Here is a 57671-nt window from a genome sequence, read left to right as displayed (position 1 = left end):
GGGATCAGCAACGAGGACGTGGCCAAGCGGCTGATGGACTACGGGTTCCACGCTCCGACGATGTCCTTCCCGGTCAACGGCACCCTGATGGTGGAGCCGACCGAGAGCGAGAACCTCGCCGAGCTGGAGCGGTTCGTGGAGGCGATGATCGCGATCCGCGCCGAGATCGACCGGGTGGCCGCGGGGGAGTGGGACGCCGGGGACAACCCCCTGCGCAACGCCCCGCACACCGCGGAGGCGGTGACCGCCGACGAGTGGGAGCACGGCTACACCCGCGCCGAGGCGGCGTACCCGCTGCCGTCGCTGCGCATGGACAAGTACTGGCCGCCGGTCGGCCGGATCGACCAGGCCTACGGTGACCGCAACCTGGTCTGCTCGTGCCCGCCGCCGGAGGCCTTCGCGATGTAGGCCCCGCGCGGTCGAGGGGCGCCGGTCCGCGGACCGGCGCCCCTCCGCGTGTCCGGGGACACGGGTGACACATTCCCTCATATGAATCTACATCGTAAAGGCAGCCGTCCTCGACAGCGGACAGGTGCCGAGTTCTCAGCGCGCGGCGAGCACCCGGCCGGCCTCGCGGGCGCCGGCCAGGGCCCGGGTGTGCTCCTGCTCGGCGAGGTCCTTGAGGGCCTCCATGCCCGGTGTGGTCGCGGCCAGGGTGAGTTCGCGCTTGATGAGCGTCAGGTCGGCCTGCCAGATGTCGGCGATCACACGCTCCAGGTAGGGGGTGGAGTGGTCCCAGCCCTCGCGGGGGGATCCGGGGCCGTACCCGCCGCCGAGGGTGGTGGCGAGCACGGTGGGGGTGCCCTTCAGCAGGGGGGTGGTGGGGCCGGCGCCCGCGATCACCAGATCGACCCAGGCCTTGAAGTGCTGGGAGACGCCGTAGTTGTACAGCGGCACGGCCAGGATCACGGTGTCGGCCTCCTGGAGCTCGGCGGCCAGTTCGGCCGCCAGGGCCAGGGACTGCTGCTGGGCCGGGGAGCGGTCGTCCTCGGCCGTGCCGGCGCCGGTGGTGGCCAGGGCCCAGGCGTCGGCGGGCAGCGGGTCGGTGCCCAGGTGGCGGCGGGTGACGGCGCCCTGCGGGTGGGCGGCCGTCCATTCGGCCTCGGCGAGGTCGGCGATCTCGGCGCTGCTGGAGACGGTCGGCAGGATGCTGGCGTCCAGTCGGAACAGGTTCATCGGGCTCTCTTCCCCCAAGGGTGTTCGTGTCCGCGGGATGCGGAGTGCTCACGCCGCCGGACGGCTCGTCCGGCGGCGTGACCATGCTCCACTATAAACGGACTTTACCCCGCTTAGTGTTCCCGGGGTAGATTGGCCGTGTGACTACGCCCCTGGTGCCCTTCGGGAAGTCGCGCGGCGAACGCGCGGACGCCGCACGCAACCGCGAACGCCTGCTGGAGGCGGCCCGCGCGGTGATCGCCGAACAGGGAACCTCGCAGGTGACCATGGACGGCCTCGCCGAACGGGCCGGACTGGGCAAGGGCACGGTCTTCCGCCGCTTCGGCAGCCGCGCCGGCATCTTCCGGGCCCTGCTCGACGACGACGAGCGCCGCTTCCAGGAACGGGTCCTGTCCGGGCCGCCGCCGCTGGGGCCGGGCGCCGACCCCGTGCGGCGCCTGGTCGCCTACGGGTGCGAGCGCGTCCCCTTCCTCCTGGAGCACCACGCGATCGCGCGGGCCGCCGTGGACCGCTCGCATCCGACTCCGGCGGGCGCGGCGAGCATGACCCAGCCCCACCTCCGCATGCTCCTGGGCCTGGCCGGCCTGCCCCCGGCCCACCTGGACGGCCTCACCGTGCAGCTCACCGCAGCCCTGGAAGGGCCCCTGATGCTGTACCTGTCGGCGGAGGAGGTCCCCGAACTGCCGGAGCCGGGAGCCCCCCACCCCCTGGTCGACGGTTGGCGGTTCCTGGTCGAACGCCTCGTCGGGGGCTGACATCCGTGTGCTCGCCGCCCGGGACGCCGCCTCCCGGCGGGAGCCGCGTTAGAGTTGCGGCGACACGGACCCGGGTCCCACCGCGGGACCCGCCGCCCCCATGGAAAGCGGAAGCAATGACCACGACGTCCGGACATCCCGCACGCTCTGGCCCCGCCGATCCGCCCCCGGCGACCGACCCCGAGGACACCGGGGAGCCAGACGCGACCTCCGCCCGGGACGCCGCCGACCTGTGCGACCAGGCTCAGGACCTCGCCGAGAACGGCCACCTCAAACGCGCCGCCAAGCTCTACCGGCGGGCCGCCGACTCGGGCCCGCGCCCGCCGCTGCTGGCCCGTGCCCTGCTCGGCCTGGCCGTCGTCGAGGACCAGCGGGGCGACCTTCCCGCCGCCCGTGAGGCGGCGCGCCGGGCGGTGGCCACCGGCGACCCCAGGTACGCCCCGCGGGCCGCCTACCACCTCGGGCTCTCCCTCGAACAGGACGGGGAGTACGCGGAGGCCGAGAGCGTGTGGCTCCGGCTCCTCGACCTGGGAGACCCCGGCTTCGTCGCCGTCGCCCGCTACGGACTGGCTCGGTCCGCGGAGGACCGCGGGGACGCCGCCGGTGCGGAGGAGCACTGGGAGGCGGCGCTCGGCCTCCCGCCGGGCCCCGCCCCGATCAGTCGACTGCACGCGACCACCGTCGTCGACGCCGCCCGCGACCTGGCCGGGCGCCTGCTCGGCCGAGGGCTGCCGGGCGCCGCCGCGGCGGCCGTCGAACGCGGCCTGGCGGTCGCGGACGACCCGGGTCTGCGTCTGCTGCGCGCGGCGTCCCACCTCGAACACGCCATCGCCGACGTCGGCGCGATCGTCGACCCCGGGGAGGGGGCGCAGGACGCGCCCCGGCCGGACGCGGGTACCTCGGCCTCGGCCGTGGAACTCCTGGCCGGGTTGCTCTCCCTGCGGGGGGAGCCCGACGCGGCCGAGCGGGTCTGGCGGCTGGGCCTGGGGGACGGGGACCCGGAGACCGCGGGCGAGGTGCGCAGGCGGCTGCGCCGGGGTTTCGCCGCCCCGTCGGGCGAGGACGCGGGGGACGGGCGGGGGCCGTGGTGGACCCCGTACCTGGAGGAGGCCGCGGCGACGGCCACCGCGCCCGCGTTGGCGGGGGAGCTGTTCGCCGTCATCACCCAGATGCACGCGCTACTGGCGGTTCCGGTGGTGGAGGGGGAGGCGCGCGCCGACGCGCTGCGCGCCGTCATGGAGCAGGCGCTGCGCACCCCGAGCGGTCTGGTGTGGGGCGCCGACGTGCACGCCGACTTCCGTGGCCGGTTGCGGGAGGCGATGGGGGGAGAGGACGTGCTGCCCGAGGGCTGGCCCGACCGGTGACACGGAACCGCCCGGGGCTCTGCGCCTTCCGGGCGGGTGTGCGTGTCGGGAACCGTCGCGCGCGGCGGCTGCGGCCGGTGGCGGGCGGCGGCGCCCTCCTTCGCGGGCGGCTGCGTCGCCCGGGTCCGGTGCGTTCGCGGGTCGGGCCCCGGGTCGTGGTCGTCGGCGGGTGGGGTCAGGCGGCGGCCGCGCGGGGTCGGTGCGGGGCGACAACCGCCCCGTCGGGGAGCAGTTCGCCGGTGTCCTCGAAAAGGACGACTCCGTTGCAGAGCAGGCTCCATCCTTGTTCGGGGTGGCTGGAGACGACTCGCGCGGCTTCGCGGTCGGTGTCCTCGAAGGACGGGCAGGCGGGTTCGTGGCTGCACATGGGACAGGCCTTTCGTTCCAGATGAGCTCCTCGTCGAGCTGACGCCAACAGTAGTGGCTCACATCACATGCTTGCTCTGGTTTAGGCCGAGTGTGCTGGCCGGGGTGTCGTCGTCCGCTCTCACACGGTGAGATACCCGCAGGCCGGCAATGGTTCTCGCGTGTCCGGCTGCGGACAGAAGGAACTCAGTACCCGCCACGCGTTCGGCGTGCCGCGGGGCGGCTGCGCATCCCGGCCCCCGCCAGCCCGCCGCGCTGGAAGGCTCTCACCAGCTCTCCGCCGAGGTTGACACCGGCTCCCAGCGCCAGGCCCACCATGACCGCCTCCACCACGCTGAGCAGGCCTGACATGGGCGAGCCCTGGGTGATCTCGATCAGTCCCCGGTACAGGATGCTGCCGGGCAGCAGCGGCGCGATCGAGGGGACCAGGTACGGCAGGACCGGACGTCTGGTGCGCCGGGCCAGCCAGTGGCCGACCACGCCCACCGCCACCGCGCCCGCGACCGTGCCCACGACCGGCGGCACCTCCAGGAGGGAGCGCAGCCCGGCGTAGATCGCCCAGATCATGACGCCCAGGGCCCCGATCGTCGGGAGCATGCGCGGCGGCACCGCCAGCGAGATCGCGAACGCCATCGCGATCCCCGCCGCGCCGATCAGGACGGGGACCTCCAGGGAGGTGCCCGCCGAGGGCAGGCTCTCGAGGTCGATCGGCACGCCCAGGCGGATCGCCGTGTAGGCGACGGCGCCCACCCCGGAGACGATCGCTCCCAGGATGAAGAAGGTCTCCAGGAGCCGGGCCGCGGCGGACACGTAGCTGCCGCTGATGCCGTCCTGGAGGCTGGACACCAGGGGACGCCCGGGAAGCAGGGCCATGATGTTGCCGGTGATGATGGCCGCGGCCTGCAGCCCCAGGTCCATCGTGGTGCTCACCCAGAGCAGGCCCACGCCGATCGTCGCCGCCACCACCGCCGCGGCGGCCATCTGGTAGAACTCGGCGACGCCGCGCCGGGCCAGGAACACCGCTGTCCGGTCGCCCAGCACGGTGGCGATGAACGCCGCCGCGCCCACGATCAGGCCGCCGCCCATCATCACACTGGCGCTGGAGGCGATCAGTCCGAACCCGACCACGATCACCCAGTTCGGGTACGGCATCCGGGCCCGCCGGATCTGGGACAGGCGCGCGGCGGCGTCCTCCAGCTCCAGGAGTCCCAGCGCCGCCTGCTGGACCAGGGTGTGCAGCTCGTTGACCCGGAAGTAGTCCAGGGAGCGCCGGCGCACGACCCGTTCGCCGGTGACGGGCGGTTGGTCGCCGCCCGGGTGGGTGGACAGCGTGATGGTGGTGAAGGTGACCGACACCTCCGACCTGGGCAGCTCGAAGGCGACCGAGAGGCTGAGCATCGACTCGCTCACGGCCTCCGTGCCCTCGCCGCTGGCCAGCATGAGTTCGCCGACGCGCAGGACGAGGTCGATGGCCCTCGCGTCGGGGAGGTTGACGGCCTCGTTCTCGTCCAGGCCGTCCGGGGTCAGCTCCCGCTCGTGTTCCGCCCGCCAGTCACGCATCCTGCTGAGCAGGCGGTCCTCACTCGGCGGAACGGGCCGCTCCCGCTTGCTTGGCATCCCTGTTCTCCGTTCCCTCCTCGCCTGGACCCATGGTGGTCGGCGCGTTGATGACAACCCCAGAGGGGACGCAGCCCAGACGTGTCGGGTTCGCCTGGTTCAGGGGCGGGCACCGGTGAGTTCGATCACCGGAACATCCTGTCAAGGCGTGGGGGTCTCCGACAGCGACGCGCCGGGGGCCGCCGGGCCGATGGCCCGGTCGACCGGCGCGCGCGGGCGCGGTGCTCCTCAGCGGTCCGTGCCGGGCTGTCCGGGTATGACGAGCCCGTGTTCGTAGGCGTACACCACCGCCTGGACGCGGTCGCGCAGCTCGAGCTTGGTGAGGATGCTTCCCACGTGCGACTTGACGGTCGTCTCGCCCAGGACGAGGTGGGCGGCGATCTCGGCGTTGGACCAGCCGCGCGCCACGAGTCGCAGGACCTCGTGTTCGCGGGCGGTCAGGTGGGTGGCGACGGCGCCGCCGTCGTCGGCCGCGGATGGGAACAGCGGTGCGAAGCGGTCCAGGAGGCGGCGGAGCACCGGCGGGGCGACGACCGCGGCGCCGCTCGCGACCACCTCGACGGCGGTCACGAGTTCGGCGGGAGGGGAGTCCTTGAGGAGGAACCCGGTCGCGCCCGCGCGCAGGACCTCCACCACGTACTCGTCCAGGTCGAAGGTGGTCAGGGCCAGGACCCGCACGTCGTGTCCCAGGGGTTGGGCCCAGGAGGTGATCAGCCTGGTGGCCTCGACGCCGTCCATGCCCGCCATGCGGATGTCCATGAGGACGACGTCGGGCAGCAGTGTCCGGGCGGCCCGCACCGCCTCGCGGCCGTCGGAGGCCTCCCCGACGACCGACAGGTGCGGGGCGGACTCCAGGATCATGCGGAATCCGGCACGGACGAGGGGCTGGTCGTCGACCAGCAGTACTGAGACGGGCACACGGGTGATTGTGCCTCATCGTGGGAGGAGCCGGACCGGGTGGCCTCCGGCCCCGGGTGGAACTCCGGCGTGCCGGGCCGGCAGGGGCCTCTCAGACGGTGGGCAGGGGCGGCGGGGTGCCGCCGAACTCCGGGCACAGCGCCTGGTGTTCGCACCAGCCGCACAGCTTGCTCTTGCGGGGCTCCCACACCCCGGTGCGCCCGGCCTCCTCGATCTGCGCCCAGATGCCGTCGATCTCGGTCTCCGCGGAGCGGAGCTCGTCCTCGGTCGGGTCGTACCAGCGCACGGCGCCGTCGCCGCCGAGGTAGACGAGTTGGAGGCGGGTGGGGACGACGCCGAGGTCGCGCCAGATCATCACGGCGTAGAAGAAGATCTGGAAGCGGGCCTTGTCCTCGAACCGGGGGTGGGGGGACTTGCCGGTCTTGTAGTCCACGATCCGGATCTGGCCGGCCGGGGTGACGTCGATGCGGTCGACGTAGCCGCGCAGTTTGAGCCCGGTGGGCAGGGACACGTCCAGGCGGATCTCGCGGTCGCGGGGTTCCAGGGTGGTGGGGTTCTCCAGGTCGAAGTAGCGGCGCACCAGGGCGCGGGCGGACTCCAGCCAGGTGTCGCGTTCGCCCTCGTCGGCGAAGAGCTCCTCGAGCTCGGGTTTCCTGTCGCGCATCTTCGTCCACTGCGGGTCCACGAGGGCGACGGCGTTGAGCGGGGTGCGCGACTCGGGGGGGAGTTCGTAGAGGCGTTCCAGGCAGGCGTGGACCAGGGTGCCGCGCAGCGCCGCCGCGCTCGGCGCCTCGGGGAGCCGGTCGATGGTGCGGAACCGGAACAGCAGGGGGCACTGGAGGAAGTCGGAGGCCCGTGAGGGCGAGAGGGCGGTCGGAAGCGGCGCGGTGGTCATGGGACGAGCCTATGAGAAGGTCACGACAGGCTCGGCGCGGTCGGCCCGTACCCTTGGTACGTGACCACCGGTAGTGATCCCTCCGCGCCCAGAACCCGCGACCGCGCCAAGAACAAGGGGCTGCTCCTGGGCCGCCCCTTCGGCATTCCCGTGTACGTGACGCCGTCGTGGTTGATCGTGGCGGCGCTGATCACCCTCGTCTACGGGGGGATCGTCGAGGGGCGCCTGGCGCTGGGGGCCTCCTCCTACCTCCTGGCGTTCGTCTTCGCGGTCCTGTTGTACGCGTCCGTCCTCGTGCACGAGCTCGCCCACTCGGTGGTGGCGCGCATGTACGGGCTGCCGGTGCGGCGCATCGTGCTGTACGTGCTGGGGGGCGTCTCCGAGATCGAGCGCGAGGCGCCCACCCCGGGCCGTGAGTTCTGGATCGCGTTCTCGGGGCCGCTGTTCTCGCTGATCCTGGCCGCGGGGGCGTTCGGCCTGTACCAGTTCGCCGACCCCTTCAGCGTGGTCGGTGAGCTGCTGTTCCAGTTGTGGATCGCCAACCTGCTGGTGGGTGTGTTCAACCTGCTGCCGGGGCTGCCCCTGGACGGCGGGCGCCTGTTGCGCGCGGGCGTGTGGAAGGCGACCGGGAGGCCGCTCGCCGGGAGCGTGGCGGCCGCGTGGGGCGGCCGGGTGCTGGCGCTGGTCGTGGTGGCGCTGCCGTTCCTGCTGGCGTGGTCGTCCGGGGGCGGGTTGAGTCCGTGGGCGGTCGTGTGGGGGCTGGTCCTGGGCGGGTTCATGTGGATGGGCGCCACCGAGTCGCTGCGGGCAGCCAGGGTGCGCGACCGCGTGCCCGGGCTGAGCGCGCGCGAGCTGGCCCGGCCGGCGCTGGCGGTGCTGTCCGACACCCCGCTCGCCGAGGCCGAGCGGCGGGCGCGGGAGGCGGGGGCGGAGGAGATCGTGGTGGTCGACTCCGACGGGACGGCGACGTCGATCGTGCACCCCGCTTCGGCCGCGGCGATCGTCGAGGGGCGGCGGTGGCGGGTGCCGGTGTCGAGCGTCGCGCGGGCGGTGACGGGTGGTTCGCTGGTGCCGGTGGACCTGCGGGGAGAGGAGCTGCTCGCCGTGTTGACGGACCATCCGCTGCCGGAGTACCTGGTGGTGGACGGTGCCGGGGTGTACGGGGTGCTGCGCGCGGCCGATGTCAACGCGGCGATGTCGGGCCGGGTCTGACCCGGTGCGGCGCCCGGCCGGGAGGCCGGTTCGGTGCGCCCTCCGCGGGGGCTCAGCGGTGGGCGCCCTCGGGCCACAGGACGGACACGGGGCGCAGGAGCGAGCGGGCGTGGGCCACCACGTCGGCGGTTCCTCCGGGGCCCCGTGCGGGGCAGCCGTCCCAGACGGCGACCAGTCGGTCGCAGCGCTGCACGAGCAGGCGCCCGGCCGCCAGGTGTGAGCGGGGGGTGGACGCGGTGTGCGGCAGCCGGTGGACCAGCACGGCCTGTCTCAGGAGCCGGTCGTAGACGGGGTGGTGGTCCTCGGGGAGGGCGTCCCGGTACCCGGCGGCGGGGATGACGGCCTCCAGGGGCGCCCCTGCGGCCAGGACGGCTTCGGCGAAGATCGTGTCGGCGCCGTCGGCGAGGCAGGACAGGCCGACCATCCCGCGTCCGTACGGTGCGAGGTGGGCGCGGAGCAGTGCGGTGACCGTGCCGTGCACCCCGGGGGGCAGGTCGCGGTGGCCGGTGACGCCGATGCGGATCACGGGGACTCCCTGGTGGTCTCTTTGCCGCTTCCCCATCCGGAGGCGGCGATGGTGGTCAGGAGTGAGGCGAGCTCACGGTCCAGGGCCTCGACGCACCCGGCTCGCGGTCCCCTGTAGCGCCGCCTGAACATCCGCACGCGGCCGATCACCCGCTCGGAGGCGAAGCGGACCCCCGTGGTGAGCGCCTCCCGCGCCAGCCGGAACGCCTCGTCCACGTCGCCCGCCTCCGCGTGGGCCGACGCCAGCTCCACCTGGAGGACCGCCGACTGCTTGGCGTTGGCGGCCTGCGGGGCGAACGCCTCCGCGAACGCCTCGCGGGCGTCGTGGGGGCTCCGCAGGCGTACTCCGACCAGGGCGCGGTAGCCGGCGACCTTGGCCTGGTCGAAGGCGAACACCCACGGCCAGGGCGGGTCGGTGTTGGACGTGCGGGCGACCTCCTTCTCGGCCCTGCCGATGGCGCGGCCGGCGGCGGAGCGGTCGCCGATGCCCGCGTGCGCGAGCGCCCCCACGCAGGCGAGCCAGGCGTGGGCCGTCGGGTGCGCGGAGGGGCCGAGGACGTGCTCGGCCTCCCGGACCAGGCCCAGGCCGAGTTCGGGGTCGTCCGCGGTGTCGATCTCGAAGGCGGCGAGGGATCCCAGCATGTAGACGTCGAGCAGGCGCATCCCCGCCTGGCGGGCCCGGACGACCGCCGAGCGGTAGTGCATCCGCGCCGATCCCATGTCGCCCTGGTCGGCGTGGAGCCAGGCCGCGAACCCGGAGGCCTCGCTGGCCGCCGCGCTGAGTTCGGGGTGGAACGGTGTCCCGCGCGAGTTCGTAAGCATCTGCTCGGCCAGATGCACGTGCGTCACAGCGCTGGGCAGCAGGTGGCGTGCGGGGGAGGTCGCGTCCATGCGGCGCTGGCCGCCGGTGATGGAGCGCAGTGCGGGCGCTGTGGTCTCGTTGACGGAGTGGTGGGCCCCCGATCGGGAGGGGGCCGGGGCCAGGGAGGGCGGAGGGGCGGTGGTGAGGACGGCTCCGGCGGAGACCGCTCTCCCGGGCCCGCGGTGTCTGGTCGTGTCCACCTCCTGCCTGACGGGGCCCCCGGGTGGCGGGGCGCCTCCGAAGCGGAGCAGGTGCAGCGGGACGTCCAGGCGCTGGGCGAGGACCTGGACCTGGTTGACGGTCAGGGCCTGTTGTCCGTTGACCACGCGCGAGACCCAGCTCTGGGAGTAGTCGATCGCCCGGGCGAGTTCGCCCTGGGACCATCCGTGTGCGGTGCGCACGCCTTCGAGGATCGTGGCCATGTCGCAGGTCGCGAGTGCGTTCGCCATGCGGGGCCGCGACCACAGGTCCGGTGGCAGGGCACCGTCGGGTAGGGGCATGAGCTCAGATTAGGGATTCCGGGCGGCCTTGGTGGCTATGTGGGAAAAAGAAGGGCCGATGCGGGATCCGCATACTGGCGCCCGTTCCCCGCCCCGATGGGGCAGAGTGCACAGGAGTCGTTGGTCCCGGTAGGCATCTGCGAGGGAAGGGAGGCGCTCCGTGACCGTGGAGACCCCGCCGGCGGGAACCCCGAGTCTGCGGTGGGAACCCCCCGTGGTCGAGGTCGTGGGCCGCGTGGACCTGGTCGGTCTCGCCCTGCGGGGCCTGGCCGCCGAACTGCGCTCGCACGGAGTCGAGGCCCGCGAGGACGGGGTGTCCGGAACGGTCGACGCCGGCCCCAGAGCCCGGCCGCAGCGCGCTCTGCTCAGACCGCACCGCGGCGACCTCTGGTGGTGGATGCGCTGGCCGCCCCAGGACGGTGTCCACCCGGCCCTGGCAGGGGTCCCTCTCTCCCCTGCCACACACACCTCCGACGCCGCCAGACGGATCGTGGGCGCCCTGTCCGCGCCCGTCGGCGACTCCTGAGCACGCGCGGCTCCCTCGCCGCGCTCGTACGGGCGTGAGCGGTACCCACGCCCGGGAGGCGGGCGGGGCCTGGGCTTCCCCGAAACCCAGTCTCCCTCTGCGCGGGGCTCTGTCCTGTCCCGCCCGCCCTTCCGCCCAGCCCCCCTCGCGCGGGCCGTTCGCCGCCCGGTGCCCCTCACCCGGGCGCCCGGCGGGCGGCCCGCGTGTTCCACCGGTGCGCGCCCCGGCCGGAGTGCGCGCGTCGCCCAGGAGCACGGCGCGGCAGCCCGCCGCGCGGAGCGCCCCCCGGGGCGGTCCCGCAGTACCGGTTGAACCCCCGGACGAGATGGGCCCTGGTCGGCGGACCCCGCCTCCGCGGCGGCCCCTGCCGGGGGAGCGCCGGGCGGGGTCAGACCGATCCGGCCTCGGCGGCGGCCAGAGCGGCGCCGACGATCCCGGCGGTGTTGCGCAGGGTCGCGGGCACGATGGGGGTGCGGATGTCCAGGTGGGGGAGGAACTTGTCCGACTTGCGGCTCACCCCGCCGCCGACCACGATCAGGTCCGGCCAGAGCAGGTCCTCGACCACCCGGTAGTAGCGGTGCAGGCGCTTGGTCGCCCACTCGTGGTACGACAGCTCCTCGCGCTCCTTGGCGCCGGAGGAGGCCCGCGACTCGGCGTCGTGCCCGTCGATCTCCAGGTGCCCGAACTCGGTGTTGGGCACGAGCCTTCCGTTGACCACCAGGGCTGAGCCGATCCCTGTGCCCAGGGTGGTCATCAGCACCACGCCCGGAACCCCCTTGGCCGCGCCGTAGCGGGTCTCGGCGACCGCGGCCGCGTCGGCGTCGTTGAGGACGCGCACCGGGCGGCCGGTCGCCTCCGTGAACAGGGTTCGCGCGTCGGTGCCCACCCAGCTCTTGTGCAGGTTGGCGGCGGTGCGCACCACCCCTGCCTGCACGACCCCGGGGAAGGTGATGCCCAGCGGCGCCTTGCTCGCCTCGGGGAAGTGGGAGGCGATCTGGCCCACGATCTCCGCCACCGCGGCCGGGTCGGCGTGGCGGGGCGTGAGGACCTTCAGGCGCTCCCGGAGGAACTCCCCGGCGGCCAGGTCGACCGGGGCCCCCTTGATGCCGCTGCCTCCGATGTCGATCCCCAGCCCCGTACTCAGCTGTGACATGGGTCGTGGCCTCCAGTGGTTCCTCGTGTGGTGGAGGGGCGTCGTCACGGCCCCGCGATGTCGATACTGCCCCGGGGGCCGGGCGTTCGCACGTTCGACCGCGACTGCGGCCGCCCGTTTCCGGGCTTGTGCCCGGACCGCTTCGGACCGTCCGGGGCCGGGCCCGGACGCCTCCGGCAGTTCGCCGCGGTATCGGGGGGCCGATACCCTGGGCGACTGCCCTGACTCAACCAATTGCGACGTGGGAAGACGAGAGCGACGTTGACCGGTATCCATGGCCGCCGCGGCCCCTTCACCGACGGCGACACCGTGCAGTTGACCGACCCCAAGGGTCGCATGCACACGATCACCCTGCGCGAAGGCAGCGCCTTCCACTCCCACAAGGGCAAGGTCGAACACGACGCCCTGATCGGACAGCCCGAGGGCAGCGTGGTCCGCTCCAACACCGGCACGGCCTACGTGGCGCTGCGCCCGCTGCTGATCGACTACACGCTGTCGATGAAGCGCGGAGCGACCATCGTCTACCCCAAGGACGCCGCCCAGGTCCTGGTGGAGGCGGACATCTTCCCGGGAGCCCGGGTGGTGGAGGCGGGCGCCGGATCCGGCGCCATGTCCAACTGGCTCCTGCGCGCCGTCGGTGAGAGCGGCATGGTGCACTCCTACGAGCGCCGTGCCGACTTCGCCGAGATCGCCCGCAAGAACGTGGAGAAGTTCTACGGCGGGCCGCACCCCGCGTGGAAGCTCACCGTCGGAGACCTGGTGGAGGAACTCGACGAGACCGACGTGGACCGCGTCTTCCTCGACATGCTCGCGCCCTGGGAATGCCTGGACGCGGTCGCCGGGGCGCTGATCCCGGGCGGACTGCTGTGCTGCTACGTCGCCACCACGACGCAGCTGTCGCGGGTGGTCGAGGGGCTGCGCGAGGACGACCGCTTCTACGAGCCGCGCTCGTGGGAGACCATGCTGCGCACCTGGCACGTGGAGGGGCTGGCCGTGCGGCCGGACCACCGCATGATCGGGCACACCGGGTTCCTGGTGGTGGCCCGCCGCCTGGCCGACGGTGCGGAGGCCCCCGAGCGCCGCCGCCGGCCGGCCAAGGGCGCCTACGGCAAGGACTTCACCGCCGCCCGTGAGCAGGACGCGCGCGGTGCGGCTCAGGCCGCCCCGGAGACGGCCCCCGCGGTCGGCGAGGACGCCGTCGGCGAGGCCGGTACGCCTCAGGCCGCCCCCTCCTCCCCCTCCGAGGAGTAGCGGCACCGCTCCACGCCCCGCCGCTCACGCGTCGCGCGAAGGCCCGCCCGGAACCCCTCCGGGCGGGCCTCGTTCGTGTCCGCGCGGCCGTTCCGCAGGAGGTCTTCCTTGCCACGGCCCCGACGCGGAGGTTACTTTCTCATTACGTCGGGTCATCCGCTATCACTGTGACCAGGGGTAATGCAAGAGTTGAAAATGAGGCCTACGACACTCCCCGAAGCAGACAGGTTAGGAAATGGGCAGGGGTAGGTAGGCTCCGAGTAGTCATACTTCTCCTAGGGAGGTGGCGGACGTGGCCGAGCGCGACGACGAGCGTCAGAGCGACCGGGACCGTGAAGTCGCTGAACTCACGGCTCAGGTCTCCTACATGGAAAAGGAACTCAGCGTGGTTCGGCGTAAGCTCGCCGACTCGCCCCGACATGTACGGCTGCTGGAGGAGCGGTTGCGGGAGGCCCAGGCCAACCTCGCCGCCGCCAACGGCCAGAACGAACGGATCGTCTCCACTCTCAAGGAGGCGCGCGAGCAGATCGTGGCGCTGAAGGAGGAGGTCGACCGGCTCGCGCAGCCGCCGTCCGGCTTCGGCGTCTATCTCGGCTCACGCGAGGACGAGACCGTCGAGATCTTCACCAACGGCCGCAAGATGCGTGTCAACGTCAGTCCCTCCGTGGACCTGGACAGTTTGCGCCCGGGCCAGGAGGTCATGCTCAACGAGGCCTTCAACGTCGTCGAGGTGGAGTCCTTCGAGACCGTCGGCGAGGTCGTCATGCTCAAGGAGATCCTTGAGGACGGCGAGCGCGCCCTGGTGATCTCCCACCACGACGAGGAGCGGATCGTCCGACTGGCCGAACCGCTGCGAGACGAGCCGATCAGGCCCGGCGACTCCCTGCTGCTGGAGCCGCGTTCGGGTTACGTGTACGAGCGCATCCCCAAGTCGGAGGTCGAGGAGCTCATCCTCGAAGAGGTCCCCGACATCGCCTACACCGACATCGGCGGACTGACCGGGCAGATCGAGATGATCCGCGACGCGGTCGAACTGCCCTACCTCTACAAGGAACTGTTCTACGAGCACAAGCTGCGCCCGCCCAAGGGCGTGCTGCTCTACGGGCCTCCCGGCTGCGGAAAGACGCTCATCGCCAAGGCGGTCGCCAACTCGCTGGCCAAGCAGGTCGCCGAGCGGACCGGCCGCGACGTCGGCAAGAGCTTCTTCCTCAACATCAAGGGCCCGGAGCTGCTCAACAAGTACGTGGGTGAGACCGAGCGGCACATCCGCCTGGTCTTCCAACGGGCCCGTGAGAAGGCCTCCGAGGGCACCCCCGTCATCGTGTTCTTCGACGAGATGGACTCGATCTTCCGGACCCGCGGCTCGGGTGTGTCCTCCGACGTGGAGAACACGATCGTCCCGCAGCTCCTCAGCGAGATCGACGGCGTGGAGGGCCTGGAGAACGTCATCGTCATCGGCGCCTCCAACCGCGAGGACATGATCGACCCGGCGATCCTGCGGCCCGGCCGGCTGGACGTCAAGATCAAGATCGAGCGGCCCGACGCCGAGGCGGCCCGGGACATCTTCGGCAAGTACATCACCGAGGACCTGCCGCTGCACGACGAGGACCTCGTCGAGCACGGCGGATCGACCAAGGCCACGGTGGACGCCATGATCCAGCGGGTCGTGGAGCGGATGTACACCGAGGGCGAGGAGAACCGCTTCCTGGAGGTCACCTATGCCAACGGTGACAAGGAGGTCCTGTACTTCAAGGACTTCAACTCCGGCGCGATGATCGAGAACATCGTCTCCAGGGCCAAGAAGATGGCCATCAAGGACTTCATCGACCAGCAGTCCAGGGGCATCCGGGTGGCGCACCTGATGCAGGCCTGCGTCGACGAGTTCAGTGAGAACGAGGACCTGCCCAACACCACCAACCCCGACGACTGGGCGCGGATCTCCGGCAAGAAGGGCGAGCGCATCGTCTACATCCGGACCCTCGTGACCGGCAAGAAGGGCGCGGACGCGGGCCGCTCCATCGACACCGTCGCCAACACGGGCCAGTACCTGTAACAACGCGCCTGCCACGCGCTCGGAGGGGCCGACCGGATCACCGGTCGGCCCCCTTCCGTGTCGGCTGTTCCCGGGCCCCGGGTCAGCAGGGTGTCAACACGTCTCTTCGGAACCCGGAGCGGCCTGGTAATCTCCCCAGCCGTCCTCGGGAGTCTCCCCGACAGTGATCGTCGAAGACCGCACCGCAGTGCTCGTGTCCTCGGGGCGGCCCGTCCAGCACGCCGAGTCCCACAGGCCTGTCGTGACCGAGCCAGGGGGCTGGTGTGCCCCCTGTCGCACAGCGACCGCCGCCGTTCGGCGCAGCCGCCGGTGCGCCTGCTCCCCACTGGGGGGTCGTGGTCCGAGGTCATGCGGCGACGATCGTCGACCGGTTGAGCGTGACCTCCGTCGGACGCAGGGTGTCGGCGTCGACGTTGCCCCGGACGCGGAGCGTGAAGGTGGTCAGACCGCCCGGGGCGAGGGGACCGCCTGTGCCGGAGATGGCGACGCGCACTCCTGCGTCTTCGGCCTCGCAGGACTGCAGGCGTGCACGATCGCCGTCCAGCTCCAAGTCGGTGCTGGTCTGGGCGGGCAGCAGGAACGACAGGTTCCAGTCCGAGAGCTGGTCGGCCGTTGCCGGGTTGCTGACGCTCATGTCGACGACAGCGGTGCCGTCTGCGGCGCTGTACGGGGCTACGTACAGGGTGGGCCGGTGGGCCAGGTGGCCCGGGTGCAGAACAGGCAGGACGACCCAGCGGGCGGCGGCGGCATCGCCGTCGGAGCCGGTGACGGCGACGCGGTTCCCGGTGGCCGCGGTCAGAAGCTCCTGGGGTGATCGGGCATCGGCCAGGGACCAGGTGCCGTCCTCGCCGGGGGCCAGGGCCCAGAGGGTCGCCTCCCCGTCGGCATCCCGCAGAGCACCTTCCGCGGTGATGCCCAGCGGTCGGCCGGTGAGGTTGCTGGTCACACGCCAGGTGCCGTCCGCGGTGCGGCTGAACGACCATTCCTGTCCCACGGTGCCCGGTCCCGTGCGCGCCTTGGCGGGTTCGGTGGAGCTGTAGCGGTCCAGACCCAGGAACTCGCCCGTGGAGACGTTGAGAAGCCGGTGGACACTGCCGTGTGCAGGTGTGATTTGCGCCTGCTTCGGTGTCCACGCGTCCTGGTTGGGACGGAACCCGAAGACCATGCCCGTCACATAGTTTCCCCTGTAGAAGGAGAGGAGGTGAACCCGGGACATCCGCCATCCGTGAATCCCGAATTCATGAACCTTCTGATTCGTCTCGGAGGCGTTTTTGGCGAGGTCCTCGTCGAAGCAGCGGTTCTTGAGGTTGTCCTTGAAGTTCAAGCCGGCCACGATCTGGAAGTAGTCATCCGTCCTGGCGCGGACGGTGACCTTTTCTATCCATACCGGGTTGACGTTCGCGGTCGGTGCGACATCGCTGTCCAGCTTCTCTTGGCCCTCCGATTTGGTGGTGCCATTGTCATACTTGTACCAGAGGCCGTAGAGGCCGTAGGAGTTGTACCAGATCTGAACAGCATTCAAATGATGGTCCCTCGGAGGCATGACATTGGGCCAATTCGTCCATTTGACAAAGGAACCCAAGCCCTCGGACCTGTTCTCTCCGAAGGGTCCGAGGTACAGTTCCGCCCTGCGGGGGATGCTGGTGACCTTCTTTCCTGGGTCGGTTGCCACCTTCCATATGAGAAGGTAGTCATAGGCTGCCAGGTACATGATTCGCTGGTAGTCGAAATTCTCCTTCCAGTGGTCCATGGTCCGCTTGCAGCCGTCATCGAAGGTGTCCGACACGAATTTGTAGTGCTTCCCGTACACCCACGCATGGAGTTGCTCGTATCCGAAGTAGTCGACGAGCTTTTTCTTCAGTGTGTCGAAGTCGCTCTCCTGCAACCCGATCTTCGATCCGTTGGCGAGTCCGTCCCGCAAGAGTGCCAGGTGCATGTTGGCCACCTGCGCGTACAGCGGGAGAACTTCGTACTTGTACTGCTCGTCGGTGAAGTCCTTGACCTCGCCCTCGATCTTGTTGATGGCGATCCAGTAGTGCGTGCGGGCGGTTTCAGGGTTCCCTTCGCCGTTGACCACCTTCACCGCTTCCGTGTGGTAGTTCACCAGAACCGTGCGAATTCCGTCCAGGTGTTTCTCCATCATGCGCCTGTAGAATTCGCCGATCTCCTGGCGGGCGATCTCCCGGACGCGCTTCTCCATCGCCTCCCAGAAGGCGTTGTTGCCGCTGGGCCACAATTTGTTCAACAGTATTCCGGTGCCGGCGCCCAGGACGCCGCCAACGACAGGCACCATGCCGACGACGGCACTGAGCAAGCTCTTTATCGCCTCCTGGGCTTCGTCCGGGTCGATGTCGTCGCCCACCGGTTCCACGACAGGCGACACGTCCCACGTCTTGTTCTCGGTTTCCTGACGATGCTGGCTCACCCGTATCTCCTCGCTTCTCGGTCGAGTGCCATCCGGGTTGTCGGCGAGGCCGCTCCCTCTTTCCGTGTCCCCGCTGACGGATCCCTTCGCGGCAGCTCATCTGGGCGTACACACCCAGCTTTCCCCGAGCCTTCTCCCGAGGAAAGCCACCGCGCCGCCCTTCGGGTGGGTGCCCTTCCTGGCTCTCACCTCCACGACCAGGGATCGCAGTGCTGGGCGGTGGGGAGCGGCCGGCGGTCTGTTCCGCATGCCCGGCGTTCGTCCTGTCGGTACCGCATCACCACGAGGTCCGCGACGCGGGATCGCCCGTGCGGATGGTGCGTGACCCCTGCGACCGGCCGGGGGCGGTGCCGGGCACGGGGCGGCTGGCGCCTCAGGCGCGCGGCCCACCGCCGTGGGCCCCGCCCCGTGCGCCTTCCGTCAGGGTGAGGCGGGCGGTGTCGTGCAGCTCGAACATCTGGTGCTCGATGTGGGTGTCGGGTGCGGCGCGGCCCGCCGCCACCAGTTCCGGGCGCCACCCGTGGGCGGTCGCGATGGCCTCCATCTCGGCTCGGTAGCCCATGTCGCCGAACCCCAGGAAGAGCCGTCCGCCGGGGGCCAGGACCGAGCGCGCGCCGGCCAGGTAGGCGAGACAGCACTGGTAGCCGATGTCGAAGACCGACCGGCTCAGGTCGCTGGGGTACTCGTCGTCCTCGGGCAGGGCGACGTAGGGGATGGCCCAGAAGACGAGGTCGTACCCGCCGACGGGGACGGCGTCGAACACGTCGCCGACCAGGGCCCGCACCTGAGGGGCTCCGTGGCGCCGGGCGTTGAGGGTCGTGTTCTCGACGGCGGCGGGGCCGATGTCGACGGCGGTCACCTCGGCGCACCCGGAGAGGGCGGCCTGGACCGAGGTCACCCCCGCGCCGCAGCCGATCTCCAGGAAGCTCCCCGCGCGGGGGAAGGGGAGGCAGCGGGTGTAGAACTCGGTGCTGGAGGTCAGGGCGGGCGAGAAGACCCCGGGCAGCAGGTCCCAGGTGCGGCCGAGCGCGTCGAAGCTCCGCCGGTCCTCGGCCCGCGCCTCCTCCGTCAGTTCGACGCTCTGGTCGACGATGTCGGCCGGGGACGCGGCGAAAGCCCCCTCCCCGGCGGCCGGCGCGGTCGCGTCGCCGCCGAGGGCGTCCCGGGTCGGCACGGCCCGGTGGCCGTCCTCGTGTTCGTCGCGCTCGTGCATGGTCCTGCCTCGTCTCCTGGTCGGTGCCGTCGGCGGTGGTGTGGCGGGAGCGTTCTCGTCGGTTCGGGACATGTTCTGAGCAGGTCCTGTTCGGACGGCTCCCGGCCGGGTCGGATACGCGGACTGGCCGTGCCGGGTGGCAGCCGGGGCGGACCCCGCTCCGCCTCCGCTCCCGGAGCAGTGCCTAGGCGAGCACGCCCTCGACGACACTCACCCCGCTTCCCGGCACGATGCGGTTCAGGCGGAGGCCGGAACGCTCGAACAGTGCGGCGAACTCGGTCCGGGTCCGCTGCTTCCCGCCGCAGTGCGCGAGCATGCTGAGGTTCATGAACTTGGCCGTCCGCGAGGGTTCGGGGCCTTCGGGTACCACCATTTCCGCGAGCAGGACGCGCCCCCGGGGCTCCATGGACCGCCTGCAGTTCGTGATGATCCGTTCCGCGTCGTCGTCGCCCCAGTTGTGGATCACCTGGGCCAGCAGGTACGTGTCGCCTCCGGAAGGGACGGAGGAGAAGAAGTCCCCGCCCTCGACCCGGCAGCGTTCGGCGATCCCCGGTCGCGCGAGCAGGGGTTCGGTCCGGGCGACCACCTCGGGCTGGTCGTGGAGGACGCCGCGCAGGTGGGGATGGGCCGACAGCAGCAGGGCGAGGAGCTGTCCCCGGCCGCCTCCGACGTCCACCAGGAGGTCGCGGTCGCGGAAGTCGTACTCCTTCACCAGGCTGCGTGTGAGCTGCGCGGACAGGTCGGTCATGCCCAGGTTGTAGCTCGACGCGCTCCCGGGGTTCGCGCGCATGTGCTCCCAGACCGGTGCCCCGTGGACGGCCTCCCACACCGGCCCGCCCGTGCGCACGGCCTCGGCCAGGTGGGCCATCGTGGACCCCTCGTCCGGTCCGGCCATCCAGCGGGCGTAGTTCCTCATGGAGTCGGGGGCGTCCCCGCGCAGGGCCGTCCCGAGCCCGGTGAGGGAGAAGTTCCGTCCCGGCAGCTCCTCCACGATCCCCAGGTCGGCGCAGGCGCGCAGCAGCCGGTGGAGGGCCTCGGCGTCGGCGCCCACCCGTTCGGCGATCTCTTCCACGGACATCGGGGCCTCGGACATCGCGTCGGCGACGCCGAGTTCGGCGGCGGCGTTGACCGCGGACGCGATCCACCCGGACGTCACCAGTTCGAGAATTCTCGCGGCGGAATCGCTGACCGGCGAGGAGGTGGAAGGGATCGACACGGGACCGCCCTTTCGTATGCTTGTTTCCGCTTCAACGACCGATGGGAAGGGAGATCCTGTGCCGGGGAAGTCGGCCGACACGCCCCATTGCCCTCTGCATGCCAACTCATGCTCTTGGCAGGGGTCGCCGTGGGACTCCGACTCACCCGCGGGACGGTTCCCGCGGGTCCAGGAGGGCCGGCCACGCGTGGTCGGCCGAGCCGGCACACGGCTGCCCACCACGCGCGGGCGTCGTGCCCGGCGCATGGGCGCGAATCCGGTCGACCGTGCAGTTCAGGGGAGTGGGGGAGACGGCCCGACACGCGGTCGGTCCGATTGTCCGCCCGCCTTGCTACAAACGAGGAGTTATCGCCCCCTCCCGTGAGGTGACCCCTGATGGTTCCCGCCCTGCCCCTGCCCTCGGCCACCGAGGGAACGCCCGTGCCCGGACTCCTGGTCGTGCGCACCCACTACGGCGACGACGCCGCGTGGAACGACGTGCGCTCCCGCCTGGGGGACCTGCCCGGTGCGTACCCTCCCGGGCCGGACCCGGTGAGCGAGGCGGAGGCCGCGATCCTGGAGAAGAACCCCAAACACCTGGTCGTGGTGGACGACCCCGCCTGGGAGGGCGCCGGCCCCGACCAGGTCCGCTCCGCCCTCGGCGGCGCCGGAACGTGGTCCCCCAACCTGATTCTGATCGCCGACGCGCAGACCATGGCCGACGCGCGCCTGCGTCCCCTGCTGGCCCTTCCCGTCTCCGAGGACGGGGGGCGGGACGAGCGGCCCTCCTTCCGGCTGGGACCGCGTGGCGCGGCCATGACCCACCTGCTGCTGCAGGTGCTCGTGGAGACGCTCGCCAGGTACGAGACCTTCTCCTGCCTGGGGCCCGACCCCGTCGCCGGGGCCGCGCTGGAGCTCTCGGCCCGCCCGCCCCGGTACGAGGCCCCGAGCCCGGGCCTGGACCTGCTGCCCCGCACCGAGGACGCGCTGATCGTGCGCACCGACTACACCGATGACGACGCCTGGGAGTCCCTGGTGGCGGCGGTGCGGGCCCCGGTGCCGGACGGATCCTTCCATGAGAAGGAAGAGGACGCCGAGTTCTTCCACGCCTACGTGGACGTGCTCGACGACCCCCGGTACGCGGGGGCCAGCACGGAGCAGCTTCTGTCCCTGGTTCCCCGGGACTACGAGCACGCCTTCCTGATGGTCGCCGACGCCGAGGCCCTGGGCGACCCCCGGCTCCCGCTGCTGGTGGTGGACCTCGCAGACGACCCCGGTCTGTCCTTCCGTGCGGCGCCCGGGGCGATCCAGGCGATCGAGAACAACCTGTCCGTCTCCAACATGGACTTCTCGGACTTCTACACGGATGAGGGTTGCATCCAGTACTGGGAGGGGGCGGAGGGGATCACCGAAGAGCAGAGGAAGCTGTGACGCGTCCGGCAGTCGGCTGCGGGCTCGGACCCGGACGTCCGTGCGCGCCGGTTCGCCGGGCGGCCGCCCGAGGCCCCCTCCGAGTCCTGGTGGAGGAGCGGTCGGAGACCCCCACCGCGGAGCACCGGTAGCGGAGCTGGGGCGGCGGGGCGTCCCGCGCCCGTCGGGGGACGGACTCAGCCGTCCGCGAGGGGGTCGTAGGTCCGGCCGGTCATCGGGTCGGTGGCCAGGCCCGTCTCGGGGTCGTAGTCCACGTCCATGCCCAGGTCGGGGTCGTGGTAGAGCCCGCTCTGCGGATTGCGGGGCAGGCCCACCCCGGGGTCGACCTCCCAGCCCGTCACCGGGTCCACGGTCACCGCGGGGGCGGGTTCGGCGGAGGGCTCCGCGGACGGCGCGGAGGCGGGGTCGGGCTCCTCCTCCGGCGTCTCCTCCACCGCGACGACCTCGTTCCTCGCGGTCTGGGACCCGGCGCCGCCCTCGGGGTCGAGCACTCCCCAGCTCACCAGGGCCAGGATGAGGATGCCCAGGCCCACCCTGTAGTACACGAACGGCATGAAGCTGTGCGTGGAGATGAAGCGCATCAGCCAGGCGATCACCACGAACCCGACCACCCCGGCGACGAGCGTTCCCACGATCGTGGCGCCCCATCCGGCGTACTCGCCGTCGCCGATGTCGGTCAGCTTGTACAGGCCGGAGCCGAACACGGCGGGCAGCGCGAGCAGGAACGAGTACTCGGCGGCGTCCCTGCGCGTGAAACCGAGCAGCATCCCGCCGGTGACGGTGCCGCCGGAGCGGGACACGCCGGGGATCAGCGAGAGCGCCTGGAAGAGGCCGAAGGTCAGGCCGCGGGTCGCGTTGAGGTCCTCGATCTCGCGGTACTTGCGCGTGTACCGGTCGACGATGCCGAGGATCACGCCGAAGACGATGAGGGTCAGGGCGATCAGGCGCAGGTCGCGGAAGACGCTGTCGATCTGCTCCTCCAGGAGCAGGCCCAGGACCACGATGGGGAGCGTGCCGAGGATGACGTACCAGCCCAGGCGTGCGTGGATGTCGCCGCGGAGGCCACGGTCGAACAGCGACCTGGACCAGGTGGAGAGGATGGCCCAGATCCGCTGTCGGAAGTAGATCAGGACCGCCAGTTCGGTGCCGAGCTGGCTGACGGCGGTGAAGGCGGCTCCGGGGTCGGGCCAGCCGAAGAACGCCGACATCACGCGCAGGTGCCCGCTGGAGGAGACGGGGAGGAACTCGGTCAGGCCCTGCACCAGGCCGAGGATGAGCGCTTCGAAGAGGGACACGGCGGGCACTGCTCCAGGCTGCTTCGGGCGCCCGCCGGGCGGGGCGGGCGCGGTACGGCACGGGGGTCGGGATCACGGTGAGGCGAGGGTTTCGTGGTCCTGCGGAGGGCGGTGGGCGCCCACGGCACCCCGGGCTCCGGTCAGGGCGCTGCCGGAGCTGCGACCCGGTGCGGGGCGTGGCACGTGGGTCCCGCGGCGATCGGTGCGGCCGCGGCGTGGCGCCGTGGCCTCCGGAGCCCGGCCGCGGTAGGGGCGCGGCGCGTGACGCGGTCACGGTCACACCACTTGGAGCATTGGGTCCATCACCGTGAGTCACATTCTAGCGTTCTGTGCTGCGGGGGCGCGACACGAGGGGAGAGCCCCTCGCAGTGCTCTGGCCGGAAGCGGCCAGGAACTCGCCGCACTCGGGGACCTGCCCCCGGAACAGGCGCGCAGCCGGGGCACGGCCGCCCCACCGCCCGCTCCGCGCCGTCCGGGAACGGGCCCGTGTGCCGCCCCTGGGGGTGCGGACCGCGCGCACCCGGCCTCGGGGGTGCCGACGCACGGGTGCCGATATCGCAGGTGAGAACGTGTCTCGCGTGTCCGGTGCTCCCCGGAGGTGCGGTCCGCGCCCGAACCGGACCCCCTGAGGGCCTCCCCGGCGCCGCCCCTAGCGTGAGGGCAGGAGACGGACACCACCAGGGAAGAGGGAGCCATGGACGTCGTCATCATCGGTGCCGGGGTCGGGGGTCTCGCGGCGGCCGTCGGGCTGGTGCGCCGGGGCCACAGGGTGCGGGTGTTCGAGCGGGGGGAGCGGCTCCGCACCGGCGGGGCCGCACTGTCGTTGTGGTCGAACGGAACCGCGGCCCTGGGCGGTCTGGGCATCGACCCGGTCGGTCTGGGCCGTCCCACCGACACCGTCGTCGGCTCCACGCCCACGGGTGCCGAGCTCTACCGGTTGGACCTGCGGGCCGTCTCCGAGGACCTCGGCTGGCCGAACCTGTGCCTGCCCCGCAGGGAGCTGCTGGAGCGCCTGATGTCGGAGCTTCCCGACGGTGTCGTCTCCTTCGGTCCGGCGTGCACCGGGGCGCGGACGGAGCCGGGGCGTGCGACGGCGCTGTTCGAGGACGGATCCACGGCGGGCGCGGACGTGGTGGTCGGCGCGGACGGCCTGCGCTCGGCGGTGCGTGCCGGGCTGTGGCCCGGGGACGCGCCCAGGCCGTGCGGTTACGCCAGCTGGCAGGGGCTGGCCCCGCTGCCGATCGAGCTGGCAGGGAGCAGGACGTCACGCTGGCTGAGCGGAGCGGAGGGAACCTGCGGCATCATTCCGGCGGGTGGCGGGCAGGTGCAGTGGTGGTTCGACCTCCCCTGGACCCCGGACGACCCGGAGCCGTCGCACCCCGCCGAGGTCCTCAGGGAGCGTTTCGGCTCCTGGAGCGACTCCGACGTGCGCACCGTGCTCTCCCACGTGCGGGACGCCGACGTCAGCCTCTTCCCCCACATGCGGACACGGGTCCCCAGGGTCTGGGGCGCGGGGCGCGTCACCCTGCTGGGGGACGCCGTGCACTCCTTCCCTCCCTCCACCGCCCAGGGCGCGAACCAGGCCCTGGAGGGCGCCCTGGTGCTGTGCGCCGCGCTGGACGCGGCCCGGGGGGACGACGCCGCCGCGGCGCTGCGCCGCTACGAGCGGGTGCGGCGCCCGTGTGCCGCACGGGCGTCGTGGGTGTCGGGCCGGCAGCCGACCCAGTTCGTCAAGGGTTCGACCAGGCCGTTGCCCCTGTCCGGGGCCGCTCTCGGGAGCTTCCTGAAGGGTTATCTGAAGCTGGTCAGCAACGCCCTGCGGGACGCTCCCCGAGGTCCGGTGGCCCGGGCCTGACCCTCCGTCCGCGGAGAAGGAGGAAAGGCGGGGGCGGGGCCGGAGGTCAGTGTCCGGTTCCGCCCGGTTCTCTCCCGTTGGAGAAAAAAGAACGGACGGGGAAACGCCGCCGATTTGCCCCCTCGGTGGTCGGTAAAGACGTTGCGACCTGCGATGACAACGGTGCCATGGTCCGTGGCGAAACGCCCGGGAAGACGGCGCTTGGGCCACGATTGGCGCGGAAGCGTTCAAGAGTGGGCCCTGGTGGATAACCTCTCACCATGAGTGTGCGGCGGATTATGGGTATCGAGACCGAGTACGGGATTTCCGTGCCAGGCAACCCCGGGGCCAACGCGATGGTCACCTCCACCCAGGTGGTCAACGCCTATCTGGCGGCCTCGGCGGCTCGGGCGCGACGCGCCCGCTGGGACTTCGAGGAGGAGAACCCGCTGCGCGACGCGCGCGGCTTCGACCTCGCGCGTGAGGTCGCGGACCCCACGCAGCTCACCGACGAGGACCTGGGGCTGGCCAACGTCATCCTCACCAACGGCGCCCGCCTGTACGTGGACCACGCCCACCCCGAGTACTCCGCTCCGGAGGTCACCAACCCCCTCGACGCGGTGCTGTGGGACAAGGCGGGGGAGCGCGTCATGGCGGACGCCGCCGCGCGGGCGGGGACCACCCCCGGCATCGAACCCATCCAGCTGTACAAGAACAACACCGACAACAAGGGTGCCTCCTACGGGTGCCACGAGAACTACCTGATGAACCGGTCGACGCCGTTCGGCGACATCGTCCGGCACCTCATCCCCTTCTTCGTCTCCCGGCAGGTGGTGTGCGGCTCGGGCAAGGTCGGCATCGGTTCCGACGGTCAGGGCAGCGGGTTCCAGATCTCCCAGCGCGCCGACTTCTTCGAGGTCGAGGTCGGTCTGGAGACCACCCTGAAGCGCCCCATCATCAACACCAGGGACGAGCCGCACGCCGACCCCGACCGGTACCGGCGGTTGCACGTCATCATCGGCGACGCCAACATGAGCGAGATCTCCACCTACCTCAAGCTGGGGACGACCGCGCTGGTGCTGTCGATGATCGAGGACGGGTTCCTGAGCGTGGACCTGTCCCTGGAGAAACCGGTGTCGGACCTGCGCGCGGTCTCGCACGATCCCGGGCTCACCCACAGGGTGAAGCTGCGCGACGGGCGCAGGATGACCGCGCTGGAGTTGCAGACGGAGTACCTGGACCAGGCGCGCAAGTACGTGGAGGACCGCTTCGGCACCGACGTCGACCCGGACACCGCCGACATCCTGGACCGTTGGGAGTCGGTCCTGAGCAGGCTCGGCTCGGACCCGATGAGCCTGGCGACGGAGCTGGACTGGGTCGCCAAGCTGAAGGTGCTGGAGGGGTACCGGTCACGGGACGGCCTGGAGTGGGGGCACCCCCGCCTCCAGCTGGTGGACCTGCAGTACTCGGACGTGCGCGCGGACAAGGGCATCTACAACCGGTTGGTGGCCCGCGGGCGCATGCAGCGACTGGTGGAGGAGACCGCGGTGAGCCGCGCGGTCACCGAGCCGCCGGAGGACACCCGTGCGTACTTCCGGGGCCGCTGCCTGTCCAAGTACGCGGACGAGGTCGCCGCTGCCTCGTGGGACTCGGTGATATTCGATCTTCCCGGCTACGACTCGCTCCAGCGGGTTCCCACCCTGGAGCCCCGCCGCGGGACCAGGGAGCACGTGGGCGCACTGTTGGACGCCTCGGACACCGCGGCGGACCTGGTGGCGGTGCTCACCCGCCGCAAGTGAGACCCCGTCGGCGGGCGGGACCCCGCGGTCCCGCCCCCGTCTGGACGGAGGGCGGGACCGGGCGATCGGTGAGGCGGCCGCTCGCGTCCTGGCGGGTCGCGAACGGTGGGCCCCGCACCGGCGGGGGCGGAGCGGCGCCCCCTCGCCCATGGACCGAGTCGGCGCATGCGGGCCCCGCGCACGCGGGGATGGACCGCCCATGACACACGGGAGGAGGCCGCCCTTCCCGTGATCCCCGCGCACGCGGGGATGCGGCCCCCGGTCAGGTGTGCCAGGTGCCGTCGAAACAGGGCATGGGCTCCAGGCTCAGCGCGGTCCACAGCTCCAGCCGGGCACGGGGATCGTCCAGGGACCGGCCCATGACCCGCTCGGCGATGCGCAGCCGGGAGCGCAGGGTGTTGCGGTGCACGCCCAGGTCCCGGGCGGTCGCCTCCACCTGGGCGCTGTTGTCCAGGTAGTGGCGCAGTGTGTGCGCCAGCTCCGTCGCGTTGCGCGCGTCGTGGTCGCGCAACGGTCCCAGGACCGCCTGGTCGAAGACCCGCGCCCCGGCTGTCGGGACCGATGACCTCAACAGGGCCCACGCGTCGGTCTCGTCCACGTGCCGGTACCCGTCGACGGCGGCGTGGCGTGCCCGGTCCACGGCCGAGGGGAGGTCGTCCGGGCCCCGCGCCCCGCAGGCGCCCGCGGCGGAGGGGCCGCCCGCCCCCGCGGTCAGGACCGAGAACAGCCGCTCCCCGGTGTGCGGTCGGCTGCTCGCGGGCAGTACCGCCAGCAGTACGTCGTCCAGTGCGGCCAGTCCGACCCGGCGGGCCACGTCGGTGTCGCCCAGCACGTCGACCAGGGCATCCGCCGCATGGTCCAGGAGCGCGCCCGGGTCGGGGGAGCGCAGGCACAGCACCTCCCACGGCGGCGCCGGCAGGGTCAGCGGTATCTGGGGGCGTCGTGTCACAGCGGCGCGGAGCAGCGGTGCGCGTTCGCGGTACAGAGCCCTCCGTGCGTCGCGCGAGTGCAGGAGGTCCACCGCCAACAGCGACGCCGCGTGGTTGGCGAGCATGCGCACGTGGGGTGTCACCGGGGACGGGCAGTGGAGCGCCAACCAGCCCAGTGTCTGTCCGGCCGGGCCCAGCGTCTGGAGCAGGACCGTCGCGTCGCCGTCGGCCAGCAGCGTCATCCCGCGCGGTCGCCCCGCCAGCGCGGAGCGCACCGTCGAGTGCCACGGCGGTTCAGCGTCCGGTACCGCGGCGCTGGTCATCCCGTTCCGGTCCAGCAGCAGGGACGCCCCCGCCGTCGCCGAGGACAGCTCGCCCATCACCCCGGCGGGCCCCGACCGCAGGGAGGCGCGCGCCATCGCGTCCTGAGCGGTCAGCAGCCGGTGCTGTTCACGCGTCCGCTCGGCCGCGTAGTGGTCGGCGACCGTCTCCACCACCGCGATGAACGGGGTCTCCCCCTCCACCCGCAGGACGGGAAGCCCGAGGGCGTCGCCCTCCTCCAGCACCTCGGGCGGGATCTCGCGCAGCCAGACGTCGATCGCGAACGCCAGGCCCGCGCATCCGGCGCCGTGCAGCCGGCGGACGTAGGCCCGGCGCGACTCCTCGTCGGAGCCCAGTCCCAGCCCGACCGTCAGCACCAGTTCGCCGCCGCGGAGCCACCGCACGGGGTCGTGCAGCTCGGTCACGTGCGCCCACCGGATGGACCGGTCCAGGCCGGCATGGCCGGCGGCGGCCCGCACCTCCAGACGGGGATCCGCGGTGATGTCGCCGACCGTGATCGTCACGGGATCCCACCTCCGGGAAGGGGTTGTGTGCACCTCGCACATTTGTAACAGCGCGTGGAGTGCGAACCGTCCCGACCCGGACGGCCGCCGGGTGTCTACGGTCACAACATCATCCGAACCGGCTGTGGCCAGCGGCGACACCCCTCCCAAGGGTGCGGCCGGGACGCACCGAACGCGCAACGGAGTACACATGTCAGACCGGACCGCCCCCACGTCCTCGCACCCGGCGCGTGCGGCGCTAGCGGCCTTCGTGGGCACCACCATCGAGTGGTTCGACTTCTACGTCTACGCCACGGCCGCGAGCCTGGTGTTCGGCACCCTGTTCTTCCCGCCCGGCACCGACCCCATGGTCGGGCTGATGGCCTCCTTCGCCACCTTCTCGGTCGGCTTCTTCGCACGCCCGCTCGGCGGGATCGTCTTCGGTCACTTCGGCGACCGGCTCGGCCGCAAGTCCGCGCTGGTCATCACCCTGCTGATGATGGGTGTGGCCACGTTCTGCGTGGGTCTGCTGCCCACCTTCGAGCAGGCCGGGTTCATCGCCCCGCTGCTCCTGGTGCTGCTGCGCTTCGTGCAGGGCATCGCCGTGGGCGGGGAGTGGGGCGGCGCCGTCCTGATGGCGGTCGAGCACGCCCCGGAGAACCGCAAGACGTTCTACGGCTCCTTCGCCCAGCTCGGCAACCCCGCCGGCGCCCTGCTGGCCACCGGCTCGTTCGGGCTCATCGCCGCCTGGGACGCCGACCTGCTGTACACGTGGGGCTGGCGTCTGCCCTTCCTCGCCTCGATCCTGCTGGTGCTGGTGGGCCTGTTCATCCGTCTGAAGGTCGAGGAGTCCCCGGTCTTCGAGGCCGTCCAGGAGAACGACGGGCGTCCCGCGGAGCTGCCGCTGCGCGAGGCCGTGCGCACCTCGTGGCGGCCCCTGCTGCTGGGCATCGGCGTCCTGCCCGTGGCCGTCGGCGGCTACTACGTCGTCACCACGTTCCTCCAGGCCTACGGCGTCGAGGTCGGTGTCAGCGAACAGGTCATCCTCAACGGCCTGTCCCTGGCCGCGTTCGTCGAACTCGTCGCCACCCTCGGGGTGTCCTGGCTGGGTGACCGCTTCGGCACCGTCCGGGTCGTCACCATCGGCCTGGTGGGGGTCATCGTCCTGGCCCTGCCGCAGTTCCTCGTCATGGACACCGGCAGCACCCTCCTGATCTTCGTGATGCTGTGCGTCATGCGCCTGGCCATGGCCGCCGTCTACGGCCCCATCGCCCGCGTCCTCGCGCAGATGTTCCCGCCCCGCGCCCGCTACACCAGCATCTCCATCGCCTACCAGGTCGCGGGCGCCATCTTCGGCGGACTCTCGCCGATCGTGTGCACGGCCCTGTTCGCCGTGACCGGCAGCATCCTGCCCGTCGCCGGGCTGCTCATGGCCATGGCCGTGGTGAGCATCCTCTGCCTGCTCAAGGCGCCCCGCCACGAGGACGACGACCTCGTCCGGGCCGCCTGACCCGGCCGACCACAGAACCGCCGCCGCGTCGCCAGCCGCGGCGCGGCGGCATCCACGCACCGCCGCCGGGCCCTCCCGCCCGGTGGCACCCCACCAGGGAGGAACCGCACCCGTGTCCGGTCTGCTCATCCACAACGCCAACGTCCTGACCATGGACGACACCAACCCGAGGGCCAGCGCCGTGGCCGTGCGCGAGGGCAGGGTCCGCCTCGCCGGGAGCGTCGAGGCCGCCCGAGCCGCCGCAGGACCGGGGGCGACCGAGGTGGACGCGGGCGGGAGGACCGTCCTGCCCGGGTTCATCGACCCGCACAACCACCTGTTGTCCACCGCCGAGTCCCTGGCCGCCGTCGACGCCGGGTACCCGCGGGTGGGCAGCGCGGCGGACCTCGTCGCGGTCATCGGGGCCGAGGCCGAGCGGACCCCGGCCGGGCAGTGGATCCGCGCCTTCCACATGGACGACGCCAAGTACCCCGGGGGCCGTCCCACCCGCCGCGACCTGGACAACGCCACCAGCGAGCACCCGGTCATCGTCTACCACGTGTCGGGTCACCAGGCGGTGGTGAACTCCGCCGCGCTGGCCTGGAGCGGAATCGGTGAGGACGTCCCCGACCCGTCGGGCGGCTCCTTCGTGCGCGACGAGGGCGGGCGCCTGACCGGGATGGTCCTGGACTCGGCCATGGAGCTGCTGCTGCCCCTGGCCGTCGACATCGGCTGCCACGGTCCCAACTTCCACACCGATCTTCCGGCCGAACAGCTGCTGGGCTGGCTCTCCGCCGCCGCCGGCCCCTACCTGTCGGCGGGGGTCACCACCGTGTGCGACCCGCAGGTGTCGGCGCGCGAACTGCGCGTCTACCGGGCCGCGCGCGCCGCCGGGACCCTGCCGCTGCGCACGTTCGGCATGCCGCTCTCCCACCAGTTGGACTCGCTCACCCACGCGGGCCTGGCCAGCCCCTTCGGTGACGACTGGCTGCGCCTGACCGGCATGAAGTTCTACTCCGACGGGACCCTGCTGGGCGGCACCGCCAAGTTCAGCGTCCCCTACGGCGAGCACGGCGAGTTCGCGGGCAGCCTCTACCACCACCCGGACCAGCTGGTCGACCTGGTCACGCGGGCGGCGCGCGAGGGCTGGCAGGTGGCCATCCACACCCAGGGCGACGCGGCCATGGAGAACACGCTGGCCGCCATCGCCTCGGCCGCGCGCGTGTCCGGCCCCGACCCGCGCCCGCGCGTGGAGCACTGCGGCTACCCGACCCCGGAGCAGGCCAAGCGCTTCACCGACTACGGGGTCATCCCCGTCAACCAGCCCAACTTCCTGCACGACAGCGGCGGTGACTTCGTGCGCCGTCTCGGGGAGAGGGCGCACCGGCTCCAGCCGATGCGCGAGGAGATCGACCTCGGGCTGCGCCCGGTGCTGTCCAGCGACTCGTTCGTGTCCAGCCTGCGCCCGATGGACACCGTGGCCAACGCGGTGTGCCGCACGACCCGCGAGGGGGACCCGATCGGTGTCGAGCAGGCCGTCACCCTGCACGAGGCGCTGCGCGCCCACACCCTGGACGCCGCGCACGCGGTCGGTGTGGAGGACCGCCTGGGGGCTCTGCGCCCCGGCTACCTGGCCGACCTGGTGGTGCTGGACCGGGACGTCGAGTCGTTTCCGGAGCAGCGTCTGCGCGAGGTGAACGCCTGGATGACGGTGCTGGACGGGCGCATCGCCCACCGGGCCGTCTGACGGTCCCCGCCCCGGCGGGCCGTCGCGGTGCGGCAGGGGGCGGTCCGCGGCGGTGGTGGTGTCGAGGAAGGCCACCGCCGCGGATCCCGGACACGTGGGCGTCCCCGCCCGCTGACGCGGACGGGGACGGTCGGGGTGGTGGGAGGGGTCAGCTGGTGCGGATGCTGACGCCCCACGAGTTCACCATCGGCAGGACCTCCTGGTAGAAGGTGGTGCCGCCGACGGAGCAGTTGCCGGAGCCACCGGAGGTGACGCCCTGGGCCTGCGAACCGGAGATGAACGAGCCGCCGGAGTCGCCGGGCTCGGCGCACACGTTGGTGCGGGTGAGCGCGACGACGGTGCCCTGCGGGTAGCTCACGGTCTGGTTGCGGGCCTGGATGGTGCCGCAGTACCAACCGGTGGTGGAGCCGGAGCGGCAGATGGCCGAGCCGACCGCGGCCTGGCTGGTGCCGGTGACGGACTGGTAGCCGCCGGTGTTGTAGCGGGAGACCAGGTTGGTCAGGGTGAAGTTGGAGGTGCCCCGCACGAACGCGGCGTCGTTGCCCGGGAAGACCGAGTTCTGGAAGGTGCCGCGGCCGTTGCCGATGCTCACCGCGGTGCCGACGGTGCCGCAGTGGCCGGCGGTGACGAAGCCGCCCTGGCCGGCGCTGTTGGTCGCGGCGAAGCCGACCGAGCAGCGTCCGCCCATGGTGTAGGCGAGGCCGCCGATGATGTCGGCGTAGGTCTGGGGGGTCTCGGTGGTCTGCTCGACCTGGATGACGGAGGAGTCCACGCCCGCCTCGGCGATCAGGGCGTCGACGTCGGCGCCGGCACCCTCCAGGACCTCGATCACGACCGTGTCGCCCTCGACGTCCGGGTACCAGCTGACGACGCCCTCGGGGACGCCGACCGCGTTGAGGTCGTCGACGACCTCGGCCAGGCCCTCGGTGCCGTAGGAGACCACGCTCGCCTCGGCGCCGGCGGCCTCGACCGCTTCGACCGCCGCGGCGTCGGTCACCAGGACGGTGAGGGTGAGGGTGTCGATGTCGAAGGTGGATCCGCCGTAGGCGGCACCGGCGGCCTCGGTGGCCTCGGCGTCGATCTCCAGTGCGGCCTCCTGGGCTTCCAGGAGGGTCTCGGCCTCGGAGGGGGTGAGGTCGAGGTCGCGTCCGAGAGCCTCGAACATCGTGGCGGCGTCGTCGTCCGCGACGGGAGCCTGGGGCAGGGGGGCGGTCGCCGCGAGGGCTCCCGGTGCCATGGACAGGGCGAGGCCGAAGGCCAGGGCGCCCGTGCCGATGGCGGAGATGACGGGGGAGGGTCGCATGGGTGTCTACTCTCCAAGGGGGAATGAGGGGGATTCGGAGCATCCGCGCCGGTGGGAACGGATACTCCATTTCCGGAGGCCGGAGTTGTTCCGGTTTCCGGAATTCACCGAGACATCCGGTAAACGATCCCCAACATAAATGGACACTTTGGTGAGGGAAAGACCCGCTCTGTGTGGATCTATTCAGACGCATGAAGGATGGTCCGATGACCCTCTGTTCTGTGATGGCTACGCGTAGCCGTGGACTGTGCGACCTTGCGGTTTCCGCAGTCGGGCGCTCACGGATCGAAGCGGCGGGTCGTGTGCAAGGGGTGCGGTGTGGCCGGATGCGGACACTGGTACCCGGTGCCGATCGTGATCGCCCGGCTACATGGATGTAACTCCAGAGGTCACAGAGGTGTCCGGTGGGTCGTGTCGCCGATTCGCGGCGGCGCCCGGTCGCCGGGCGCGTGGCCGGATGCGGACGCGCGGGCGGCCGGCACCCCGGAGGGGGTACCGGCCGCCCGCGCGCGCCGTGGTGCGGGGGACACCCCTCAGGAGGTCACCAGCGTCAGGCCCCACATGCCGAGAAGCGGGTTGACGTTCTGGAAGAAGGTGGTGCCGCCGGAGGAGCAGTTGCCCGAGCCGCCGGAGGTGAGGCCCTGGGCCTGCGAACCGGACAGGAAGGGCGAGCCGGAGTCCCCGGGGCCCGAGCAGGCGCTGGTCCGGGTCAGGCCGTGCACCGTGCCCTCCGGGTAGCTCACCGAGTTGTTGCGGGACTGGATGGTGCCGCACCGCCAGCCGTTGTAGGGGCTGGACACGCACACGGCCGATCCGACCGGAGCCGCCAGCGAGCCGGTGACCTCGACGAAGCCCCCGCCCTGGTCGGAGACCAGGTTGGTGAGGGTCCATCCGGGGCCCACCCGGACGAACGCGCCGTCCGAGCCGGGGAACTGCGAGTGCTGGAAGGTCCCCGTGGCGCCGGCCGGGATGCTCTCCACCGGGGCGCCGACGGCGCCGCAGTGCCCCGAGGTCAGGAAGCCCGGCTGTCCGGGGGCCGAGGCGGCGAAGCCGATGGTGCACACGCCCCCGCCGGTCCGGTACCGGTGTCCGCCGATGACCTGGGCGTAGGGGACGGCAGGCGCGGCGCCCTCCCGCACCCGCACCGAGGCGGGATCCACGCCGGCGTCCCCGACCAGGGAGGCGGCCTCGGACGACGCCCCGTCCACGGTCTCGACGACGACGGTTCCGTCCGACGGGTCCGGGTACCAGCCGACCACCCCCGTGCGGGGCGCGGCGCCGTCGAGGGCGGCGACGACGTCGGCCAGCTCTGCGGCGGAGCGCGGGACGACCGCGGCCCCGGCCCCGGTCCTGCGGACGGCGTCGGCCGCGGAGGGGGTGGCGACCAGGACGGTCAGCCGGAGCGTGCTCCGGTCGAACACGGAGCCCGCGTAGGCGGAGCCGGCGGCCTCGGAGGCCGCCGCGTCGACACGGGCGGCGTCCTCCTGGGCTCTCAGGAGGTCCCGGGCCTCGGACGGGTCCAGCCCCAGCTCCGCGGCGAGTGCCTCGGCCTGTCCGGTGGAACCGGGGCCAGGCGGGTCGGAGGCGGGGAGACCGGGGGCCGACGAGTCGGGGACGGGCGAGGCGGCGGGGAGCGCGGAGGCGGCGGCCCACCCGGGCGCCGGTGCCAATCCGGCGGTGAGGACGGCGATCAGGGCGAGTGCCAGGAACGCGCCCACGACGGGGGTGCGGAGGGCCCGCGGCACGCGGTCGGGGGAGGGAGAGGGGGAGGGGAGCATGGTCGTCCGTTCTCCTGGAGGAGGGGGGACTTCCAGGAGAACCCGGAACCCGCGTCGGCGCCAGAGGTCCTTCCCTCCTGTGGACGCCCCGGACGACAGGCGTCCCCGCCCGCGGATGCGGACGGGGACGCCGTGCGGTGAGCCGGACGGCTCAGCGGGTGGCCGACTGTCAGCCGGTCACCAGGCTGAGGCCCCACGAGCTCAGCAGCGGTCCGACCTCCTGGTAGTACGTCGTACCGCCGGAGGAGCAGTTGCCGGAGCCACCGGAGGTGACGCCCTGGGCCTGCGAACCGGAGATGAACGAGCCGCCGGAGTCGCCGGGCTCGGCGCACACGTCGGTCCGGGTCAGGTCCTGGACCGTGCCCTCCGGGTAGCTCACCGTCTGGCCGCGGGCCTCGATGGTGCCGCAGTGCCAGCCGGTGGTCGAGCCGGAGCGGCAGATGGCCGAACCGACCGGCGCCTGGGTGGAGCCGGAGACGTTCGAGGAGCTGCCCTCGACGCGGTTGGTCGCGTTCCAGTTGGACGTGGCAGCGACGAAGGCTCCGTCGTTGCCGGGGAAGACGGACTCCTCGAACACGCCGGAGCCGCTGCCGTCGGAGCTCTCGGCGGAGGTGCCGACGGTGCCGCAGTGGCCCGCCGTCACGAATCCGTCGGCGCCGGAGGCGTCGGTGACGGCGAACCCGACCGAGCATCGGCCGCCGCCCATGTAGTACGCCTCGCCGCCGACGATGTCGGCGAACAGCTGAGGCGTCTCGCCGGTCTCCTGCACCTCGACGGCGGAGGCGTCCACGCCGGCGGACTCGATGAGCCCGTCGGCGCTGGCGCCCTCGGCGACCTGGATGACGACGGTGTCGCTCTCCACGTCCGGGTACCAGCCGAGCACGCCCTCGGGCGCATCGGCCGCGTTGAGGTCGTCGACGACCTCGGCCAGGCCCTCGGTGCCGTACGAGACCAGGGCGGTCTCGGCTCCGGTGGCCTCGACCGCGTCGACGGCCCCGGTGTCGGTCACCAGGATGGTGAGCGTCCGGGACTCGGCGTCGAACAGGGAGCCGCCGTAGGCGTCTCCCGCGGCCTGGACGGCCTCGGCGTCGATCTCGAAGGCGGTCTCCTGTGCGTCGAGAAGCTCTTCGGCCCCGAGCGGGGTGAGGCCGAGGTCCCTCTCGAGCGCTTCCAGCATCGTCGTGGCCTCGCCGTCGGGCGCGGGCTCGGCCGGGACGGCCGCGGCGCTCGCGCCGGGCGCCACGGAGAACGCCAGGCCGAACGCGAGTACGCCGGTGCCGAACGCGGAGATCACGGGGGAGGGTCGCATAGATCCCTACTCTCCTTGGGGAATTGACGGGGGTTCGGGGCCCGACGCCCGCCGGCGAGGACGTCGGACCCCGTGGCCGGAGTCCGAGATGAGGCAGGACCCCGAGCCTGCTCGCCGAGTGACCTGTAGCCAAGACACTCGGTAAACGTTCATCCACGTTAAGTGCACATCTTGGTCAGCGAAAGACCAGGAACCTCGTAATTCACTCAAGCGATGAGGGGTTCATGTGGTGACCCGATGAATTGCGGAGCATGACGGATTGTGACGACATGCCTGACCTTGTAGTTTCCTACTGTGATCATTTCTGGATCATGGATCCTCGTGCGGCGCAAGAGGAAGCGAGTGGCCGGATGCGGCCACTGGAACCGGGTGTCATCTGTGACGATGCGGCCACTCAGGTGTAACGACAAAGGTCAGCGCGGTGACTCGCGGGTAACTTTGTTTGGAATGTGAACGACTGTTCTTCTTCCGAACGCATGTGCGGGGCTCTCGGGACCGCGCCGACGCGAGGGGGTGCGGCCGGCCGTCCCGGAGCCGGTTCCGAAGACACGCCCGGAGCGAAACCGGCGCCCGCACGGGCCTCCCCGCGCGCACATCGGACGATCCGAGGTAACTAGCGGGTATCGGGCCCCGGGAAGGGGGTTGAGCCGCGCGGTGTTGGGCCAAGATAAGGGCGAGAGCCCCGAACGGGAGCCCGAACGGGAGGGAAGACGCCATGGCGACGAAGGACACGGGCGGTCAGAAGCACGCCTCTCGCCGCGACGAGGAGGTCGAGGAGACCGAGGCGGCGGCGGACGTCCAGGAACGCAAGGACCAGCTCGACGAGGACGTCGACGACATCCTCGACGAGATCGACGACGTGCTGGAGAGCAACGCCGAGGACTTCGTCAGGCAGTTCGTCCAGAAGGGCGGCCAGTAGCCGTCCCGCGGCGGTTCGCTGACAGCGCACCCAGGTGCCTCCGGCCCCGCCCCGCTCACGACTAGGGTCAGTCTCATCGGCCGGAACACCACCCGGCCGCCGAAAACAAGGACAACAGGCGCCCCACCCGCCCCCACGCCGGGGTGGGGCGCGAGTGGAGGGAGTCGCGTGTTCGAAGGGTTCGAGGGCGGACGGTTGCCGGCCGCTTTCATGAGTGCGGGAACCTCGTCCTTCACCGAGTTTCTCAGTTCGGTCAGGCCCGAGATGCTGCCCGGGCACAAGCTCCCGGCGGGAGGCGGGACGGAACACCTCACTCCCGACGCGACGACCATCGTCGCCCTGACCTTCCCCGGGGGCGTCCTCCTGGCGGGCGACCGCCGCGCCACCCAGGGCAACGTCATCGCCAACCGCGACATGGAGAAGGTCTTCCGGACCGACGAGTACTCCGCGGTGGCCATCGCCGGCTCCGCCGGGATCGGCATCGAACTCGCCCGCCTCTACCAGGTCGAACTGGAGCACTACGAGAAGATGGAGGGCCGGTCGCTCTCCCTCGAGGGTAAGGCGAACAAGCTCGCCCAGATGGTCCGCGGCAACCTCGGCATGGCCATGCAGGGGTTCGTCGTCGTCCCGATCCTCGTCGGATTCGACGAGAACACCGAGGTGGGGCGGGTGTTCAGCTACGACGCCGTCGGCGGGCGCTACGAGGAGCACCGCTACCACTCCATCGGCTCCGGATCGGTCTTCGCCAAGGGCTCCATCAAGAAGCTGTACCGCGACGACCTGGACGAGACCGCCGCCGTCAAGGTGGCCCTCCAGTCCCTCTACGACGCCGCCGACGACGACTCCGCCACGGGCGGACCCGACCTGCACCGCAAGATCTTCCCCCTCGTCGACGTCATCACCGGGGACGGCCACCGCCGTCTGCCCGCCGAGGTCGTGGCCCGTCTGGCGACGGAGGTGGTCGAGGGGCGCGCGGAGCACCCCGACGGCCCCACCGCCGACCTGGGCTGAGCCGGCCACCGTCCCCACTCCAGACATCTCCCGACTAGGTAAGGAAACGATCCGCGGTGTCGATGCCGTTCTACGTCGCCCCCGAACAGCAGATGAAGGACAAGGCGGACTACGCGCGCAAGGGCATCGCGCGCGGCCGCAGCGCCGTCGTCCTGCAGTACGAGGGCGGGATCCTCATGGTGGCGGACAACATGTCCCGCACCCTGCACAAGATCAGCGAACTCTACGACCGCATCGGCTTCGCCGCGGTCGGCCGCTACCCGGAGTTCGAGAACCTGCGCCTGATGGGTGTGCGGTTCGCGGACGTGCGCGGGTACCAGTACGACCGCCGCGACGTCAGCGGGCGCCAGCTCGCCAACATCTACGCCCAGACCCTGGGCACGGTCTTCAGCGAGAGCCTCAAGCCCTGGGAGGTGGAGATCGTCGTCGCCGAGGTCGGGGACACCGCCGCCGACGACGAGATCTACCGGATCACCTTCGACGGCTCCATCGTCGACGAACAGGGGTTCGTGGCCGTGGGCGGATCCTCCGAGCACGTCTCCACCCAGCTCAAGGACCGCTTCGCCGCCGACGCCCCGCTCAGCGCCGCCCTCAACGCGGCCACCCGCGCCCTCGCCCGCGAGAACGGCGAGGAACGCGAACTGGAGGCCTCCAACCTGGAGGTCGCCATCCTGGAGCGTTCCAGGCAGCACCGCAAGTTCCGCCGCATCCACGGCCGCCGCCTGACCACCCTCATCGAAGAGGGCAAGTCCGGGGGCACCGCCGCCTCCGGAGGCGGCGACACCACCGAGGACGAGGCCGACGAGTGACCTGAAGGACGATGACGGTGCGGCGCGCCCGAGGCGCCGCACCGGCCGGGCGGGTGTGGACGACGAGGGCCCGTCGTCCACGCCCCGGTGACGGGAAGTTGGTGAGGCCGCGTGGAACGACGGATCTTCGGGCTGGAGAACGAGTACGGGGTCACGTGCACCTTCAGGGGACAGCGCAGGCTGTCACCCGACGAGGTTGCCCGGTACCTCTTCCGCAGGGTGGTCTCGTGGGGGCGCAGCAGCAACGTGTTCCTGCGCAACGGTGCCCGTCTGTACCTGGACGTCGGCAGCCACCCCGAGTACGCCACCCCCGAGTGCGACAGCCTCGTGGACCTGGTGGCCCACGACAAGGCCGGCGAGCGCATCCTGGAGGGGCTGCAGGTCGACGCCGAGCAGCGCCTGCACGAGGAGGGCATCGCCGGGGACATCTACCTGTTCAAGAACAACACCGACTCGGCCGGTAACTCCTACGGGTGCCACGAGAACTACCTCGTCGGCAGGCACGGAGAGTTCGGCCGACTGGCCGACGTGCTCATCCCCTTCCTGGTCACCCGCCAGATCATCTGCGGCGCCGGAAAGGTCCTCCAGACCCCCCGGGGCGCCCTGTTCTGTGTCAGCCAGCGCGCCGAGCACATCTGGGAGGGCGTCTCCTCCGCCACCACGCGCTCCCGCCCCATCATCAACACCCGCGACGAGCCGCACGCCGACGCCGAGCGCTTCCGGCGCCTGCACGTCATCGTCGGCGACTCGAACATGAGCGAGACCACCACCCTCCTCAAGCTGGGCTCCACCGACCTGGTCCTGCGGATGATCGAGGCCGGCGTCGTCATGCGCGACTACACGCTGGAGAACCCCATCCGGGCGATCCGCGAGGTCAGCCACGACATGACCGGCCGGCGCAAGGTGCGCCTGGCCAACGGACGCGAGGCCAGCGCACTGGAGATCCAGCGCGAGTACCTGGAGAAGGTGCAGAACTACGTCGACCGGCACGGCACCGACGCCACCGGCAAGCGCATCCTCGACCTGTGGCAGCGCACCCTGGAGGCGGTCGAGACCCAGAACCTGGACACCGTCGCCCGGGAGATCGACTGGGTCGCCAAGTACCAGCTCCTCGAACGCTACCGGGACAAGCACGACCTGTCCCTGTCGTCGCCCCGCGTGGCCCAGCTGGACCTGACCTACCACGACATCCACCGCGACCGCGGACTGTTCTACCTGATGCAGAAGCGCGGCCAGATGGAGCGCGTGGTCGGCGACCTGAAGATCTTCGAGGCCAAGTCGGTGCCCCCGCAGACCACGCGGGCCCGGCTGCGCGGGGAGTTCATCCGCCGCGCCCAGGAGCAGCGCCGCGACTTCACGGTCGACTGGGTGCACCTCAAGCTCAACGACCAGGCGCAGAGGACCGTGCTCTGCAAGGACCCCTTCAAGTCGGTCGACGAGCGCGTGGAGAAGCTCATCGCCGGCATGTGATGCTCGAAGCAGGTGAATCCGGGCCCCGCCCGGCGGACGAGAGCCCGCTGTGGCGGGGTTCTGGTGTTCGGGTCGTTCCCGGGGGTGGTTACGGCCCTACTTTTCGGTAGTGTGACCCTGTCCTAAGCCGGAAATCAGAGGTTGTGACTCATGCACCGACGTGCCGCCGCCCTCGCGGTGCCGCTGGCCGCCATCACCCTGGCGGTCTCAAGCTGCGGAAGCATCCCAGAGGAATGGCGAACTCCAGCCTTCCTGCGCATGAACGGGGATCAGCTCGACCCGCGGCTGCCCACCGTCACCGGCGAGGTCGGTGAGGAACCGGAGGTCACCTTCCCCGACTCCGACCCGCCGGACGAGGAGATCTCGGGCATCGTCAGCGAGGGGTCGGGTGAGGACGAGCTGGTACGCGCGGACGACCTGGTCGTCGCCAACGTCGTCCAGTACCAGTGGACCGGCCCCGGCGAAGGCGAGCTGGCCGAGGGCATGTCCAGCTACGAGACCGGCGCCCCGGACCTGATCCGTATGGAGCAGATGCCGGAGCAGATCAGCGAGGTGCTGGTCAACCAGCCCGTCGGCAGCCGGGCCGTCTACGTGATGCCGCCCCTCACCGAGGACGAGCAGGCCCAGGCCGAGGCCTCCGGGCAGACCGCCCCGGCCGGTGCCAGCGTCCTGGTCATCGACCTGGTCAACAGCTTCAACAAGGGCTCGGTCGTGCCCGGGGAGCAGACCACCGACGGCGGCGACGGACTGCCCGTGGTGACCCAGGAGGGCCACAGCGAGCCGACCATCGAGGTCCCGGAGGGCGACGCCCCCGAGGACCTGGAGGTCGTTCCGCTCATCGAGGGCACCGGCGACGAGGTGGAGGAGGGCGAACAGGTCGTCGTCCAGTACACCGGCGTGCGCTGGGAGCCCGACGAGAACGGCGAGCACCCGTCCTTCGACTCCACGTGGAGCCGCGGCGGCGACCCGTTCGACACCACCATCGGCGCGGGAGCCGTCATCGCGGGCTGGGACGAGGGCATCGTCGGCCAGCCGGTCGGCAGCCGGCTGCTGCTGTCCGTGCCCGCCGACCTCGCCTACGGGGAGACCGAGGAGGAGACCATGGGCGCTCCCGCCGGCCCCCTCGTCTTCGTCGTCGACGTGCTCGGGGCCTACAAGAACCCGCCCCCCGCCGAAGAGGGCGCGGAAGGCGGACAGGGCGCCGAGGAGGGCGCCGAGGAGGAGGCCGACCCCGCCGAGGGCGGCGAGTAACCCCTTCGCGCGTACGCGTACGACCGCCCCCGCGGGCCACACCGCGGGGGCGGTCGCGTGTCCGGGACCGGACGGTCGCACCCGGGACGCGGCCGTTCCCGCCGCACGGGAGCGCGGGGGCCCGGACACACCACGGTGCGCGGTACCGGGCGCGGCCACGGACGGGCCGTGGACGCCCGGACAGGACACGCCTGGTGGACACGGTCCCGGCTCGGCCCGGGACCGGTGCGTAGAGTCGGAGCAACCGTGGACGGGCAAGGGGGAGCAATGTCAGACAGGCGGCGCTACTGCTACGTGTCAGGACTGCGTCTCGGGGTTCCGGCCCTGGAGGAACTCTGCGCCCAGGGGCGCCCACCGAGCCTGGTGGTGTCCTACCCGGCCGAACTGGCCCACCGCTCCGGCTACCTCGACTACGAGGCCGTCACCCGCCGCCACGACCTGCCGCACGTGCGGGCCGCGGACGTCAACTCCGACGAGGTGCGGGAGGCCCTCAGCGCGCACCAGGTCGACCTGATGGTCGTGGCCGGGTGGTCGCAACTGGTCCACGAACAGGTCCTGACCTCCCTGCCGCTGGGCGCGGTCGGCCTCCACCCGTCGCCGCTCCCGGTCGGGCGCGGACGCGCGCCCATCCCGTGGACCATCCTGCGCAACATGCGCTCCAGCGCCGTCACGCTCTTCCACCTCGACCGCGAGCCCGTCACCGGCGACATCGTCGACCAGCACTGGTTCGACCTCCCCGACGACGTCACCGCCACCGGCCTCTACGAACGCATCGGCCACCTCCAGTCGGAGCTGCTGGTGCGGCACCTGGACGACCTGCTGGAGGGCACCGCCCCGCGGCGCCCCCAGGCCGGCCACGCGTCGGTGTGGCCCCACCGGCGGCCGAGCGACGGACACCTCGACTTCACCGCCGCCGGGAGCGACGTGGACCGCATGGTGCGCGCGCTCGCCGACCCCTACCCGGGGGCGTTCGCGATGTTCGGCGGGGCCAGGATCACCCTGTGCGGGGGAGCGCTGGACGAGCGGGCGCGGGGCGGTGAACCCGGCCGGGTCGTCGCGGCGGGGGAGGGGCGCAGGTGGGGGATCACCTGCGGGGACGGCACGGTGTTCGTGCCCGAGTCGCTGCGGGTCGACGAGGGTGTGCGGGCGGAGCCGACCTCGCTGGCGATGTTCCGCCCGGGAGCCTACTTCGACGCGCCCTCCGAGCACATGCTCGCCTCCACCCGGAGGGCCCCGGTGCCCGGCCAGTCGCCGAGCCCGGACGCGCTCCAGAACGCCTGAGGCCCCGCCCTCCGCGGAGGACGGGCCCCGTCAGGGGGCCGGGGCAGCACTGAGCCGGCGGGTCCGCGGGACCCCCCGTATCAAGCAAACCCCGTGGACGGGCGCGGCGGAAGGGGCTGTGGACAGCCCCGGCGGAAGGCGCTGTGGACGGCCGCGGGTCGGCGCGGGGCCGGACCGCCGGGAGCGGGAGCCCCTGTACGGGTCCTGGCCGGACCGCGGGAGGGCCCTGCGACCCGGGACCCCGGACACGCGTCCGAGGGCGCCCGGCCCCCGCACGGGGGCGGGCGGGGCGCCTACAACAGAGCCGCCGCGTGGCGGCCCGCCGCCGCGGCGCTCAGGAACGCCGCGCGGTCCTCGTCCAGCCCGCGGCCCATCGTCGAGACCTTCACCGGCAGGGCCAGGATCGCCTCCTCCAGGCCGCCGACGCCGACCTCGACCAGGGTGTGCCGTGGACCCAGCGTCCGCGCCTGGGCGCGCACGCGCTCACCGAAGGCCCCCGGCAGCACCGGCACCACCACGTCCGCGCGGGCCAGCGCCACCCGCCCGTACGCGGTCAGGCTGTGGTGCGACACCCCCCGGTGCCGCTCGCGCGGGTCGGCCTCGCTGACGCGCAGCGAGGCCACCGGGCGGCCGCCCAGCACGGCCGCCGCGTTGACCGCCTCACCGCCGGAGACCCCCGAGAATCCCCAGGGAGTGCCGGTGCCCAGGTTGCCCGGCCCCTGGCACACCACCGCGACGTCCGCCCCCATCACGTGCCGGGCGGCCAGCAGCCCCGAGTGCGGGGTGACCGCCTCCAGGTCGCCTCCGAAGGCCTGCCCGGTGGTCACGCACCCCGCGATCAGGCCCTCCTCGCGGAGGACGCCCACCAGCTGGGAGAACGCGGCGGGCAGGGCCCCGCCGTCCAGCATGACGTTGACGATCCGCGCGTCCGGGCGCTCCGCGCGCACCCCCGCCACGACCGCGGGCAGTGCCGAGTGCAGGTCGGCCACCACCACGGGCATGCCGTCCACGCCGTCGGCCGACCGCAGGACCCCGTGGTGGGGGGACCCCTGCTCGTCGGCGCCCAGCACGGTGGCCTGCAGCGGTGTGTAGCGGGCCTTGACCAGGTGTCCGGGCCTCTCCCGGTCGGCGGGCAGCCGGTCCGGGACCGCCACGACCAGCGCGTACCCTCCCGTCCCGAGCCCCATGTCCAGGGCGCCGGTGTTGAGCAGCACGGTGTCCCCGACCCGGGGCGTCCCGACCAGGTCGGTGTAGGCGAGCGCGCGGCACGTCGTCGCGGCGCCCTCCCCGCCCGCGGGCGCGTGGCCCCGGTCCGCTCCGGCGCCCCCGGTCCCGCCCGGGTCGACGCCCTCACCGGGGGCGGTGTCCACCGCCACCAGGGACAGGGCGACGCCCGGCCAGGAGGGGAGGAGCTGACGGACTTCACCACGGCGCCACCGGATCATGCCAGGCACGGTACCGTCGTTGCTGAACCGGAGAGGGACGACGCGCCAACGCGCGCCCCTGCCGGTCAATCCACCATGCGCGGGCGAGAAGGGTGCGGACGATGTCTCGCAGGAAGACGGAACGACAGCTGAACCTGGTCATCTGTCTGTTGTCCACGCGCCGCCACCTGACCGCCCAGGAGATCAGGCAGACGGTGCACGGTTACGCCGAGGCGGACACCGAGTCGGCGTTCAAGCGCATGTTCGAGCGCGACAAGCGCGAGCTGCGCGACAGCGGCATCCCCATCCAGGTGGGTACCGGTGACGCGATCAGCGGCGAGGAGGGCTACCGCATCTCCCGCTCCGACTACGAGCTGCCGGAGATCGAACTCCTCCCCGACGAGGCCCTCGTCCTGGGGCTGGCCGCCCGCGCCTGGAGGCATGCCTCCCTGGGCGAGGCGGCGGCCAACGCCCTGTTCAAGCTCCGTTCCGCCGGGGTCCCCGTGGACAGCGAGGCGGCACCGGGGCTCACCCCGGCGATGCGCACCGACGAGCCCTCCTTCGGCCCCGTCTGGCAGGCGGTGCGGGACCGGCGCCCCATCTCCTTCGACTACCGCAAGCCGGGTCAGGCCGAGGCCGAGACCCGCGAGATCGAACCCTGGGGCATCGTCAACCTGCGCGGCCACTGGTACGTGGTCGGCCACGACCGGTTGCGCGACGCCCGCCGGGTGTTCCGCCTGGGCCGTGTCCGCGGCGAGGTGACCGTCCTGCGGGGAGGCCCCGACGTGGTCATCCCCGAGGGCGTCGACCTGCGCTCGGTGGTCGCGGGGCAGACGGCCGAGCCCGAGCGCACCGCCATCCTGCGGGTGCGCGCCGACTCGGCGCACGCCCTGCGCCGCCGCGCCCTGCGCGTGGTCCCCGGTGAGCGGGACGGTTCGGGGAACGGCTGGGACACCCTCAGCTACCCCTACTCCGACACCCCGGCCCTCGTCCGGCGCGTCGCCTCGTTCGGATCGACTGCGGAGGTCGTCGAGCCCGCAGGGGCCCGTGAGGCGATGGCCGCCCACCTGGCGGCCACGGCCGAGACCGCAGCGTCGGGGACGGCGGAGCCCGTCGGGCGCGGCGCCGAGGAGACCGACGCCCCCGCTCGCGGGCCCCGCTCCGCCGACCAGCTGCGCCGGCTGCTCATGCTGGTGCCCTATGCCCTGGGCCGCGACGTGCGCGTGCCGGAGGTCGCCGGGCACTTCGGGCTCAGCGAGAAGCAGGTCGTGGCCGACCTCAGCCTGCTGTGGATGTGCGGGCTGCCCGGCTACACCCCCGGCGACCTCATCGACGTCGACCTCGACGCGGCGAGGGAGACCGGCGAGATCATCATCGCCAACGCCGACACGCTCGCCCAGCCGCTCCGGCTGACCGCCGACGAGGCGGCGAGCCTGGTCGTGGGGCTGTCCCTGCTGGAGACGCTCCCCGAGACAGAGGGGCTGGAGGTCGGCGCGCTCAAGCGGGTGGGGGAGAAGCTGCGCACCGCGGCCGGGGTGGCCCTGGGATCACTGGCCGACTCCGTCCAGGTGCGCGTGGAGGGGGACGAGCAGGTCGCCCGGACCCAGCGCCGCTGCGCCGACGCGCTGGAGTCCGGCCAGCGCCTGCACCTGCGCTACCTGTCGGGGTACCTGGACCAGGTCACCGAACGCGACGTGGACCCCATGGGCCTGGTCGTGCAGGACGGCTACCACTTCCTGGAGGGGTACTGCCACCTGCGCGAGGACGTGCGACTGTTCCGCCTGGACAGGGTCCTGGAACTGACCGTCCTGCCCTACGCCGCACAGGTGCCCGAGGGGGTGGGCCGCCGCGACCTGTCCGCGGGGGTGCTCCAACGCTCCGACCGCGACGCCCAGGTCACGCTCGACCTGGAGCCCACGGCCGGCTGGGTGACCGAGGACTACGTGTGCGAGTCGGTGACCGAGCTCCCCGGGGGCGGGGTCCGCGCCACCCTGCGCACCCCTGCTCCCGCCTGGGTGGTGCGCCTCGCGCTGATGCTGGGGCCGCAGGGGCGCGTGGTGGCGCCCGAAGCGCTCGCGGAGGAGGCGCGCGCCGAGGCAATGCGGGCGCTGGAGTACTACCGCACGGAACGAACCTGTGGGAAATTGGTCGATACCACTTCGTCGCCCGAGTGAGGCCGAGCTGTTCACCGGGGTCAGGGGTGGCTGTCACTCAGCAAGGGATAAGGTGAACGCGTGATCGTCCTCGCCGTCCTGTTCGGTGTGTTCGCAGCCGGACTCGCCGTCGTCGCGGCCCTCGCACTACGGGTGCGCCGCGCGGCGGGTGTGCTGTCCGAGCAGGTGACACGGGCGTCGGGCGAGTACCGGGCGAGCAGTGCTGACCTGCGTGAGCGCGTCGGTCGAAGCCGTGCGGGGGCATGATGGACCCGCATTCGGATACGCGTACCATCGAAGGCGCTTGTTCGCGCCCCACAGAGAGGTAGAACCATGGGACCGTTCAACGGACCTACCCTCGCCATTCTGGCGATCCTGGCCCTGTTGCTGTTCGGAGCCAAGAAGCTTCCGGACCTGGCCAGATCCCTGGGGCGCAGCGCCCGCATCCTCAAGGCCGAGAGCAAGGGCCTGATCGACGAGGACGAGAACTCCGAGGCCAACGGGGCGCAGACCCAGCAGGCCTCCCAGCAGCAGAACCCCCCTGCCGGGCAGCAGCAGCCGCAGCACCCCCAGCAGCAGAACTACCCGCAGCTGCCCCCCGGCCAGCGCATCGTCGACGAGTCCGGTGAGACCACCCACCGCACGTACGGCAACTGATCCAGACACCACACCGGAGCGGCGGGCTCCGCGGTGCACAGCACCGCGTGACGCCGCGGCTCGGTGTCAGCGGCCCGTCCCACGACGGAGCCGCGGGACGTCCGGCGCCGAGAGGCGGACCGCTCCCGTGGCCGGGCACCCCACAGGCCCGGACGCGGGCGCCACACGGGCGCGGCGCCCACCAGCGGTGCCGCGCCGCACGGTTGTCAGGGGAATCCGCGCCGACGGCGCGGACCCGGAGGAGAAGAGAGTGACCACACGATGAGCGCACGAGGCCGGGCGGTCAATCCGGAGGCCCGGATGCCGCTCATGGAGCACCTACGCGAGCTGCGCAGCCGACTGACCAAGGCGGCCATCGCGCTGGCCGCGGGCGCGGTCGTGGGCTACCTCCTCTACGACTACGTGTGGGCGTTCCTGGTGGAGCCCTACTGCTCCCTGCCGGTGTCCCAGGTGAACGGGCCCGACGACTGCTCCCTCATCGTCACCGGCCCCTTCGACGCCTTCTTCGTGGCCTTCAAGGTCTGGCTGTTCGTCGGGGCGCTCGTCTCCGCGCCGTTCTGGCTGTACCAGCTGTGGGCGTTCGTCGCCCCCGCCCTGCACGGACGCGAGAAGAAGTACGCGTACATCTTCGCGCCGCTGGCCGCCCTCCTCTTCGCCGCGGGCGCCGCCCTGGCCTACGCCATCACCTCCATGGCGCTGACCATGCTGTTCGGGTTCCTCCCCGACGACGCGGACCCCTTCCTGACCATCGGCGAGTACCTGAACTACATGCTCATCATGATGGGCATGTTCGGTGTCGGCTTCGTACTGCCCCTGCTGGTGATCCTGCTCAACATCTCCGGGGTCCTCCCGCACGCCGCCATCGCCAAGTGGCGCCGCGTCATCATCTTCAGCGCGTTCCTGATCGCGGCGGTCATCACCCCGGCCGAACCGATCTCCATGCTCGCGCTCGCCGTGCCCCTCGTCCTGCTGTTCGAGATCGCCGAGCTCTTCGCCTTCCTCAACGACAGGCGCAAGAAGCGCCAGGACCCCTACGCCGACCTGGACGACGACGAGATCTCCGAACTCGACGAGACCCCGTCCTCCCTGGACGGGCCCGATGTCGGGGAAGAATCCGGAAAACGCTCCTGAGCGGCCCCGTCACGCGTTAGGGTCGGGCGGTGGGGCGGGCTTCCGCCCCCGTCGACCCGGTGCACCACGGGCCGACCCAGGCCGTGGAGAAGGGAAGTTCGATGAGTGAGCGGACCGAGGCCCGACGGGAGCTCCCTCCCGAGGCCATGGGCAACGAGAAGTGGCACGACACCACCGACGCCGTCTGGATGCGCTCCTCACTCTCCAAGGAGGAGTCCGAGGCGGTCGTGGAGGTCGCGACCTTCGACGACGGCTTCCGCGCCGTACGCGACGGCAAGTCCCCCGAGAAGGGCACGCTGTACTTCACGCCCGCCGAGTGGGACGCCTTCGTCCTGGGCGCCCGTGACGGCGAGTTCGACATCCCGGAGGAGTACCTCACCGAGGAGGAGCGCCGCATCCAGAACGGCGAGGTCGACGTCGAGGTCGCGTGGGTGCCCTCCCCGCTGAACACCCCGAAGGCGATGGAGGAGTACCATCGCCGCCAGCGCGAGGAAGCCGAACAGCGGGAAAAGCGGACCCAGGCCTCCGAGGTCTCCTGAACCCACCCCCGCGCGCACCCGGGCGCGAGGGTGCGCGGGCGACCTCCACAGCTCCGAACTCCCTCCCTGTCCCTTCCGGGGTAGCAAGGACTGGTATGCCCCCACACATCGCTCTTCTCGTCAATCCCAACTCCGGCCGGCGCCGCGCCGCGGTCACCGGGGTGCGGCTCAAGCAGGCGCTCCGGGAGGCCGGAGCCCGGGTGCACGTCTACACCGGCAGCTCGGCCTCCGACAGCCGCAGGATGGCCCGGCTGGCCGCCTCCGACCGCCCAGACGCCCTCGTCGCCGTCGGCGGTGACGGACTGGTCCACCAGGCCCTCCAAGGGGTCGTGGGGACCGGAGTCCCCCTGGCCGTGGTCCCCACCGGGACCGGCAACGACATCTCCCGCGCCTTCGGCAGCCCGCGCGGGTCCACCCGTGACGTGGCCGCCGCGATCCTGCGCGGGCGCACCCGCCCCGTCGACGCCGTGCGCCTGACCCTGGCCGACGGGACCCAGCGCTACTACCTCAGCGTTCTGGCCTGCGGGTTCGACGCCCGTGTCAACGAGCGGGTCAACAACTTCCGGTACAGCGTCGGCCGCGCCGGGTACGTGGTCGGCCTCCTGGCCGAGCTGCGCTCCTTCAAACCCGTCGACTTCGAGATCGAGGTGGACGGACGGCTCATCGCCGAACCCGGCATGCTCGTCGCGGTCGGCAACACCAGCGCCTACGGCGGCGGCATGCGCGTGTGCCCCGACGCCGAACCCGACGACGGCCTCCTCGACGTGGTCTTCGTCCGGGAGGGGCCGCTCGGCCGCTTCCTCCGGGTGTTCCCCCGCGTCTTCAACGGCAGCCACACCGGGCTCGACGAGGTGGTGGTCGAACGAGGCCGCTCCGTCACCATCCGCGCCGAGTCCGGCGCTGCCTACGCCGACGGCGAGCGGGTCGGTGATCCGCCACTGGTCTGCGAGGTCGTACCGAAATCGGTCGAGATGTTGGAGCTGACCTCATAGGCTGGAGGCCATATGAGTAGTCACTCCGAGCGGTACGCCGCCTTCCGGCGGCGCCAGGCCGCCTCCAGCCCCGCCATCGAGACCTTCCAGGGCCTCTACGGGTTCGAGTTCGACCCGTTCCAGGTCAAGGCCTGCCGGGTCCTGGAGAACGGCCACGGGGTCCTGGTGGCCGCGCCGACCGGGTCCGGCAAGACCGTGGTCGGCGAGTTCGCCGTGCACCTGGCCCTCAGCGAGGGCACCAAGTGCTTCTACACCACGCCCATCAAGGCGCTGTCCAACCAGAAGTACAACGACCTGGTCAAACGCTACGGCGCCGACCAGGTCGGCCTGCTGACCGGAGACAACAGCGTCAACGGTGAGGCGCCCGTGGTCGTCATGACCACCGAGGTACTGCGCAACATGCTCTACGAGGGTTCCTCCACCCTCGGCGGGCTCGCCTACGTGGTGATGGACGAGGTCCACTACCTCGCCGACCGCTTCCGCGGCGCCGTGTGGGAGGAGGTGATCATCCACCTGCCCGAGTCGGTGCGCATGGTCGCCCTCTCCGCCACCGTCAGCAACGCCGAGGAGTTCGGCGAGTGGCTGCAGCAGGTGCGCGGCGACACCACCGTCATCGTCGACGAGAAGCGGCCGGTGCCGCTGTGGCAGCACGTCATGGTCGGCAACCGCGTCCACGACCTGTTCGTGGACATGGAGGAGGACACCGGCCAGGAGGAGGAGTCCGACTCCGACGAGGGCCGCAGGAAGAGCAAGCGCAAACGCGAGCGCCGCCGCCCCCAGCAGCACCGGGAGATCGAGGTCGGCGGCCAGAAGCTGCGGATCAACCCGACCCTGATCCGGTTCGCCGAGGAGGACTCCCGGGTCACGCAGCTGGCCAACCGGCGCCGCCACCCGCAGTCGCGGGCCCGCGGCAACGTCCGCCCGCGGTCGCGGTTCACGCCCCCGACCAGGCCCTCCATCATCGAGGAACTCGACGACGACGGCCTGCTGCCCGCCATCACCTTCATCTTCAGCCGGGCCGGCTGCGACGACGCCGTCCGCCAGTGCGTGGCGTCGGGGCTGGTGCTCACCAGCCCGGAGGAGGCCGCCGAGATCCGCGAGTACGCGGAGACCCGGTGCGCCGACATCCCCCCGGCCGACCTGGCCGTGCTCGGCTTCGACCAGTGGCTGCGCGCCCTGGAGGCGGGCATCTCCTCCCACCACGCGGGGATGCTCCCGACGTTCAAGGAGATCGTCGAGCACCTGTTCTCCCGGGGGCTCATCCGCGCCGTCTTCGCCACCGAGACCCTCGCCCTGGGCATCAACATGCCGGCGCGGACCGTGGTCATCGAGAAGCTCGACAAGTGGAACGGCGAAGCGCACGTCCAGCTCACCCCGGGCGAGTACACACAGCTCACCGGTCGCGCCGGACGCCGGGGCATCGACGTCGAGGGCCATGCCGTCGTCGTGTGGCAGGCCGGGACCGACCCCGAGGCCGTCGCCAGCCTCGCGGGCACCCGCACCTACCCGCTCAACTCCAGCTTCCAGCCGTCCTACAACATGGCGGTCAACCTGGTCGGCCAGGTCGGCCGCCGGCGCAGCCGCACCATGCTGGAGGAGTCCTTCGCCCAGTTCCAGGCCGACCGCGCGGTGGTCGGACTGGTCAAACAGCTGCGCAAGCACGAGGAGGCGCTCGACGGCTACGCCAAGGCCGCGGAGTGCCACCTGGGCGACTTCATGGAGTACGCCTCGTTGCGCCGCGCCCTGAGCGACCGGGAGTCCATGCTCTCCAGGAACCGTTCGGCCCAGCGCCGGGACGACGCCCTGGAGAGCCTGGAGAGCCTGGAGAAGCTGCGCCCGGGCGACATCATCCGGATCCCGTCGGGCCGCTTCTCGGGGCACGCGGTCGTGCTGGACCCGGGGCTGCGCCACGACCTGCCCGCGCCGCTGGTGCTCACCGTGGACAAGCAGGTCAAGCGGATCAACGCCAGTGACTTCACCGTCCCCGTGCACCCGTCCGGGCGTCTGCGCATCCCCAAGTCGTTCTCCGCCAAGTCGCCCAGGTCCCGCCAGGACCTGGCCTCCACGCTGCGCAACAAGCTCAAGGAGCGCGGCACGGACCCGGTCTACGAGCGGGGCGGACGCGACGCCGGCGAGGACGCCGAGGTGCTGCGGCTGCGCACGGAACTGCGCGAGCACCCCTGCCACGGGTGCGCGGACCGGGAGGACCACGCCCGCTGGGCGGAGCGTTACTTCCGGCTGAGCCGTGAGACCGAGTCGCTGCGCCGCCGGGTCGAGGGCCGCTCGCACGTCATCTCCCGCACCTTCGACCGGGTGTGCGGAGTCCTGGAGGACCTGGAGTACCTGTCCGGGGACAGCGTCTCCGACGACGGGGGCCGTCTGGCCAAGATCTACTCGGAGCTGGACCTGCTGGTCGCCGAGTGCCTGCGCCGGGGGGTCTGGAAGGGCCTCAACCCGGTCGAGCTGTCCGCGGTCGTGGCCTCCCTGGTCTACGAGGCGCGCCGCAACGACGACGCCTACCCGCGCGTCCCCTCCGGGACGATCGAGGAGACCCTCGCCGAGATGCTGCGGCTGTGGGGCGAGCTCAACGAGGTCGAGTCCCGGCACCGGGTGACGTTCCTGCGCCAGCCGGACCTGGGATTCGTGTGGACGGCGCACCGGTGGGCGCGCGGTGACCGGCTGGACGACATCCTGCGCCAGGCGGACATGCCCGCGGGCGACTTCGTACGCACCGCCAAGATGCTGGTGGACATGCTCAGCCAGGTCGCCGGGGCGACCGGGGACCCGGAGGTGCGCTCCACCGCGCGCAAGGCCGCCGACCTGGTGCGCCGCGGTGTGGTCGCCTACTCCTCGTTCAACTAGCGGCGTTCCCCGCGGCGGAAGGCCGGGTGCCGCCGCCGCGGGGGAACACCGGGCCGGTCGGGGGCGTTCGTCGCATTGTGGGGCCCCGGTGGTCTGAGTCGGCACCGGCCGGGGCCATCATGGAAGACGCACGGGACCCCGACACAGGGGCCTGTAGTTCGCAAGACACCTGAAACGAGGCTCGAACAGTGCTGCGCACCCTCATCAACGGCAAGATCCACCGCGCCACGGTCACCCAGGCCGACCTGCACTACGTCGGGTCCGTCACGATCGACGCCGACCTGATGGACGCCGCCGACATCGTCGACGGCGAGCAGGTCCACATCGTCGACATCGACAACGGCGCCCGGCTGGTCACCTACGCCCTCGTCGGAGAACGCGGCAGCGGCGTCATCGGCATCAACGGCGCCGCCGCACGCCTGGTCAGCCCCGGCGACCTCGTGATCATCATCGGCTACGCCCAGGTCGACGAGGCCGAGCGCGCCGAGCACGTCCAGCACATCGTGCACGTGGACCGCGACAACAGGATCGTCGCCCTGGGCAACGACCCGGCGGAGCCGGTCCCCGGCGACGCCACGCTCGTCCCCGGGCGCTGACCGGCCCCGACCCGCACGCGGCGGACGCCCGTGCCGGCGCTCACGGCGTCGGCACGGGCGTCCCGTGTGTCCGCGGTCTTCCGGTACGCGCCGACGACTCCTGCAAACTGGCCGATTCCGGCCTGATCGGTCCCCCCGCTTCCGGGTATGCCAACAGTCGGCATGGACGACTCAGAAGACGAGGAACAGCGCCGGATCGCCGAGCACATCGAATGGCAGAAGCAGGGAGCGTGGGTCGTCGTCTGGGGTGGCTACACCCGCTGCTTCTGGGCGTACGCGTGCTGGCCGGTGGTCCCCGAGAGCGGCGTCGTCATCAGTGCGCGCGACCCGCACACCCTCTACGCGGAGATGCGCTACGTCGAACGCGAGCACGACTTCCTGCGCTGGCGCTACGGCCGCGGTTAGCGCGGTGCCCCTCGCGCCCGGCCGGGTGCGTCTCAAACGTGGAGCCGGGCGGAGTTCCCGGGCCCGGTTCCGGCGCCCTCCGGGACCGTCACCGTCCATGAGGCGTTGCCGGCGTCCGCGCCGGGCGTCGTGCGCCTGCCGCGCCGAGCGCCGGGTGCCCTGACGAGCTCCGCTCCACGTCGCGCGACCGGTCCTGCCCCGGACCGCGGGGGCGGCGCGTCCCCGTTGGCCGCCGGGGGACGGGCGGGCGGGGCGTGCCACCCGCTTCGCGTGCTGTGGTGAATGGGCGGTTACGATTCATCCGTATGTAGGACGAATCGGAGAGAAGGCCTCGTGTCGACAGAAACCACCCATGTCGGAGAGGCGCTCTCGGAGGAGACCCGGGCCCGTATCCAGCGCCGCACGGTCCTCGTCCTCATGCTCGCGCAGGTGGTCGGCGGCGTCGGCATGGGCGCGATGCTCGCCGTCGGCGCGCTCATCGCGCTCGACCTGAGCGGCTCGGACACCTGGTCCGGGATGGCCACGACCATGATCACCCTGGGCGCCGCCGTGTTCGCCCTGCCCTTGGCGTCCCTGGCCGCCCGCCACGGCCGCCGCCCGGGCCTCGCCCTGGGCTGGGTCCTCGGCGCGGTCGGCGGCACCACCGTCATCGCCGCCACCGTCCTGGAGACGTTCGCCCTGTTCCTGGTCGGGATGGTGTTCGTCGGAGCCGGGACCGCGACCAACCTCCAGTCCAGGCACGCGGCCGCGGACCTGGCGTCAGAGGCCACGCGCGGCCGCGACCTGTCCGTCGTGGTGTGGGCGACCGCCGTGGGCTCCGTGGCGGGCCCCAACCTCATCGGCCCCAGCGGGCGGTTCGCCGCCGGCCTCGGGCTGCCCGAGCTGCTCGGCCCGGTGGTGTTCACCACGGCCGGGTTCGTCCTCGGGGCGATCCTTATCTTCGCCCTGCTGCGCCCCGACCCGCTGCGCACCGCCACCGCCGAGCTGGCCCGCAGCGGAGCACCCGCCGGAGTGCGGCTGTCCGTGACCGGCGCCCTGCGCATGGTCGGGCGCAGCCCCGGCGCCCTCCTCGCGATCGTCGGCATCGTCGCCAGCCACACGGTGATGGTCGCGATCATGACGATGACGCCGGTGCACATGTCCCACCACGGTGCCGCGCTGACCGTCATCGGATTGACCATCTCCCTGCACATCGCGGGCATGTACGGCCTGTCCCCGGTCGTGGGCTGGCTCACCGACCGGTTCGGCCGGATCCCGGTGCTCCTCACCGGCCAGGTGATCCTGCTGGTCGCGACGGCCGTGTCCGGTACCGCCGGGCATGACGAGGTGCTCGTGACGACCGGGCTGGTCCTGCTGGGCCTGGGCTGGTCGTTCGGGCTGGTGGCCGGGACGGCGCTGCTGGCCGAGTCGCTGTCGGCCGACGTCCGCCCCCGTGTCCAGGGGGTCAGCGATCTGACCATGAACCTGGGCGGCGCCGCGGCGGGCGCGCTGTCCGGGGTGGTGCTGTCGCAGGCGGGGTTCGGCGGACTGAACCTGTTCGCGGCGCTGTTCACCGTCCCGGTGTTCGTGCTCGCGGTGCGCGCCCTGTCGGTCCGGTCCCGGAGCACCTCGACCACCTCGTGAGCAGGCCTGCGCAAAACACATCCGGACCTTTACCAGAAACGCCCCGGAAGCTGTCCTGCGGACCTGTGACCCGCGGTTACCGTGCAGTTTTGGGGCGTCCACCGGCCTCGGTGGGCGGATTCCGCTGACAGGGGGGTGTTCTCAGTGACCGGTCGAGAGCCCGAGGACGGGCCGGGGGAACAGTCGGAACCACGTCCGGATCCGGTGAACCACCACCCGCCGGAGGAATGGCGGCCCGGGGACCCGGGGGATCCGATCGAGGGCGGTCAGCAGCCCCCCGGAGAACCGCCGCACGAGTTCCCCCACCACGATCCGCACATGCAGCAGCCCCCTCCGGGCGGAGCGGTGACCCCGGGAGGCGAGGGACCGGGGGGACGTCCGGCACAGGGCCGGGCGGGGGACGCGTACCCCCCGCCGGAGCGGTTCGCCGGGGCGCATCCGTACCGGGCGCAGGACCCGTACTCGGGCGGTGACGCCTCCCGGTACCCGCCGCCCGGCGACCACGCGCAGGGGGGTGGTGTCCCGCCGGGGGAGCCGCCGGCCGGAGGCGGGACCGGACCGGGCGCCGGTGAGGTCTCCGAGGGTCCCAACGGGCCAGGGCAGGCGGGCTACGAGCACGCCGGGTACCCTCCTGGCCAGGGCGAGGCCGACGTCTCCGACGCGGGTGCGGGCGGCTATCCGGCCGGTGGCCCCCTGCCGGGGGACTGGAGTTCCGGTCAGGGGCCCGGCTACGGGGAGGGGGGCGGCTACCCGGCCGGACGGAAACCCGGGTTCGCCCATGACCCCGGGCACGCCCCTTCCGGTGAACACGACCAGGGACAGGCGTCGGAGCAGGGGTACGGCCAGGGGCCGGGTTATGGCCAGGGCTACGGTCCGGGGCCGGGGTACGGACAGGACCAGGCGCCGGGCTACGGGCAGGGCCCCGGTTACGGCCCGGGTCCCGGTTACGGGCAAGGTCCCGGCTACGGCCAGGGCTGGCCGCCGCAGGGCGGCTACACCTACCCGCCCCAGGGCGGTTACGGACCGCCGGAGGTCAGGACCACCCCCTGGGGCAAGATCATCGGGATCGGGTGCGGCGTCCTCCTGCTCCTTCTGCTCCTCGGCGGCGGGTGCACGGCGATCGCCCTGATCACGGCGGGCGTCGGCGACCAGGAGACGGAGGGGACCGGGCCCCAGGCGCCCGGCGACGGCGGGCTCACCGAGACCCTGGGCGCGGAGGTCACCGCGAGCGACACCGACTTCGAGCCCAGCCCGCTCTACGCCGAGGGCGTCTTCACGAGTGTCGCCGTGTCGGTCACCAACGCCGGTGAGGACCAGCTGGACGTCAACCCGCTCTACTTCAGCATCGTGGACGTGGAGGGCTCCGTCCACAGCACCAGCGAGGCGATCGGCATGGACGCCAACGAACTCGGAGCCCAGACCCTCGCCCCGGGGCAGACCACGTCCGGGGCGGTCACGGTGGAGGGGAGCGTCGACGCGGACCGCGTCGTCTTCGAGCCCTTCTACAGCGGCCCCGTCGAGGCGCCGGTCACCTGAGCCCGCCGGCGGGGCCGGCGCCGGCCCCGCGGAGGGAACGTGTCCGTCAGGGGGCCAGCGCGGGGTCGCGCAGCCACTCGGACAGGGCCTCCTGGCGCTCTCCGTCGCACTTGAGCGGGCAGGTGGTGCAGTAGCCGTGCTCGGGGTCGCCCTTGTAGTCGAAGCAGCAGGTGCCCCGTACGGCCCAGGTGCCGCGCGGGTTCTCGGGGGCGAAGGGGAACAGCCGGGGGCGTCTGCGCGTCACCGCGCCGGCCTCGACCACCGCGTCGGCGAGCCGCGTGGCCAGCTCCCAGGCCTCCTCCGCGTCCCGCCCCAGGTAGCGGGCCGGGTTGAGCATGTAGAAGTGCAGGGTGTCGAGCACCCAGCCCCACAGGGTGCGCCTTCCCGCGCGCGAGTGCGCGTGAAGGGCCTCGATGAGGGGCGAGAAGGTGGAGAACAGGTTCTCGGCGGCCAGTCGCAGCAGGTCGTCCTCGTCGCGGGCGACCACCGTTCCGGGGTGGTCCGCCGCCGGATCGTCCGGCAGGACGGCCAGCCGCGTGTCGACCGAGGCGGGGGTGCGGAACCGCGCCCGGGCGGTGTCCCAGGGCAGGTAGAGGCCGTCCGGTGCCAGGAGCGGCGCCCTCCCGGTCAGGTACAGGGACGCGGAGACCAGGAAGATGGGTTCGCGGAGGGTGACCCGCAGGAAGTTGGTGGCGGCCGGCAGCCGGTGGCCGGGGCCGTGCTCGGTCCGGAGCTTGTCGAACAGGATCGGCAGCCAGCCCTCCGACTCCAGGACGTCGGACCGGTACCACTGCACGCCGTCGGCCCTGTCGCGGGGGAGGTCGGCGGAGGAGACGAGCTCGGGCAGGGGCGCGAACTTGAGTCCCGAGCAGGCGTCACGGAGCGCGTCGAGCGGGTCTGGAGTCACCGTGGAACCTGCCCTTCGTCGTCGGCGCCGCCGTGTCCGGGGTGCGTCGTCGCAGCTCATCCCAGGTGGGATGAGGGCATACGCACCTCTTAAGTGAGGCTACCCTAACGACTGGCTGTGCCGCAATGAGTGCCGGGCTGTCCCGCATCCTTCCCGACAGGGCGGACCGGAGGTCCCGTTTCGTTCAAACCCCGGTCCGGATCCGTTTGCCCTGCGGGGTGCGGGGTGCGGGGTGCGGGGTGCGGCCGACCGTCCCGGGGGCGGAAGGGCGGCTCGCGGGGCCGCGTGAGCGTCCGCGCTCACCCGGCCCCCCCGCCTCACACCCGGTTCTCAGCCTGCGGGCTCCCCGTCCCCCGGGGCG

General features: G+C 72.0%; 47 protein-coding genes (1 of these 47 running past the window's edge). 29 read left to right on the top strand and 18 right to left on the bottom strand.

Features of this window, described 5'->3' with window-relative positions:
• Positions 1 to 408, top strand: partial view of an aminomethyl-transferring glycine dehydrogenase gene (gcvP, locus tag Q8791_RS26495; RefSeq protein WP_330094534.1) — the final stretch only. 2487 nt of this gene lie to the left of the window's left edge; 408 of the gene's 2895 nt are visible here — the last part of the coding sequence; its start codon lies beyond the left edge, outside the window; its stop codon occupies positions 406 to 408.
• Positions 409 to 543: 135 nt separating this feature from the next.
• Here the strand turns inward: gcvP and Q8791_RS26490 are convergent, their stop codons facing one another.
• A complete protein-coding gene (locus Q8791_RS26490) occupies positions 544 to 1176 on the bottom strand; it encodes an FMN-dependent NADH-azoreductase (protein WP_330094533.1) in 633 nt (210 codons plus the stop codon).
• Positions 1177 to 1316: 140 nt separating this feature from the next.
• On the opposite strand from Q8791_RS26490, the gene Q8791_RS26485 reads away from it, so the two are divergent.
• Positions 1317 to 1931 carry a TetR/AcrR family transcriptional regulator gene (locus Q8791_RS26485; RefSeq protein ID WP_330094532.1) on the top strand — a complete coding sequence of 205 codons (615 nt, stop codon included), beginning with the start codon at positions 1317 to 1319 and terminating at the stop codon, positions 1929 to 1931.
• Positions 1932 to 2047: 116 nt separating this feature from the next.
• Positions 2048 to 3295: a tetratricopeptide repeat protein gene (locus Q8791_RS26480; protein ID WP_330094531.1), complete on the top strand. Its 1248-nt coding sequence runs from the start codon at positions 2048 to 2050 to the stop codon at positions 3293 to 3295.
• Positions 3296 to 3470: 175 nt separating this feature from the next.
• On the opposite strand, the gene Q8791_RS26475 is transcribed toward Q8791_RS26480, so the two are convergent.
• The 4 genes from Q8791_RS26475 to Q8791_RS26460 all read right to left on the bottom strand — a co-directional run bounded on the left by Q8791_RS26475 (position 3471) and on the right by Q8791_RS26460 (position 7091).
• Entirely contained in the window at positions 3471 to 3662 is a 192-nt protein-coding gene (locus Q8791_RS26475; RefSeq protein WP_330094530.1) for a DUF5999 family protein, read from the bottom strand.
• Between the two features lie 185 nt (positions 3663 to 3847).
• Positions 3848 to 5278, bottom strand: a complete 1431-nt coding sequence (locus tag Q8791_RS26470; RefSeq protein ID WP_330094529.1) for a threonine/serine exporter family protein — start codon at positions 5276 to 5278, stop codon at positions 3848 to 3850.
• A 228-nt stretch (positions 5279 to 5506) separates the two neighbouring features.
• Positions 5507 to 6196, bottom strand: coding sequence for a response regulator transcription factor (locus tag Q8791_RS26465; protein ID WP_330094528.1), 690 nt, complete (start codon positions 6194 to 6196; stop codon positions 5507 to 5509).
• 91 nt (positions 6197 to 6287) lie between these two features.
• Positions 6288 to 7091, bottom strand: coding sequence for a RecB family exonuclease (locus Q8791_RS26460; RefSeq protein WP_330094527.1), 804 nt, complete (start codon positions 7089 to 7091; stop codon positions 6288 to 6290).
• Between the two features lie 60 nt (positions 7092 to 7151).
• Between Q8791_RS26460 and Q8791_RS26455 the strand changes: the two genes are divergently transcribed.
• A complete protein-coding gene (locus Q8791_RS26455) occupies positions 7152 to 8303 on the top strand; it encodes a site-2 protease family protein (RefSeq protein ID WP_407942061.1) in 1152 nt (383 codons plus the stop codon).
• A gap of 52 nt (positions 8304 to 8355) precedes the next feature.
• Here Q8791_RS26455 and Q8791_RS26450 read toward each other — a convergent pair whose 3' ends face one another.
• Positions 8356 to 8829 carry a hypothetical protein gene (locus tag Q8791_RS26450; protein WP_330094526.1) on the bottom strand — a complete coding sequence of 158 codons (474 nt, stop codon included), beginning with the start codon at positions 8827 to 8829 and terminating at the stop codon, positions 8356 to 8358.
• Positions 8826 to 10139 (bottom strand): helix-turn-helix domain-containing protein, encoded by a 1314-nt coding sequence (locus tag Q8791_RS26445; RefSeq protein WP_330094543.1) that lies wholly within the window; start codon positions 10137 to 10139, stop codon positions 8826 to 8828. Before Q8791_RS26445 ends, Q8791_RS26450 begins: the two co-directional genes overlap by 4 nt.
• A gap of 211 nt (positions 10140 to 10350) precedes the next feature.
• On the opposite strand from Q8791_RS26445, the gene Q8791_RS26440 reads away from it, so the two are divergent.
• Positions 10351 to 10716 (top strand): hypothetical protein, encoded by a 366-nt coding sequence (locus Q8791_RS26440; protein WP_330094525.1) that lies wholly within the window; start codon positions 10351 to 10353, stop codon positions 10714 to 10716.
• 388 nt (positions 10717 to 11104) lie between these two features.
• Here the strand turns inward: Q8791_RS26440 and ppgK are convergent, their stop codons facing one another.
• The gene (ppgK, locus tag Q8791_RS26435; protein ID WP_330094524.1) at positions 11105 to 11869 is read right to left on the bottom strand and encodes a polyphosphate--glucose phosphotransferase; all 765 of its coding nucleotides are present in this window, start codon (positions 11867 to 11869) and stop codon (positions 11105 to 11107) included.
• A 261-nt stretch (positions 11870 to 12130) separates the two neighbouring features.
• On the opposite strand from ppgK, the gene Q8791_RS26430 reads away from it, so the two are divergent.
• A complete protein-coding gene (locus Q8791_RS26430) occupies positions 12131 to 13120 on the top strand; it encodes a tRNA (adenine-N1)-methyltransferase (protein ID WP_330094523.1) in 990 nt (329 codons plus the stop codon).
• A 283-nt stretch (positions 13121 to 13403) separates the two neighbouring features.
• Positions 13404 to 15173, top strand: a complete 1770-nt coding sequence (gene arc / locus Q8791_RS26425) for a proteasome ATPase (RefSeq protein WP_330094522.1) — start codon at positions 13404 to 13406, stop codon at positions 15171 to 15173.
• A 346-nt stretch (positions 15174 to 15519) separates the two neighbouring features.
• On the opposite strand, the gene Q8791_RS26420 is transcribed toward arc, so the two are convergent.
• From Q8791_RS26420 to Q8791_RS26410, 3 genes are all read right to left on the bottom strand, one after another.
• A complete protein-coding gene (locus tag Q8791_RS26420) occupies positions 15520 to 17598 on the bottom strand; it encodes an insecticidal delta-endotoxin Cry8Ea1 family protein (RefSeq protein ID WP_330094521.1) in 2079 nt (692 codons plus the stop codon).
• A gap of 373 nt (positions 17599 to 17971) precedes the next feature.
• Positions 17972 to 18811 (bottom strand): methyltransferase, encoded by an 840-nt coding sequence (locus Q8791_RS26415; RefSeq protein ID WP_330094520.1) that lies wholly within the window; start codon positions 18809 to 18811, stop codon positions 17972 to 17974.
• Positions 18812 to 18995: 184 nt separating this feature from the next.
• A complete protein-coding gene (locus Q8791_RS26410) occupies positions 18996 to 20027 on the bottom strand; it encodes a methyltransferase (RefSeq protein ID WP_330094519.1) in 1032 nt (343 codons plus the stop codon).
• A 375-nt stretch (positions 20028 to 20402) separates the two neighbouring features.
• Between Q8791_RS26410 and Q8791_RS26405 the strand changes: the two genes are divergently transcribed.
• Positions 20403 to 21437, top strand: coding sequence for a DUF6924 domain-containing protein (locus Q8791_RS26405; protein WP_330094518.1), 1035 nt, complete (start codon positions 20403 to 20405; stop codon positions 21435 to 21437).
• A gap of 176 nt (positions 21438 to 21613) precedes the next feature.
• Here the strand turns inward: Q8791_RS26405 and Q8791_RS26400 are convergent, their stop codons facing one another.
• Entirely contained in the window at positions 21614 to 22732 is a 1119-nt protein-coding gene (locus Q8791_RS26400) for an undecaprenyl-diphosphate phosphatase (protein ID WP_330094517.1), read from the bottom strand.
• 694 nt (positions 22733 to 23426) lie between these two features.
• On the opposite strand from Q8791_RS26400, the gene Q8791_RS26395 reads away from it, so the two are divergent.
• Together Q8791_RS26395 and dop are read left to right on the top strand one after the other, a co-directional pair.
• Positions 23427 to 24587: an FAD-dependent oxidoreductase gene (locus tag Q8791_RS26395; protein ID WP_330094516.1), complete on the top strand. Its 1161-nt coding sequence runs from the start codon at positions 23427 to 23429 to the stop codon at positions 24585 to 24587.
• 260 nt (positions 24588 to 24847) lie between these two features.
• A complete protein-coding gene (dop, locus tag Q8791_RS26390) occupies positions 24848 to 26365 on the top strand; it encodes a depupylase/deamidase Dop (protein ID WP_407942060.1) in 1518 nt (505 codons plus the stop codon).
• 262 nt (positions 26366 to 26627) lie between these two features.
• Here dop and Q8791_RS26385 read toward each other — a convergent pair whose 3' ends face one another.
• Positions 26628 to 28139: a PucR family transcriptional regulator gene (locus Q8791_RS26385; RefSeq protein WP_330094515.1), complete on the bottom strand. Its 1512-nt coding sequence runs from the start codon at positions 28137 to 28139 to the stop codon at positions 26628 to 26630.
• Positions 28140 to 28329: 190 nt separating this feature from the next.
• Here Q8791_RS26385 and Q8791_RS26380 point away from each other — a divergent pair, with 190 nt between their 5' ends.
• Entirely contained in the window at positions 28330 to 29628 is a 1299-nt protein-coding gene (locus Q8791_RS26380; RefSeq protein WP_330094514.1) for an MFS transporter, read from the top strand.
• A 112-nt stretch (positions 29629 to 29740) separates the two neighbouring features.
• Positions 29741 to 31354, top strand: a complete 1614-nt coding sequence (locus Q8791_RS26375) for an amidohydrolase (RefSeq protein WP_330094513.1) — start codon at positions 29741 to 29743, stop codon at positions 31352 to 31354.
• Between the two features lie 148 nt (positions 31355 to 31502).
• On the opposite strand, the gene Q8791_RS26370 is transcribed toward Q8791_RS26375, so the two are convergent.
• From Q8791_RS26370 to Q8791_RS26360, 3 genes are all read right to left on the bottom strand, one after another.
• Positions 31503 to 32657 (bottom strand): S1 family peptidase, encoded by a 1155-nt coding sequence (locus Q8791_RS26370; protein ID WP_330094512.1) that lies wholly within the window; start codon positions 32655 to 32657, stop codon positions 31503 to 31505.
• Positions 32658 to 33190: 533 nt separating this feature from the next.
• A complete protein-coding gene (locus Q8791_RS26365; RefSeq protein ID WP_330094511.1) occupies positions 33191 to 34435 on the bottom strand; it encodes a S1 family peptidase in 1245 nt (414 codons plus the stop codon).
• 169 nt (positions 34436 to 34604) lie between these two features.
• Positions 34605 to 35744 carry a S1 family peptidase gene (locus Q8791_RS26360; protein WP_330094510.1) on the bottom strand — a complete coding sequence of 380 codons (1140 nt, stop codon included), beginning with the start codon at positions 35742 to 35744 and terminating at the stop codon, positions 34605 to 34607.
• A 715-nt stretch (positions 35745 to 36459) separates the two neighbouring features.
• Here Q8791_RS26360 and Q8791_RS26355 point away from each other — a divergent pair.
• The 6 genes from Q8791_RS26355 (at position 36460) to Q8791_RS26330 (ending at position 42485) form a co-directional block, all read left to right on the top strand.
• Positions 36460 to 36663 carry a ubiquitin-like protein Pup gene (locus Q8791_RS26355; RefSeq protein ID WP_330094509.1) on the top strand — a complete coding sequence of 68 codons (204 nt, stop codon included), beginning with the start codon at positions 36460 to 36462 and terminating at the stop codon, positions 36661 to 36663.
• A 168-nt stretch (positions 36664 to 36831) separates the two neighbouring features.
• Positions 36832 to 37674 (top strand): proteasome subunit beta, encoded by an 843-nt coding sequence (gene prcB / locus Q8791_RS26350; RefSeq protein ID WP_330094508.1) that lies wholly within the window; start codon positions 36832 to 36834, stop codon positions 37672 to 37674.
• A 56-nt stretch (positions 37675 to 37730) separates the two neighbouring features.
• Positions 37731 to 38483 (top strand): proteasome subunit alpha, encoded by a 753-nt coding sequence (gene prcA, locus Q8791_RS26345; protein WP_330094507.1) that lies wholly within the window; start codon positions 37731 to 37733, stop codon positions 38481 to 38483.
• Positions 38484 to 38594: 111 nt separating this feature from the next.
• On the top strand, positions 38595 to 39953 hold the full coding sequence (pafA, locus tag Q8791_RS26340; protein WP_330094506.1) for a Pup--protein ligase: 1359 nt from the start codon (positions 38595 to 38597) through the stop codon (positions 39951 to 39953).
• A gap of 150 nt (positions 39954 to 40103) precedes the next feature.
• The gene (locus Q8791_RS26335; protein WP_330094505.1) at positions 40104 to 41204 is read left to right on the top strand and encodes an FKBP-type peptidyl-prolyl cis-trans isomerase; all 1101 of its coding nucleotides are present in this window, start codon (positions 40104 to 40106) and stop codon (positions 41202 to 41204) included.
• A gap of 267 nt (positions 41205 to 41471) precedes the next feature.
• A complete protein-coding gene (locus tag Q8791_RS26330; RefSeq protein WP_330094504.1) occupies positions 41472 to 42485 on the top strand; it encodes a methionyl-tRNA formyltransferase in 1014 nt (337 codons plus the stop codon).
• Positions 42486 to 42778: 293 nt separating this feature from the next.
• Here Q8791_RS26330 and Q8791_RS26325 read toward each other — a convergent pair whose 3' ends face one another.
• Positions 42779 to 43930, bottom strand: a complete 1152-nt coding sequence (locus Q8791_RS26325) for a DUF3866 family protein (protein ID WP_330094503.1) — start codon at positions 43928 to 43930, stop codon at positions 42779 to 42781.
• A gap of 101 nt (positions 43931 to 44031) precedes the next feature.
• On the opposite strand from Q8791_RS26325, the gene Q8791_RS26320 reads away from it, so the two are divergent.
• From Q8791_RS26320 to Q8791_RS26270, 11 genes are all read left to right on the top strand, one after another.
• The gene (locus Q8791_RS26320) at positions 44032 to 46083 is read left to right on the top strand and encodes a helix-turn-helix transcriptional regulator (RefSeq protein WP_330094502.1); all 2052 of its coding nucleotides are present in this window, start codon (positions 44032 to 44034) and stop codon (positions 46081 to 46083) included.
• Positions 46084 to 46143: 60 nt separating this feature from the next.
• Positions 46144 to 46329 (top strand): hypothetical protein, encoded by a 186-nt coding sequence (locus tag Q8791_RS26315; protein WP_330094501.1) that lies wholly within the window; start codon positions 46144 to 46146, stop codon positions 46327 to 46329.
• 66 nt (positions 46330 to 46395) lie between these two features.
• Positions 46396 to 46719 carry a Sec-independent protein translocase subunit TatA gene (tatA, locus tag Q8791_RS26310; RefSeq protein WP_330094500.1) on the top strand — a complete coding sequence of 108 codons (324 nt, stop codon included), beginning with the start codon at positions 46396 to 46398 and terminating at the stop codon, positions 46717 to 46719.
• Positions 46720 to 47019: 300 nt separating this feature from the next.
• A complete protein-coding gene (tatC, locus tag Q8791_RS26305) occupies positions 47020 to 47850 on the top strand; it encodes a twin-arginine translocase subunit TatC (RefSeq protein WP_330094541.1) in 831 nt (276 codons plus the stop codon).
• A 101-nt stretch (positions 47851 to 47951) separates the two neighbouring features.
• The gene (locus Q8791_RS26300) at positions 47952 to 48389 is read left to right on the top strand and encodes a DUF397 domain-containing protein (RefSeq protein WP_330094499.1); all 438 of its coding nucleotides are present in this window, start codon (positions 47952 to 47954) and stop codon (positions 48387 to 48389) included.
• A gap of 95 nt (positions 48390 to 48484) precedes the next feature.
• Positions 48485 to 49381: a diacylglycerol/lipid kinase family protein gene (locus Q8791_RS26295; RefSeq protein WP_330094498.1), complete on the top strand. Its 897-nt coding sequence runs from the start codon at positions 48485 to 48487 to the stop codon at positions 49379 to 49381.
• Positions 49382 to 49393: 12 nt separating this feature from the next.
• A complete protein-coding gene (locus Q8791_RS26290) occupies positions 49394 to 52243 on the top strand; it encodes a DEAD/DEAH box helicase (RefSeq protein ID WP_330094497.1) in 2850 nt (949 codons plus the stop codon).
• A 188-nt stretch (positions 52244 to 52431) separates the two neighbouring features.
• Positions 52432 to 52839, top strand: coding sequence for an aspartate 1-decarboxylase (gene panD, locus Q8791_RS26285; RefSeq protein ID WP_330094496.1), 408 nt, complete (start codon positions 52432 to 52434; stop codon positions 52837 to 52839).
• Positions 52840 to 52986: 147 nt separating this feature from the next.
• On the top strand, positions 52987 to 53244 hold the full coding sequence (locus Q8791_RS26280) for a hypothetical protein (protein WP_330094495.1): 258 nt from the start codon (positions 52987 to 52989) through the stop codon (positions 53242 to 53244).
• 333 nt (positions 53245 to 53577) lie between these two features.
• On the top strand, positions 53578 to 54867 hold the full coding sequence (locus Q8791_RS26275) for an MFS transporter (RefSeq protein WP_330094494.1): 1290 nt from the start codon (positions 53578 to 53580) through the stop codon (positions 54865 to 54867).
• Positions 54868 to 55185: 318 nt separating this feature from the next.
• A complete protein-coding gene (locus Q8791_RS26270; RefSeq protein WP_330094493.1) occupies positions 55186 to 56403 on the top strand; it encodes a DUF4352 domain-containing protein in 1218 nt (405 codons plus the stop codon).
• Positions 56404 to 56449: 46 nt separating this feature from the next.
• Here the strand turns inward: Q8791_RS26270 and Q8791_RS26265 are convergent, their stop codons facing one another.
• Positions 56450 to 57310 (bottom strand): (2Fe-2S)-binding protein, encoded by an 861-nt coding sequence (locus Q8791_RS26265; RefSeq protein ID WP_330094492.1) that lies wholly within the window; start codon positions 57308 to 57310, stop codon positions 56450 to 56452.
• Positions 57311 to 57671 lie beyond the last annotated feature (361 nt).

It is taken from the genome of Nocardiopsis codii (genome assembly GCF_036327455.1).
In the GTDB taxonomy this organism is placed as follows: domain Bacteria; phylum Actinomycetota; class Actinomycetes; order Streptosporangiales; family Streptosporangiaceae; genus Nocardiopsis; species Nocardiopsis codii.
Note: the sequence above shows the minus strand (reverse complement) of the source record. Positions and strands in the feature narration are given on the sequence as shown.

Coding starts and splice junctions, on each gene's coding strand:
- Q8791_RS26490 (WP_330094533.1), bottom strand. CDS start 1,176: ATGAACCTGTTCCGACTGGACGCCAGCATCCTGCCGACCGTCTCCAGC.
- Q8791_RS26480 (WP_330094531.1), top strand. CDS start 2,048: ATGACCACGACGTCCGGACATCCCGCACGCTCTGGCCCCGCCGATCCG.
- Q8791_RS26475 (WP_330094530.1), bottom strand. CDS start 3,662: ATGTGCAGCCACGAACCCGCCTGCCCGTCCTTCGAGGACACCGACCGC.
- Q8791_RS26470 (WP_330094529.1), bottom strand. CDS start 5,278: ATGCCAAGCAAGCGGGAGCGGCCCGTTCCGCCGAGTGAGGACCGCCTG.
- Q8791_RS26460 (WP_330094527.1), bottom strand. CDS start 7,091: ATGACCACCGCGCCGCTTCCGACCGCCCTCTCGCCCTCACGGGCCTCC.
- Q8791_RS26445 (WP_330094543.1), bottom strand. CDS start 10,139: ATGGCGAACGCACTCGCGACCTGCGACATGGCCACGATCCTCGAAGGC.
- ppgK (WP_330094524.1), bottom strand. CDS start 11,869: ATGTCACAGCTGAGTACGGGGCTGGGGATCGACATCGGAGGCAGCGGC.
- Q8791_RS26415 (WP_330094520.1), bottom strand. CDS start 18,811: ATGCACGAGCGCGACGAACACGAGGACGGCCACCGGGCCGTGCCGACC.
- Q8791_RS26405 (WP_330094518.1), top strand. CDS start 20,403: ATGGTTCCCGCCCTGCCCCTGCCCTCGGCCACCGAGGGAACGCCCGTG.
- Q8791_RS26395 (WP_330094516.1), top strand. CDS start 23,427: ATGGACGTCGTCATCATCGGTGCCGGGGTCGGGGGTCTCGCGGCGGCC.
- dop (WP_407942060.1), top strand. CDS start 24,848: ATGAGTGTGCGGCGGATTATGGGTATCGAGACCGAGTACGGGATTTCC.
- Q8791_RS26380 (WP_330094514.1), top strand. CDS start 28,330: ATGTCAGACCGGACCGCCCCCACGTCCTCGCACCCGGCGCGTGCGGCG.
- Q8791_RS26370 (WP_330094512.1), bottom strand. CDS start 32,657: ATGCGACCCTCCCCCGTCATCTCCGCCATCGGCACGGGCGCCCTGGCC.
- Q8791_RS26365 (WP_330094511.1), bottom strand. CDS start 34,435: ATGCTCCCCTCCCCCTCTCCCTCCCCCGACCGCGTGCCGCGGGCCCTC.
- Q8791_RS26360 (WP_330094510.1), bottom strand. CDS start 35,744: ATGCGACCCTCCCCCGTGATCTCCGCGTTCGGCACCGGCGTACTCGCG.
- Q8791_RS26355 (WP_330094509.1), top strand. CDS start 36,460: ATGGCGACGAAGGACACGGGCGGTCAGAAGCACGCCTCTCGCCGCGAC.
- Q8791_RS26335 (WP_330094505.1), top strand. CDS start 40,104: ATGCACCGACGTGCCGCCGCCCTCGCGGTGCCGCTGGCCGCCATCACC.
- Q8791_RS26330 (WP_330094504.1), top strand. CDS start 41,472: ATGTCAGACAGGCGGCGCTACTGCTACGTGTCAGGACTGCGTCTCGGG.
- Q8791_RS26325 (WP_330094503.1), bottom strand. CDS start 43,930: ATGATCCGGTGGCGCCGTGGTGAAGTCCGTCAGCTCCTCCCCTCCTGG.
- Q8791_RS26320 (WP_330094502.1), top strand. CDS start 44,032: ATGTCTCGCAGGAAGACGGAACGACAGCTGAACCTGGTCATCTGTCTG.
- tatA (WP_330094500.1), top strand. CDS start 46,396: ATGGGACCGTTCAACGGACCTACCCTCGCCATTCTGGCGATCCTGGCC.
- tatC (WP_330094541.1), top strand. CDS start 47,020: ATGCCGCTCATGGAGCACCTACGCGAGCTGCGCAGCCGACTGACCAAG.
- Q8791_RS26300 (WP_330094499.1), top strand. CDS start 47,952: ATGAGTGAGCGGACCGAGGCCCGACGGGAGCTCCCTCCCGAGGCCATG.
- Q8791_RS26295 (WP_330094498.1), top strand. CDS start 48,485: ATGCCCCCACACATCGCTCTTCTCGTCAATCCCAACTCCGGCCGGCGC.
- Q8791_RS26290 (WP_330094497.1), top strand. CDS start 49,394: ATGAGTAGTCACTCCGAGCGGTACGCCGCCTTCCGGCGGCGCCAGGCC.
- Q8791_RS26280 (WP_330094495.1), top strand. CDS start 52,987: ATGCCAACAGTCGGCATGGACGACTCAGAAGACGAGGAACAGCGCCGG.
- Q8791_RS26270 (WP_330094493.1), top strand. CDS start 55,186: ATGCAGCAGCCCCCTCCGGGCGGAGCGGTGACCCCGGGAGGCGAGGGA.